General features: G+C 60.5%; 54 protein-coding genes, 2 tRNA genes, 1 rRNA gene and 2 pseudogenes (1 of these 59 running past the window's edge). 25 read left to right on the plus strand and 34 right to left on the minus strand.

Going from position 1 to position 56,000, the window contains the following annotated elements; translation table 11 throughout:
* Nucleotides 1-205 precede the first annotated feature (205 nt).
* From rrf to KZX66_RS00020, 4 genes are all read left to right on the plus strand, one after another.
* Nucleotides 206-321 (plus strand): 5S ribosomal RNA (gene rrf, locus KZX66_RS00005).
* Between the two features lie 158 nt (nt 322-479).
* A complete protein-coding gene (locus KZX66_RS00010) occupies nt 480-1,139 on the plus strand; it encodes a paraquat-inducible protein A (protein ID WP_248074989.1) in 660 nt (219 codons plus the stop codon).
* A complete protein-coding gene (locus tag KZX66_RS00015) occupies nt 1,126-1,749 on the plus strand; it encodes a paraquat-inducible protein A (protein WP_248074991.1) in 624 nt (207 codons plus the stop codon). Before KZX66_RS00010 ends, KZX66_RS00015 begins: the two co-directional genes overlap by 14 nt.
* Nucleotides 1,742-4,045: an MlaD family protein gene (locus KZX66_RS00020; protein WP_248074993.1), complete on the plus strand. Its 2,304-nt coding sequence runs from the start codon at nt 1,742-1,744 to the stop codon at nt 4,043-4,045. Before KZX66_RS00015 ends, KZX66_RS00020 begins: the two co-directional genes overlap by 8 nt.
* A 121-nt stretch (nt 4,046-4,166) precedes the next feature.
* Here KZX66_RS00020 and mksF read toward each other — a convergent pair whose 3' ends face one another.
* The 3 genes from mksF to mksB are packed head-to-tail and all read right to left on the minus strand — an operon-like array spanning nt 4,167 to nt 8,978.
* Nucleotides 4,167-7,007 carry an Mks condensin complex protein MksF gene (gene mksF, locus KZX66_RS00025; protein ID WP_248074995.1) on the minus strand — a complete coding sequence of 947 codons (2,841 nt, stop codon included), beginning with the start codon at nt 7,005-7,007 and terminating at the stop codon, nt 4,167-4,169.
* Nucleotides 7,004-7,711, minus strand: coding sequence for an Mks condensin complex protein MksE (gene mksE / locus KZX66_RS00030; protein WP_248074997.1), 708 nt, complete (start codon nt 7,709-7,711; stop codon nt 7,004-7,006). The genes mksF and mksE overlap by 4 nt, the downstream gene beginning before the upstream one ends.
* The gene (mksB, locus tag KZX66_RS00035; RefSeq protein WP_248074999.1) at nt 7,701-8,978 is read right to left on the minus strand and encodes an Mks condensin complex protein MksB; all 1,278 of its coding nucleotides are present in this window, start codon (nt 8,976-8,978) and stop codon (nt 7,701-7,703) included. The genes mksE and mksB overlap by 11 nt, the downstream gene beginning before the upstream one ends.
* Before the next feature lie 187 nt (nt 8,979-9,165).
* Here mksB and KZX66_RS00040 point away from each other — a divergent pair, with 187 nt between their 5' ends.
* Complete coding sequence (locus KZX66_RS00040) at nt 9,166-9,909, plus strand: energy transducer TonB (RefSeq protein WP_248075964.1); 744 nt, start codon at nt 9,166-9,168, stop codon at nt 9,907-9,909.
* Entirely contained in the window at nt 9,902-10,354 is a 453-nt protein-coding gene (rimI, locus tag KZX66_RS00045; protein ID WP_003188286.1) for a ribosomal protein S18-alanine N-acetyltransferase, read from the plus strand. Before KZX66_RS00040 ends, rimI begins: the two co-directional genes overlap by 8 nt.
* Before the next feature lie 57 nt (nt 10,355-10,411).
* Here the strand turns inward: rimI and KZX66_RS00050 are convergent, their stop codons facing one another.
* Nucleotides 10,412-10,816, minus strand: coding sequence for a serine kinase/phosphatase (locus tag KZX66_RS00050; RefSeq protein WP_248075000.1), 405 nt, complete (start codon nt 10,814-10,816; stop codon nt 10,412-10,414).
* Between the two features lie 139 nt (nt 10,817-10,955).
* Between KZX66_RS00050 and can the strand changes: the two genes are divergently transcribed.
* Nucleotides 10,956-11,600, plus strand: coding sequence for a carbonate dehydratase (can, locus tag KZX66_RS00055; RefSeq protein ID WP_159958797.1), 645 nt, complete (start codon nt 10,956-10,958; stop codon nt 11,598-11,600).
* Here can and KZX66_RS00060 read toward each other — a convergent pair.
* The 4 genes from KZX66_RS00060 to KZX66_RS00075 all read right to left on the minus strand — a co-directional run bounded on the left by KZX66_RS00060 (nt 11,597) and on the right by KZX66_RS00075 (nt 16,807).
* A complete protein-coding gene (locus tag KZX66_RS00060; RefSeq protein ID WP_248075002.1) occupies nt 11,597-12,112 on the minus strand; it encodes an SET domain-containing protein-lysine N-methyltransferase in 516 nt (171 codons plus the stop codon). The genes can and KZX66_RS00060 overlap by 4 nt on opposite strands.
* 146 nt (nt 12,113-12,258) lie before the next feature.
* Nucleotides 12,259-13,428, minus strand: a complete 1,170-nt coding sequence (locus KZX66_RS00065; RefSeq protein WP_248075004.1) for a hypothetical protein — start codon at nt 13,426-13,428, stop codon at nt 12,259-12,261.
* A gap of 120 nt (nt 13,429-13,548) precedes the next feature.
* Nucleotides 13,549-15,249, minus strand: a complete 1,701-nt coding sequence (gene acpA, locus KZX66_RS00070) for an acid phosphatase (protein ID WP_248075006.1) — start codon at nt 15,247-15,249, stop codon at nt 13,549-13,551.
* Nucleotides 15,250-15,388: 139 nt separating this feature from the next.
* Nucleotides 15,389-16,807, minus strand: coding sequence for a TIGR00366 family protein (locus tag KZX66_RS00075; protein WP_248075007.1), 1,419 nt, complete (start codon nt 16,805-16,807; stop codon nt 15,389-15,391).
* A gap of 187 nt (nt 16,808-16,994) precedes the next feature.
* Between KZX66_RS00075 and KZX66_RS00080 the strand changes: the two genes are divergently transcribed.
* Nucleotides 16,995-18,284 carry an MFS transporter gene (locus KZX66_RS00080; RefSeq protein ID WP_248075009.1) on the plus strand — a complete coding sequence of 430 codons (1,290 nt, stop codon included), beginning with the start codon at nt 16,995-16,997 and terminating at the stop codon, nt 18,282-18,284.
* A gap of 6 nt (nt 18,285-18,290) precedes the next feature.
* Here the strand turns inward: KZX66_RS00080 and KZX66_RS00085 are convergent, their stop codons facing one another.
* Nucleotides 18,291-19,661 (minus strand): gluconate:H+ symporter, encoded by a 1,371-nt coding sequence (locus KZX66_RS00085; protein WP_248075011.1) that lies wholly within the window; start codon nt 19,659-19,661, stop codon nt 18,291-18,293.
* Between the two features lie 128 nt (nt 19,662-19,789).
* On the opposite strand from KZX66_RS00085, the gene KZX66_RS00090 reads away from it, so the two are divergent.
* Complete coding sequence (locus tag KZX66_RS00090; RefSeq protein WP_248075013.1) at nt 19,790-20,365, plus strand: flavin reductase family protein; 576 nt, start codon at nt 19,790-19,792, stop codon at nt 20,363-20,365.
* A gap of 48 nt (nt 20,366-20,413) precedes the next feature.
* On the opposite strand, the gene KZX66_RS00095 is transcribed toward KZX66_RS00090, so the two are convergent.
* Nucleotides 20,414-21,223: an AraC family transcriptional regulator gene (locus KZX66_RS00095; protein WP_248075015.1), complete on the minus strand. Its 810-nt coding sequence runs from the start codon at nt 21,221-21,223 to the stop codon at nt 20,414-20,416.
* Nucleotides 21,224-21,360: 137 nt separating this feature from the next.
* On the opposite strand from KZX66_RS00095, the gene KZX66_RS00100 reads away from it, so the two are divergent.
* Together KZX66_RS00100 and ddlA are read left to right on the plus strand one after the other, a co-directional pair.
* Entirely contained in the window at nt 21,361-21,999 is a 639-nt protein-coding gene (locus KZX66_RS00100; protein WP_248075017.1) for a LysE family transporter, read from the plus strand.
* A gap of 44 nt (nt 22,000-22,043) precedes the next feature.
* On the plus strand, nt 22,044-23,138 hold the full coding sequence (gene ddlA / locus KZX66_RS00105) for a D-alanine--D-alanine ligase (protein ID WP_248075019.1): 1,095 nt from the start codon (nt 22,044-22,046) through the stop codon (nt 23,136-23,138).
* A gap of 26 nt (nt 23,139-23,164) precedes the next feature.
* Here the strand turns inward: ddlA and ggt are convergent, their stop codons facing one another.
* The 4 genes and pseudogenes from ggt to KZX66_RS00125 form a co-directional block, all read right to left on the minus strand.
* Nucleotides 23,165-24,976, minus strand: a complete 1,812-nt coding sequence (gene ggt, locus KZX66_RS00110) for a gamma-glutamyltransferase (RefSeq protein WP_248075021.1) — start codon at nt 24,974-24,976, stop codon at nt 23,165-23,167.
* Nucleotides 24,977-25,222: 246 nt separating this feature from the next.
* Nucleotides 25,223-25,477: pseudogene (locus KZX66_RS00115) on the minus strand (DUF2388 domain-containing protein); the annotation flags it as partial.
* A gap of 127 nt (nt 25,478-25,604) precedes the next feature.
* Nucleotides 25,605-25,681, minus strand: a tRNA-Met gene (locus KZX66_RS00120).
* Between the two features lie 328 nt (nt 25,682-26,009).
* Nucleotides 26,010-26,561, minus strand: a complete 552-nt coding sequence (locus tag KZX66_RS00125) for an RNA polymerase sigma factor (RefSeq protein WP_248075024.1) — start codon at nt 26,559-26,561, stop codon at nt 26,010-26,012.
* A gap of 262 nt (nt 26,562-26,823) precedes the next feature.
* Here KZX66_RS00125 and KZX66_RS00130 point away from each other — a divergent pair, with 262 nt between their 5' ends.
* From KZX66_RS00130 to KZX66_RS00165, 8 genes and pseudogenes are all read left to right on the plus strand, one after another.
* The gene (locus tag KZX66_RS00130; RefSeq protein ID WP_248075026.1) at nt 26,824-27,879 is read left to right on the plus strand and encodes a TyeA family type III secretion system gatekeeper subunit; all 1,056 of its coding nucleotides are present in this window, start codon (nt 26,824-26,826) and stop codon (nt 27,877-27,879) included.
* Nucleotides 27,876-29,969: a type III secretion system export apparatus subunit SctV gene (gene sctV, locus KZX66_RS00135; protein ID WP_248075028.1), complete on the plus strand. Its 2,094-nt coding sequence runs from the start codon at nt 27,876-27,878 to the stop codon at nt 29,967-29,969. Before KZX66_RS00130 ends, sctV begins: the two co-directional genes overlap by 4 nt.
* A gap of 37 nt (nt 29,970-30,006) precedes the next feature.
* Nucleotides 30,007-30,900, plus strand: a complete 894-nt coding sequence (locus KZX66_RS00140) for an FHA domain-containing protein (protein ID WP_248075030.1) — start codon at nt 30,007-30,009, stop codon at nt 30,898-30,900.
* Nucleotides 30,897-32,042 carry a FliI/YscN family ATPase gene (locus tag KZX66_RS00145; protein ID WP_348983781.1) on the plus strand — a complete coding sequence of 382 codons (1,146 nt, stop codon included), beginning with the start codon at nt 30,897-30,899 and terminating at the stop codon, nt 32,040-32,042. Before KZX66_RS00140 ends, KZX66_RS00145 begins: the two co-directional genes overlap by 4 nt.
* The gene (locus KZX66_RS00150; RefSeq protein ID WP_248075032.1) at nt 32,030-32,836 is read left to right on the plus strand and encodes a FliM/FliN family flagellar motor switch protein; all 807 of its coding nucleotides are present in this window, start codon (nt 32,030-32,032) and stop codon (nt 32,834-32,836) included. The genes KZX66_RS00145 and KZX66_RS00150 overlap by 13 nt, the downstream gene beginning before the upstream one ends.
* Entirely contained in the window at nt 32,833-33,486 is a 654-nt protein-coding gene (sctR, locus tag KZX66_RS00155) for a type III secretion system export apparatus subunit SctR (RefSeq protein ID WP_248075034.1), read from the plus strand. The genes KZX66_RS00150 and sctR overlap by 4 nt, the downstream gene beginning before the upstream one ends.
* Nucleotides 33,487-33,493: 7 nt before the next feature.
* The gene (gene sctS, locus KZX66_RS00160; protein WP_017529928.1) at nt 33,494-33,757 is read left to right on the plus strand and encodes a type III secretion system export apparatus subunit SctS; all 264 of its coding nucleotides are present in this window, start codon (nt 33,494-33,496) and stop codon (nt 33,755-33,757) included.
* Between the two features lie 10 nt (nt 33,758-33,767).
* Nucleotides 33,768-33,938 (plus strand): annotated as a pseudogene (locus KZX66_RS00165) (EscT/YscT/HrcT family type III secretion system export apparatus protein); the annotation flags it as partial.
* A 454-nt stretch (nt 33,939-34,392) separates the two neighbouring features.
* Here KZX66_RS00165 and sctJ read toward each other — a convergent pair.
* The 12 genes from sctJ to KZX66_RS00225 form a co-directional block, all read right to left on the minus strand.
* Entirely contained in the window at nt 34,393-35,175 is a 783-nt protein-coding gene (gene sctJ / locus KZX66_RS00170; RefSeq protein WP_248075036.1) for a type III secretion inner membrane ring lipoprotein SctJ, read from the minus strand.
* 4 nt (nt 35,176-35,179) lie between these two features.
* Nucleotides 35,180-35,545 carry a hypothetical protein gene (locus tag KZX66_RS00175; protein WP_248075038.1) on the minus strand — a complete coding sequence of 122 codons (366 nt, stop codon included), beginning with the start codon at nt 35,543-35,545 and terminating at the stop codon, nt 35,180-35,182.
* Between the two features lie 88 nt (nt 35,546-35,633).
* On the minus strand, nt 35,634-35,792 hold the full coding sequence (locus KZX66_RS00180; protein WP_248075040.1) for a hypothetical protein: 159 nt from the start codon (nt 35,790-35,792) through the stop codon (nt 35,634-35,636).
* Between the two features lie 166 nt (nt 35,793-35,958).
* Nucleotides 35,959-36,873, minus strand: coding sequence for a sigma 54-interacting transcriptional regulator (locus KZX66_RS00185; protein ID WP_248075042.1), 915 nt, complete (start codon nt 36,871-36,873; stop codon nt 35,959-35,961).
* Nucleotides 36,874-37,119: 246 nt separating this feature from the next.
* Complete coding sequence (gene ychF / locus KZX66_RS00190; protein WP_248075044.1) at nt 37,120-38,220, minus strand: redox-regulated ATPase YchF; 1,101 nt, start codon at nt 38,218-38,220, stop codon at nt 37,120-37,122.
* A gap of 22 nt (nt 38,221-38,242) precedes the next feature.
* Entirely contained in the window at nt 38,243-38,827 is a 585-nt protein-coding gene (gene pth, locus KZX66_RS00195; protein WP_248075046.1) for an aminoacyl-tRNA hydrolase, read from the minus strand.
* A gap of 167 nt (nt 38,828-38,994) precedes the next feature.
* On the minus strand, nt 38,995-39,600 hold the full coding sequence (locus KZX66_RS00200; RefSeq protein WP_032886113.1) for a 50S ribosomal protein L25/general stress protein Ctc: 606 nt from the start codon (nt 39,598-39,600) through the stop codon (nt 38,995-38,997).
* A 139-nt stretch (nt 39,601-39,739) separates the two neighbouring features.
* On the minus strand, nt 39,740-40,681 hold the full coding sequence (locus KZX66_RS00205) for a ribose-phosphate pyrophosphokinase (RefSeq protein ID WP_003171603.1): 942 nt from the start codon (nt 40,679-40,681) through the stop codon (nt 39,740-39,742).
* A 46-nt stretch (nt 40,682-40,727) separates the two neighbouring features.
* Nucleotides 40,728-40,802 (minus strand) — tRNA-Gln (locus KZX66_RS00210).
* 37 nt (nt 40,803-40,839) lie between these two features.
* Nucleotides 40,840-41,643 carry a 4-(cytidine 5'-diphospho)-2-C-methyl-D-erythritol kinase gene (gene ispE / locus KZX66_RS00215; RefSeq protein ID WP_248075969.1) on the minus strand — a complete coding sequence of 268 codons (804 nt, stop codon included), beginning with the start codon at nt 41,641-41,643 and terminating at the stop codon, nt 40,840-40,842.
* Between the two features lie 49 nt (nt 41,644-41,692).
* Nucleotides 41,693-42,310 (minus strand): lipoprotein insertase outer membrane protein LolB, encoded by a 618-nt coding sequence (lolB, locus tag KZX66_RS00220; RefSeq protein WP_248075048.1) that lies wholly within the window; start codon nt 42,308-42,310, stop codon nt 41,693-41,695.
* Nucleotides 42,311-42,314: 4 nt separating this feature from the next.
* Nucleotides 42,315-44,039, minus strand: coding sequence for a tetratricopeptide repeat protein (locus tag KZX66_RS00225; protein ID WP_248075050.1), 1,725 nt, complete (start codon nt 44,037-44,039; stop codon nt 42,315-42,317).
* A gap of 182 nt (nt 44,040-44,221) precedes the next feature.
* Here KZX66_RS00225 and hemA point away from each other — a divergent pair, with 182 nt between their 5' ends.
* From hemA to KZX66_RS00255, 6 genes are all read left to right on the plus strand, one after another.
* Nucleotides 44,222-45,511: a glutamyl-tRNA reductase gene (hemA, locus tag KZX66_RS00230; protein WP_248075052.1), complete on the plus strand. Its 1,290-nt coding sequence runs from the start codon at nt 44,222-44,224 to the stop codon at nt 45,509-45,511.
* A complete protein-coding gene (gene prfA, locus KZX66_RS00235) occupies nt 45,508-46,590 on the plus strand; it encodes a peptide chain release factor 1 (RefSeq protein ID WP_248075054.1) in 1,083 nt (360 codons plus the stop codon). The genes hemA and prfA overlap by 4 nt, the downstream gene beginning before the upstream one ends.
* Nucleotides 46,591-47,421: a peptide chain release factor N(5)-glutamine methyltransferase gene (prmC, locus tag KZX66_RS00240; protein WP_248075056.1), complete on the plus strand. Its 831-nt coding sequence runs from the start codon at nt 46,591-46,593 to the stop codon at nt 47,419-47,421.
* On the plus strand, nt 47,415-48,170 hold the full coding sequence (locus tag KZX66_RS00245; protein WP_248075058.1) for a molybdopterin-synthase adenylyltransferase MoeB: 756 nt from the start codon (nt 47,415-47,417) through the stop codon (nt 48,168-48,170). The genes prmC and KZX66_RS00245 overlap by 7 nt, the downstream gene beginning before the upstream one ends.
* Nucleotides 48,163-48,957 (plus strand): glutamate racemase, encoded by a 795-nt coding sequence (murI, locus tag KZX66_RS00250; RefSeq protein ID WP_248075060.1) that lies wholly within the window; start codon nt 48,163-48,165, stop codon nt 48,955-48,957. The genes KZX66_RS00245 and murI overlap by 8 nt, the downstream gene beginning before the upstream one ends.
* 103 nt (nt 48,958-49,060) lie before the next feature.
* Nucleotides 49,061-49,579 (plus strand): acyloxyacyl hydrolase, encoded by a 519-nt coding sequence (locus KZX66_RS00255; RefSeq protein ID WP_248075062.1) that lies wholly within the window; start codon nt 49,061-49,063, stop codon nt 49,577-49,579.
* Between the two features lie 93 nt (nt 49,580-49,672).
* Here KZX66_RS00255 and KZX66_RS00260 read toward each other — a convergent pair whose 3' ends face one another.
* The 8 genes in view from KZX66_RS00260 to phrB are tightly spaced (at most 54 nt apart) and all read right to left on the minus strand, a layout consistent with a single transcriptional unit that may run on beyond the window.
* Nucleotides 49,673-49,978, minus strand: coding sequence for a YkgJ family cysteine cluster protein (locus KZX66_RS00260; RefSeq protein ID WP_248075064.1), 306 nt, complete (start codon nt 49,976-49,978; stop codon nt 49,673-49,675).
* A gap of 54 nt (nt 49,979-50,032) precedes the next feature.
* Nucleotides 50,033-50,512 (minus strand): DUF2878 domain-containing protein, encoded by a 480-nt coding sequence (locus tag KZX66_RS00265; protein WP_248075066.1) that lies wholly within the window; start codon nt 50,510-50,512, stop codon nt 50,033-50,035.
* Nucleotides 50,505-51,776: a cyclopropane-fatty-acyl-phospholipid synthase family protein gene (locus tag KZX66_RS00270; RefSeq protein WP_248075068.1), complete on the minus strand. Its 1,272-nt coding sequence runs from the start codon at nt 51,774-51,776 to the stop codon at nt 50,505-50,507. The genes KZX66_RS00265 and KZX66_RS00270 overlap by 8 nt, the downstream gene beginning before the upstream one ends.
* Nucleotides 51,763-52,572 carry a DUF1365 domain-containing protein gene (locus KZX66_RS00275; protein WP_248075070.1) on the minus strand — a complete coding sequence of 270 codons (810 nt, stop codon included), beginning with the start codon at nt 52,570-52,572 and terminating at the stop codon, nt 51,763-51,765. Before KZX66_RS00275 ends, KZX66_RS00270 begins: the two co-directional genes overlap by 14 nt.
* Nucleotides 52,569-53,816 (minus strand): FAD-dependent oxidoreductase, encoded by a 1,248-nt coding sequence (locus KZX66_RS00280; RefSeq protein ID WP_248075072.1) that lies wholly within the window; start codon nt 53,814-53,816, stop codon nt 52,569-52,571. Before KZX66_RS00280 ends, KZX66_RS00275 begins: the two co-directional genes overlap by 4 nt.
* Nucleotides 53,813-54,595, minus strand: coding sequence for an SDR family NAD(P)-dependent oxidoreductase (locus KZX66_RS00285; protein WP_248075074.1), 783 nt, complete (start codon nt 54,593-54,595; stop codon nt 53,813-53,815). Before KZX66_RS00285 ends, KZX66_RS00280 begins: the two co-directional genes overlap by 4 nt.
* Nucleotides 54,592-55,014 (minus strand): nuclear transport factor 2 family protein, encoded by a 423-nt coding sequence (locus KZX66_RS00290; RefSeq protein WP_248075076.1) that lies wholly within the window; start codon nt 55,012-55,014, stop codon nt 54,592-54,594. The genes KZX66_RS00285 and KZX66_RS00290 overlap by 4 nt, the downstream gene beginning before the upstream one ends.
* On the minus strand, nt 55,007-56,000 hold the 3' portion of the coding sequence (gene phrB, locus KZX66_RS00295) for a deoxyribodipyrimidine photo-lyase (RefSeq protein WP_248075078.1). 449 nt of this gene lie beyond the right edge of the window; the window shows 994 of its 1,443 coding nt (coding positions 450-1,443); its start codon lies off the right edge, out of view — the gene reads right to left on this strand; the stop codon is at nt 55,007-55,009. The genes KZX66_RS00290 and phrB overlap by 8 nt, the downstream gene beginning before the upstream one ends.

Genomic DNA, 56,000 nt, shown 5'->3' on the forward strand with positions numbered 1-56,000 from the left:
GTGAGGCGTTGAGCTAACCAATACTAATTGCCCGTGAGGCTTGACCATATAACACCCAAGCAATTTGAGAACCTGAAAGGGCATCAGATTGCGGTTTGTGAAGACGAGACGAACCGAAAGTTTGTAGATCGCAAAACACCGAAAGCTGTCACATACCCGATTTGCTGAAGCGAGGCCGTTTGGTCACGAGTCAGTACCCGAATTTCTTGACGACCATAGAGCATTGGAACCACCTGATCCCATCCCGAACTCAGCAGTGAAACGATGCATCGCCGATGGTAGTGTGGGGTTTCCCCATGTGAGAGTAGGTCATCGTCAAGATTAAATTCCAGAACCCCTGTTTGCTCACGCAGACAGGGGTTTTGTTTTGGGCGCTCGGAAAGCAACGACCCTTTAGTGACCGACAAATTTGCACAGTTATTTCTGAACCAGACCACTAGAATAGGCACCTAACCTTTTTTAGAGCCAGAGCCCTATTTATGTCCGATCCGGTGGATGCCCTCGAGATGTCGGATTTACCACTGGCAGACCTGGTGGCATGCCACGAGTGTGATTTGCTGATGCGCAAACCCGTGCTTGCCCTCGGCGAAAAAGCCCAGTGCCCGCGTTGCGGTTACGAACTCTACGCTCACCGCCACAACGTCGTTGAGCGCAGTCTCGCGTTGGTACTTGCTGCACTGCTGCTATACATCCCTGCGAACTTTCTACCCATCATGCAACTCAATCTACTCGGGCAGTCCTCAGAGGACACCGTATGGAGTGGCGTTGTCGGCTTGTTCGATACCGGTATGCAGGGAGTCGCCGCGGTAGTGTTTCTGTGCAGCATGGGTATTCCCTTGCTCAAGTTGCTCTGCCAACTAGCCGTGTTGCTCAGTATTAGATGGAAGATTGGCCGCAGCTACGGACTGTTGCTGTACCGCATCTACCACCATATGAAGGATTGGGGGATGTTGGAGGTCTATCTGATGGGCGTGCTGGTGGCGATCGTAAAACTAGCCGATATGGCCTCAATTACGATTGGTCTCGGTCTGGTCTGCTTCGTCAGTCTATTAATGGTTCAGGTTCTGCTTGAAGTGGTAATGTCGCCGCACCAGATCTGGCAAGCACTGTCAGGGGACGATGATCATGCGGGCGATTGATGCGGGTATTCTGATCTGTACCGAATGCCACGAGTTGAACAAGCAGGAACCGGACACCGATGAGCAAATCTGCACCCGTTGCGGTGCGTTGATCCACGCCCGTCGCCCCAACAGCCTCGCGCGAACGTGGGCCTTGCTGGTCACAGCGGCGATTTTGTACATCCCTGCCAACCTGTTGCCGATCATGACGATCAACACCCTCGGCCAGGGCTCTCCCAGTACGATCATGGCGGGCGTCATAGAGTTGGTGCAGCATGGGATGTACCCCATCGCCGCCGTGGTATTCATCGCCAGTATTCTGGTGCCGACCTTTAAGCTCGTGGGCATTGGTCTGCTACTGTTTTCGGTGCAGCGTCACCAACCGCTTTCTGCGCAACAGCGCATTGTGATGTACCGCTTTATCGAATTCATTGGGCGCTGGTCCATGTTGGATATCTTCGTGATCGCCATCCTGGTGGCGGTCGTTAACTTTGGACGACTTGCAAGTATCGAGGCCAACCTCGGCGCTGCGGCGTTCGCCAGTGTGGTGATATTGACGATGCTTGCCGCTGTAACTTTCGATCCCCGACTGATTTGGGATAACACGGAGTCGGATGACGACCATGAGTGACCTACCTAAAGCTAAAACCCGCCCAGCCTCCAACTGGTCAGCCATTTGGGTATTACCCCTGATTGCCCTGATCATCGGCGGCTGGTTGGGATGGCGCGCCTATTCCCAGCAGGGCATCGAGATCCAAGTACGCTTTGAAAGCGGCGAAGGGATCCAGGTCAACAAGACTGAGGTGGTCTACAAAGGCATGCCTGTGGGTAAGGTCAAGGCACTCGCTCTGGACGACGAGGGAAACAATCGCGGGGTGATCGCCACCATCGAGATGAACAAGGACGTCGATCAATACCTTAAGACCAATACGCGCTTCTGGTTGGTCAAACCCAGTGTCACCCTCGCCGGCATCACCGGTTTGGAAACCCTGGTCTCGGGTAACTACATCGCCGCCAGCCCTGGCGATGGTGAACCCACACGCAAATTCAAGGCACTTTCCGAAGAGCCACCGTTATCCGACGCCAAGCCCGGCCTGCACCTGACGATCAAGGCCGACCGTCTCGGCTCGCTCAACCGTGGCAGCCCGGTGTTCTATAAGCAGATCCAGGTCGGCCAGGTCAAAAGCTACCTGCTGTCCGAGGACCAGAGCACGGTCGAAATCAAGGTCTACATCGAGCCCACGTATGCCAGCCTGGTGCGCAAACACACACGTTTCTGGAATGCCAGCGGCATCAGCATTGACGCCAACCTCTCCGGCGTAAAGGTGCGCAGCGAGTCCCTTTCCAGCATTGTCGCCGGTGGTATTGCCTTCGCCACGCCGGAAAATCGCAAGGACAGCCCGCCAACCGATCCGAGCCTGCCCTTCCGTCTGTATGAAGACTTCGACGCCGCTGCCGCTGGCATTCGTGTCAAAGTCAAGCTCACTGATTTCGAAGGCCTGCAAGCCGGGCGCACACCGGTCATGTACAAAGGTATTCAGGTCGGCAGCCTGAAAACCCTGAAGATTGATCCAGACCTGTCCAGCGCCAACGCCGAGTTGACCCTCGACCCCTTGGCCGAAGATTATCTGGTGCAGGACACTCAGTTCTGGGTGGTCAAACCGTCCATCTCCCTGGCAGGCATCACCGGCCTGGAAGCTTTGGTAAAAGGTAACTACATCGCCATTCGCCCTGGCGACAAAGGCAGTGCTCCGCAACGTGAATTTGTCGCCCGTGCCAAGGCGCCGCCGTTGGATTTGCGCTCCCCTGGCCTGCATATGGTGCTGTTCACCGATAACCTAGGCTCCCTGGATGTCGGCAGTCCGATTCTCTACAAGCAGGTCAAAGTCGGTTCGGTGCAGAGCTACCAGTTCTCGCGCAAAAACAAGCAACTGGTGATCGGCGTACACATCGAGAAAGAATACGAAAATCTGGTCAACGGTTCGACGCGTTTCTGGAACGCCAGCGGTGTCACCCTGACCGGCGGCCTGACGGGCGGCATCCAGGTCAAGAGTGAGTCCCTGGCCAGTTTGATGGCCGGCGGTATTGCCTTCGAGACCCCGCAACCGAACGTACCGCTGAAAAAACGCATTCCACGCTTCCGCCTGTTCCCTGATCGCGAAGCGGCCAATCAGCACGGCACCTTGGTGACCATTAAGGTCGACCGCGCTGATGGCATGCGCCCCGGCACGCCCGTGCGTTTCAAAGGCCTGGACGTCGGCAAGATCGAGAGCGTCGACCTGAGTGCCGACATGCAGTCGGTGTTGCTCAGCGCGCGTATCACCCAGGTGGCGGATCGCATTGCGCGTGTCGGCAGTCAGTTCTGGGTGGTCAAGCCCGAGCTGGGCCTGATGAAAACCTCAAACCTGGAAACCCTGGTTACCGGGCAATACATTGAGGTACAGCCGGCGGCGAAAAACGCAGGCCCGCAAAAGAGTTTCGTCGCGCTGGACCAGCCACCTGAAGCCGTCCACCAGGAAGCAGGCCTGAGCCTCACCCTCAGCGCCGCCCGTCGTGGCTCGCTGAAAGAAGGCGTGCCGGTCACCTACCGGGAAGTCACCGTGGGCAAGGTCACGGGCTATGAGTTAGGCCAGACCGCTGACCGTGTGTTGATCCACATCCTGATCGAGCCCAAATACGCGCCCCTGGTGCGCGGTGGCAGCCGTTTCTGGAACACCAGCGGCTTCGGTCTGGACTTCGGCCTGTTCAAGGGCGCGACTGTGCGCACTGAGTCTCTGGAGACCCTGGTCGCCGGGGGCATCGCCTTCGCCACCCCGGACGGTGAACGGATGGGCAGCGCCGCACGGCCGCAGCAGACGTTCCCGTTGTTCGACAAATTTGAAGATGAGTGGCTGACCTGGGCGCCCAAGATTTCACTGGGTAAATAAGCCCAGGCGCGCCCAGCGCGGGCTTGCCCGCGATAAGGCACTCGAAAGCACCACAAAACCCAGCCAACAAAAAAGGCCGCGATCCATAGGATCGCGGCCTTTTGCGTTTCAGAGAAAAAACTCAGACCTCATCGAGTTCCGGCTCATCCGCCTGCACATTCACGGTAGCTTTTACGACATCGCGACGACGGATGTACTTCCAGTCCGCCTCATCGATATAGATGCCGTTCGGCCCACTGCCGCCTTCGAGGTCGATCGCCACTTGGGCCGACACTTGCGGCTTCACGCTCGCCAGAATCGGCACAAAGCCTAGCTGCAAGCTGGTTTCCAGCAACGCAGCCTGGTTCTTCTCATCGATGTCCGCCGCCTCGTCGAGGTAATACGGCAAACGTACGCGCCCGGCCTGGTCGCGGTCCATCAAGTGCAGCAACAAATACATGTTGGTCAGCGCCTTGATGGTCATCGTGGTGCCGTTGGACGCTGCACCATCGATGTCCGTGTGAATCACCGGCTGGCCATGCACCTTGGTGATCTCGAAGGCCAACTCGAACAGGTCCTTGAGGCCCAGTTGGTTATGGTTGGCGGCCACTAGGCGGGCGAGGTACTCCTTGGCTTCCTCGTTCTTGTTGTCTTGCTCGGCGCTTTGGCTTAAGTCAAACACCGACAGGGTTTCGCCTTCTTCATACTGACCGGCACTGTGGATGATCTGGTCGATATGCCTGAGGGCTTCCTTGTTTGGAGCCAGCACGATACGGAAGCTCTGCAGGTTGGACACCTGACGTTTGTTGATCTCGCGGTTGAACAACGCCAACTGGTGTTCCAGGCTGTCGTAGTCGCTGCGGATATTGCGCAAGGTGCGCGCGATATCGGTGACTGCCGCGCGGCGTGCCTTGCCGAGCGTCAGTGCCTCATCAGTGCGGTGTGCATAGGCGTTGATCAGCAGTTGCAGGCGACGCTCAACGTCATCCTCGCTGTCGAACTTGGCCACACCCTTGAGGCGCACCTGGGCGTACAGCGCTTCGATCTGGCCATCGGCGCGCAGCAAGCCCTGCCAACTGTCCTGATAGTCATTGAGCAGCGGCAGCAGGTTGTCCATGGAATCGTCGACCGGTTCCATGAACGGCGTGCCGAACGGCAGGTCTGCCGGCAGCAGCTGACGACGGCGCAAGGCGTCATCCAGCGTGCGTTGCTTGGCTTCCATATCAGCGATCTGGCGACCGACCAGTTGCAGCTTGGCCGACAGCTGCTGGACGCGCTCGGTGAAGGCATCGCTGGAGCGTTTCAACTCATCCTGTGCCGCCTCCATCTGCGCCAGATTTTCCAGTTTCTCGCCTTCTTCCGCGCTCAGGGTTTGCGCGCGGCGGAAATCTTCCAGAGCCTTCTGCGCGTCCAGCACCTGCTGGTACAGCGCTTCGGTCTGGGTCTTGCTCGCCGCGCGGTCGGAGGCGACGGCCTGCTGCGTCTTGAGCTGCTTGAGTTCTTTTTCCAGGCGTTCCTTTTGGTCGCGCAACGCGGCGCGGTCCGCCAAGGCTTGCAACGCTGGCGGCTCGATGTGGGAGATGTCGATGGACAGCCCCGGCACTTCAAAGCGCTCACCCTTGAAGCCATCGAGGATATGCTCCAGGGATTTTACCCACTGACCGTCCTCGTCCAGCGTGATGCCATGCTCGCCCAACGGCAGGCTGAACAACGAGCTGTTGAACAAGCGCATCAGGCGCTCGACATCCTGTTGCGAAAACTCTTCGCGCAGTTTGGCGTAGCTGTTGTTGTCCGCGTGATCCAGTTGCTGCTTGACCGACTTCAGGCGTTTTTCCAGATCGCGCAGACGCTCGTCCAGGTCCTCGGCGCTGAACTGGCGCGACTGCGCCAAAGCGCCCGCCAGTTCATCGTGAGCATCCTTGGCCGCGAGCAGTTGCTGCTCCAGCACCTTGACGTCATCGACCAGGGCAAAGCGATGCTTGAGCACCGACAGCTCGCCCAACCAACGCTGGATGCCACTGATTTCACGCTCCAGGCGCATCAGCTCCTGGGTTCCGCCACGCTGGTCGTTCTGCAGCGCGTCCTGCTCGTTGCGGTAGTGCTCGGCCTGGACGGTCAGCTCTTCCTTGCGTGCACTGGCGTAGTCCGACCAGGTGCCGAGCAACGAGTCCAGCAGTGGCGACAGGCGATGCAATTTGCCGCGCAAGATGTCGCGCTGCCTGACGCCGTTGGCCAGGGCTTCGACCAGCGGGCCGGCGGCGACCAGGGAGTTGTAGTCCTGCTCCATGCGTCGTACATCGCGGAAGGCTTCTTCGCACGCTGCAATGTAATCCACGCTGCCCGAACGCAGGCTGTGTTCGAACGCATCCAGGAACAGTTGCTTGAGCTTGGCCGCCGTGATTTCACGCATGTGCAGCAGGTTGATGAACAGCGCGCGGAAGGTCTTCAGGCTCTGTTCGCTGGTGGAGCGCAGCGGGATCAGCGTCAGGTCCAGCGGGATCGATGTGTGGCCGCCCACCAGCAAGCGGCGCAGCTCGTCGGGCTTGAGTTCGTAGGCTTTCAGGCCCTCGCGCTCAAGGTTGGTGAACAGCTCTTTCTGACGCAGGCAGGTGTCGTTTTTCTGGTAGTGGGCCAGGTCGAGTTTGCCGGCGTAGGCAAAGAACTGGTGACCGAAACCGCCGCCTGGCCCGCGCCCGACCACGCCGATGACGTGGGGGCCGTGGGGCAGGGAGACTTCTACCAGGATGTAGCTGGTGTCGGTGGCGAAGTAGAAGCGTCGCGATTGTTCCAGGGTGTACTTGCCGAAACTCATGTCCGACATGCGCGCCAGAATCGGAAACTGCAAGGCGTTGATCGATGCGGATTTACCCAGGTTGTTGGCGCCATACACCGACAGCGGTTCTTCCAGCGGGAACAGGCCCAGACTGTAACCGGCGGTGTTCAATAGGGCGAAGCGGCGGATGCCGTAGCGTTCCTGACTCATGCATCGGTCTCCTGTTCTTCGGCAATGGCGCGAGCCAGGGCGTCTTCTTCGCTTTCGTCGGCAAAGTCACTCAGGTCCAGCGGGTCATCGGTCTTCAGCAGTTTTTCATCGCTGTCTTCGTCGATGATCACCGGTGCCGGCAGTGGCAACACGCTGTGCACGCTGGCCGCCAGGTCGCGGTCCTGCTGCACCGACAGGCACACGTCGAGGAAGCGGTGCATCGGCGGCAGGAAGCGATAGATGCCGTTGTCTTCGCTGGCAAAACCCAGTTGGGTCATACGGCGCATGATTTTTTCTTCGAGTTCTTCCTGGGTCTGTACTTCGGCCTGGATAAACAGGTCGCGGTATTTATCCAGCAGCGATGGCAACTCATCGCGGCCCAGGCTGCCACCGTCAAGCACGGCGATCGGGTCGCGACCCTGGTCGGCCAGGTGCTCGACGATGATGAAGGTGAACAGCGCCAGGCGTTGCGCGGTTTTGTTCACCTGCGCGCTGGCGATGGCCGAATCAGGCACGAAATAGTAGAAACCCCGCGTGTCGCACACCAGCTCAAAGCCCAGGGCCTTGAACAGCGTGCGGTACTGGTCCTGGAAGTTCGACAGTTGCGCGTACAGCTCCGGGTCGCGGCGGCTGACGTGGTAACCCTTGAACAGCTCGCGAAAGATCGGCGCCAGTTGGGACAGTTCGGATAGATCAAGATGCATTGGGTGTACTCGCAGAGTGCTCGGCCACGTCAGACTTGGCCGGGAGCAGGGCGAATGAGCGCAGGCTGACCTGATGCTCGTGTGTGAGGTAATCGCGGCGTTCCAGGCGTTCGCGCTTAAAGCGTTTTTCCCGCGAGAGGCGCGAGAACCAGTACAGCAATTCGTCGGTGGCGCCGTCCGGTTCCTGCTCCAGCAGCCAGGTCATCAGGTCCGGCATCGGCAATGCGTCTTCGCAGCGTTCGAGCATTTCCTTGACCGTGCGCGGTGCGCGCTGGGCTTCGCCCTTGTGGGATTTATGCGCCTTGGGGAAACGTGCCGGCTTGGGCTCGAAGTTGGCCAGGGCATACACATAGGCCTCGACCTGACTGGCACTGCCGAGGAACGTGCTTTGCGGCCGGGTGAACATCGGCATCGCCGCCTGCGGCACCGCGTCCAGGCCTTTGCGGCGGATGGCCGACAGGGCCAGCGCCGCGCCGCGGGTCACGGCGTTGTGCCGACGCGCTTCTTCACGCAACGGCAGCAGCAGTTCGCGCGCATGACGCAAGGTCAGTTGGGCGCTGGTCTGCATTTCGAGGATGCGCGCGTGTGTGCGCAGCAGCATATCGTCGTCCACCAAGTGGCCGAGGCGCTGTTGCTCGGTGAGCAGGCGCAGCAGCACGTTTTCGACCTTGCGCACGCCTTGTTCGAAGGCGCCGTCGGCGTTCACCAGTTGAATCATCGGTTCGACGTATTCGTCCCAGGTCGCAAGGACTTCGGCGTAACGCTGGCGCAACGGGATCTGCCGGTCGCTGGTCTTGGCCCGGTCGGCTACCGCCACGAGGGCCTGTTCGTCGTTTGCGAGCTTTTTCAGCACATCCCGCACGCGCATATCCAGCAGGCGCAGTTGGCGGGCCAGGTCGTGGCCATCACGGATGTCGAAGGCGTCCTGGATATAGCCGGCCAGACGCTCGAGGTGGCGCAGGTAGGCTTCGATTTCCAGGCACAGGCCAAGCCGGTGCTCCTTGCGAAGATAGGCCAGGAAGTCGTGGATCTGCGCATTGAGCTCGAAACGATTCGGGCTCTTGGCCACAGGCACCAGGATATCCAGGCGAATCCACACGTCCAACAGGCTGGTGATGTCCTGGGGCGTGCTGTCCAATTGTTGGGCGGCCAATTGAGCGCGCAGCTCGCCAAGGCTCAGGGTGCCTTGGTCGAAGTGTTCGCACAGTGGCTCAAGTAAGGCCCAGTGTTCGGCGAGGGCGCGCAGGACGCGCTTGGGTTCGATCATGGGAATGGCCGGCTGGTTGGCGATTAAAAGTCGCGATTGTACTGCATCAGGCGCGGGATTTATCCACAGCCGGTCAGTGCGCAGTGGGCGATTGTTACCGAACAGCGGTAGAATCCCCGCTCTTAACTTATCCACAAGTGACCGAGCTGTGCTTATCGAGTCCCGACGCCGCGCTTACTTGGCCGCCATGCAGGTGGTCAACTGGTTGCCCCGCACCGAACTGCCCTTCGCCGCGCCCTCGCGGCCTGAGCTGTTGGAGGCGCTTGAGCCCTATGAGGCGTTCGAGACCTCGGGCGAGGAAGCGGCTGCTCCGGTGGCGGTGGTCAAGCCTGAGCCCCAGGTGCGTGCGGCGGTCGAGCGGGTCAAGGTTGAAGTCCCGCGCCCGACGCCCATGGCCAAGCCTGTCGCCGCCGAAGTCGCGGCCCCGGTGGCCAAGGCCGTGGTGGTGCCACCGCCGCGCTTTGCCTTGCAATTGCTGCGGGCCGGGCATTGCCTGCTGTTGGTGGAGCTGCCCACCGGCGAGCGCTTCCAGACCCGCGATCCGGCCTACATGTTACTCAAAGACATGCTGCGCGCCGCCGGCCTGCCCGACAGCCCGCAAATCGTCGGTGACCCGGTGCGCTGGCCGTTACTGGTGCGCGGCACCATGGACCAGGGCCCGGAAGCGGCGCGTGATTTTGTCCAGGGTTTTGTCTCGGCACGCCTGGAAGACGAACCCTGTGTGTGCCTGTGGCTGATCGGCCTGCCCGCCGTGCGGTTTGCAGGCGAAGCCAACGCCGAAGCCTGGTACCGCGAACTTCAGGTCGAAGGCCTGGGTTCGGTATGGGCCCTGCCGGGTCTGGAACTATTAATGGAAGAGCCACAGCGTAAGGCTGATGTCTGGCAAGCCATGCGCCGGCTGATGGCGCGCTGGAAAACAACCGATGAGTGAGGCTTTATCCTTCCGCCCGATGACCGAGGCCGACCTCGACGCCGTGCTGAAAATCGAATACGCGGCGTTCAGTCACCCCTGGACCCGCGGCATCTTCCTAGACGGGCTGGGCAAGTACCAGATCTGGCTGATGTTCGAAGGCGAGCAGCAAGTCGGCCACGGCGTGGTGCAGATCATCCTCGACGAAGCGCATTTGCTGAACATCACCGTCAAACCGGAAAATCAGGGCCGTGGCCTGGGCCTGGCGCTGCTGGAGCACCTGATGTCCCGGGCGTATGCCGCCAATGCCCGCGAGTGCTTCCTGGAAGTGCGCGACAGCAATACGGGCGCGTTCCGCCTTTACGAGCGCTACGGTTTCAACGAGATTGGCCGTCGCCGGGATTATTACCCGGCAGTCGGTGGTCGCGAAGATGCGGTCGTCATGGCCTGCACGCTCGTCGATTAACCACACAGAACCGACGTGGCGGGGCACTTGTCCTCGCCACACTGGAAGCACGTAGTGTCAGCGCTTGCCGTTGAGTGGATCCAGATCAGCCAACTCCGCCTCATCCAACCCATTGCCGCCGCCAATATCGTTTTCACCGACAACGCGCAAGTCGTAGTCCGCGGCGTTTTCCTCACCTTCCTCCCGCGCATCCCGCGCGCCGTCCTCATGGATGAGCGTTTCCGGGCTCATATCGTCGTCGGTCGACTCATGATCATCGGTCGAGGCGCCCGTCAGCCCGGCCTCACGCACCCGCTCGTCGGGCATCAGATGGTCGCGCTCGCGTCGCGGCAGTTCATCGCCGATTTCCGCAGTCTGGTCGGGCTCGTCAAAGTCCAGCTCGCGCATCGAGCCCATGCGGTCCTCGTTGTCATCGATCGGTTCGGGCTGTTCGGCACCGTAGGGACGTCGTGATTCAGTCATGGCCAATCCTCATACTGTGGGGCTTATAGTGTGTGGACAGGCACGGCGACCCAAAGATTCAAGCTAATTAACGCTCGGCGTGACCTGGACGAAGGCGCGACAGTCACACACCTGCGCATCATTCCTGAGGCTTTCCCTGATGAACGAATTACAAGACCTGCTTGATAACAACGAACGCTGGGCGGATGCGATCAAACAGGAAGATCCCGAATTCTTCGCCAAGCTCGCCCGCCAGCAAACCCCGGAATACCTGTGGATCGGTTGCTCCGACGCGCGCGTTCCGGCCAACGAGATCGTCGGCATGCTGCCCGGTGACTTGTTCGTGCACCGCAACGTGGCCAACGTGGTGCTGCACACTGACCTTAACTGCCTGTCGGTGATCCAGTACGCGGTCGACGTGCTCAAGGTTAAGCACATCCTCGTCACCGGCCACTACGGCTGCGGCGGTGTGCGTGCTTCGATGCAGGATCGCCAGTTCGGCCTGATCGATGGCTGGCTGCGCACCATCCGCGACCTGTACTACGAAAACCGTGACGTGCTGGCCCAACTGCCCACCGAAGAGGAGCGCGTGGACCGCATGTGCGAACTGAACGTGATTCAGCAGGTGGCCAACGTCGGTCATACCAGCATTGTGCAAAACGCCTGGCACCGGGGGCAGAACCTGTCGATCCATGGCTGCATCTACGGCATCAAGGATGGCCGCTGGAAAAGTTTGAACACCACCATCAGTGGGTTCGAACAGTTGCCGCCGCAGTATCGCCTGCGCCCGTTGGGCGAAGCCTAAGGGCGTTTGCGCAGCCGCCACTGGGCGATGAACGCCTGCCCTTCGGCGTTCAAAGGCTCCTGGCTGCCGGTGATCCACCCTCGGCAGTTCAGCTCGCCACATTGGCAAGCGAACTGCCGGAACAGCACGTCCTCGGTGTTGGCGTAATCCATCGTCAACAGGTCACCGACGCATATTTCGCGCAGCGTCCAGACTTCCAGGTAATGCAGGTCGAGGAACACGTTGGGGGTGCAGGAATGCAAGAACATCCCGCTGAACCAACAATCATACAAGTGGATGCGTGACGACAGTTGCAAGGTGTGCAAGCGCCGCTCACTCAGGGCGTAGCCAGACACCTTGGCGATACGCACGCGGCTGTCAAACGCGACGCGTGCCTGGATGCCGGCGCCCTTGCCGTCTGGCGTTTGCACCAACGCAAACTGTTGTGTGGTGGGGTAGCCCGAGCCGAGCTGGAACGGGTAAAGGCATTCACTCACAGCGTTTTTAGCCTTATCCATGGCCTGAGTTTTCATAACTCTCCTTGGTAGGCTGCATCGACCTGCGGGTGATGGCTGACTTCCAGTCTTGCAGCGGATGGGTACAGCTCAAGGCTCGCATCAAGTGTGATGGGATTTCTACTGTCATATATGACAGTAGAAACCGACCGGGTTTTGTGCGCCTACAGTACCGGAGCCATGATGGCAGGGGCTGGCGCGGCGCTCTTCAACTGCTTCAACTGAGTTTTGATCGTCGGTGTGGCGCATTTGGCGTTGGCCTGTTCGGCGCTCAGGTTGCGCACCGAGGTGTAGAACAGCTCACAGGTTTGTTCCTTGCGCGTGACCTGCCAGGTATTCATGCAGGCCTTGAGCAATACATTGGGGTCGCTCGCCGGCTTCTGGCCCATCCCAGCCTGCCAGCAGGCCGCGCTCAAGTCCTGGCCCATGACCTTCAACCCGGCCTCGTCGGCCTTCTGCTCGTCGCCGCCATAGCTCTCTGGGTCTGCTGCATACCAGATGTAGCTGGGGTGGTTGGAGCCCAGTACCGAAACACGCCTGCCCTCGGCCGGGCTGATCTGTGCCAGCCCGAGCACCGCCACGGACTGCCCGTATTGCTGCTTGATCCAGTTACGGACCGGCGCGCCGAACGCGACCATAGGCAGGGAGCCGTTGGGCAGCAGGCTCAACTCCTTGACCATGCGCGTCTGGTAATCGGTGAAATAGCTGTAGACCCCCTCCAGGTCTTTACCCGCGGTAGCGGGCGCAGCAATCGGCGCGATGTCGATCATGGTCTGGTAAGCCGGGGTTTCGGTGGCCGGCACGCCGTTGGTGGTGAGCAAGTCGGCCCAGCGATCCGTGGTTTTCGACTCCAGATAGTCCTGGGCCTGGGTCAGTGAGTAGTCCGGCGGAAAGTGCATCAACTCAATGCTTTTGCGGTTCTCCAGCGCCATGCCCAACGGCAAGAACAGGTACCAGTTGAAGGCCCATTTCCCGTCGCTGTTGAGCTTGCTGGCGCCCTGATAAGCCAGGTCGGCGGTATTGAGCAGCGTTGTCAGGGGGTGACCATAACTGTCCGGCACGCCGCTGAAGGTCGCCGTTACCTGGTCGTCGTGGCGCTTGACGCTGACCTTGGCCCGGCTGTAACCGTCACGCTGCAGGCTCTGGTTCAGATAGTGCTCAGCGGTCTGCTCCAGCGTCCATGGCCGAAAGCAAATCACGTTGCAATTATTGGGGTAAGCGAACAGCTGGGTGACACGTTGCGTACTGCCCAGCGGCACCTCGAGGTCGGCCTGTACGACCGCGCTGGTCATCAGCGCGGCCAGGGCCAGGGACAGCTTGGTCGGTTTGAACATAGTTAATTCCTTGTCAGCGAAAGCCCGTCTGCGCGGGTTGAAAGCCACTGGCACACAGTAGCGGTTGACCAGGAAAAACGCGTGCGAAATCGCCAGGCATGTCGCTATTGGATAAGCGTCCTACACGTTGAACTGCAATGCATTGCTCAAATCGCCCATGGGTTGCTGGCCGCGGGCGATCATCGCGTCATCGCGCTGCTTGAGGCCGTCCAGGGTTTCAAGCTGAAAGACTCGGGTGATCAAGCGCAGGATCGACGCGGTGTCATACACCGTGTGGTCCACCATGCCTTTGCGCGCAAACGGCGACACCACCAGCGCAGGCACGCGCGAACCTGGGCCCCAGCGATCACCTTTAGGGGGCGCTACGTGGTCCCACCAACCGCCGTTTTCGTCGACCGTGACCAGCACCACCATATTTTTCCATTGCGGGCTTTCTTGCAGCACCTTCAAGGCGCGGGCGATGTGGCGATCGCCCGAGGCCACATCGGCATAACCGGCGTGCATGTTCAGGTTGCCCTGAGGCTTGTAGAAGGTCACGGCCGGCAACTTGCCCGCCTGGGCATCGGCAAAGAATTTATTGGTGCTGGACTCATCGCCCAAGCCGCCATCACGCAAGCGTTTGTCGCGCTCCGTGCGGTTCTCGGGACCCTGTTGCTTGAAGTAATTGAACGGCTGGTGGTGGTACTGGAAGTTCGGGATCTTTGGGATGCCGCCCGAGTCCTTGAACTGCTCCAGCGTCGCCTGCCAGGCGCCGGCGTACCAGGCCCAGTCGACGTTTTTCTTCGACAGCTTGTCGCCGATGTGTTCGTGGGTCTGCGGCACCAGCACGTTGGGTAGGTCGGCCTTGGCGTAATCCGGGTTTTGCGGGTCGCGGATCCAGGTCGGCCAGTAGGGCGGGGCCAGGGTGTTCACGGCGTAACCGTCCGGGGTCAGCGCGCTGGGGCCGAACTGCGGTGGGCCGCTCATGGCGCTGGCCGGGGATGTGCCCAGGGGCTTGAGGCGTGTGTCGGTCGGGTCATCGCTTTGCAGCGTGGCGATCTGCGCCTTGGCCACTGACTGCGTGGCATTCGGATACACCGGCGCGGTGGCGCTGATCAGGTATTGATGGTTAAGAAACGAGCCGCCGAACGCACCCTGAAAGAAGTTATCGCAGAGCACGAATTCCTTGGCCACGTCCCACAGGCGCAGGGCATAGCGGCTCTGGGCGTAATGCCCCATCACCAGGCCACCGGCGTCCGCCCAGGCGACAAAACCGTCGTTCTTGCCGCCATTGATCTGCATTTGGTTCTGATAGAACACGTGCCACAGGTCACGGGTGACCAGACTCAGAGGCAGGTCTTCGCCATTCGGGCCTTTGAGGGCGTAGGGGGCGTTGGGCAAGTTGTCTTGAAATTGCACTTCGCTGGCGTAGGTCACGCCATCCACCGTTTGCGGGCCGACTTGCAGCACGCCGCCCCAGGCCGGCGGCAGGGCTGGCAAGACGCTGCCATCGCGGTCACGTTGCTGAGTCTCGGCAGCGGACAACGCCGACAGCGGTTTCTCAACGCCCGGAAAGTCTGCAAACAAATTGTTGAAGCTGCGGTTCTCGGCGTAGATCACCACCACGGTTTTCACCTGGTCGCGCAAGGCTTTATCCAGCTCCTGCGGGGTGAGTGCCCGCGGCTCCGGTTTGCCCGGCGTCTGGCTGGGATTGCCGCAAGCGCTTAACGTCGCGCCCACCCCCAGCACCGCCGCGCCGCCCAGGAAGCGCCGGCGGCTGCTGTCTACCGGTGGCGGGGTGATGGAGTCGGCGGAAGGGCGGTCTTCGGGCTTATCACTCATTGCGGCGGAGTCCTTGGCGATATGTTGCAAGATATTTCGCAGGACGGTAGCAATGCAATGTGACGGAATTAAGGCAGCCGCAGGTCGCAAGCTTCAAGCGGCACGCTTGAAGCCGACACCCTGCGGCTTTTCGCTGCTTCTAAGGCATCACGGGCGGTAGGTACTTCAGCGTCGTCCCCAGCGCCCACAACAAAAACAGCACCAGCGGCGTGTGCACCAGCAACTGCACAAACGAGAAGCCGATCAGGTCCCGTGCCTTGAGCCCCAACACTCCCAGCAACGGCAGCATATAGAACGGGTTGATCAGGTTCGGCAGTGCCTCGGCTGCGTTGTAGATCTGCACCGACCAGCCCAGGTGGTATTGCAGGTCGTTGGCCACCTGCATCACGTAAGGCGCCTCGATGATCCACTTGCCGCCGCCCGACGGGATAAAGAAGCCCAGCACCGCTGAGTACACCCCCATCAGCAACGCGTAGGTGTCATGGGAGGCGATGGAGGTGAAGAAGGTCGAGATATGGTGCGCCAGGGTCTGGCCGTCGCCGCCCTTGACCACGGTCATCAGCGCGGCGATCGAGCCGTACAGCGGGAACTGGATCAGCACGCCGGTGGTGGTGGGCACCGCGCGGGCCACGGCATCCAGGAAACTGCGCGGGCGCCAGTGCAGCAGCGCGCCGACCATGATGAACAGGAAGTTATAGGTATTGAGCCCCGAGATGGCGCTGATCGCCGGCTTGGTCGAGAACTCATGGAACAGCCAGCCGGCCGCCAGCAGCGCCAACAAAATCGTCAGCAACGGGCTGTGCTCCAGCCATTCTCCAGGGCGGCTCGGTGCTTGCAGTTTTGGCAGGTTGAAGGCTGGATCGACCCCGCAGGCCTTGGCATCACGCGCGCTGTTGGGGCCGGGCGCGGTGGCATAGGCGATAATCAGCGACACCACGATCAGCGCCAGCAACAGCACGCCTGATTGCCACAGGAAGATGGTCTCGGTAAACGGGATCATCCCGGTGATCGACAAAATCGATGCAGGCAAGCTGGCCGGGTTGGCCTGCAATTGCGCGGCGGACGACGACAGCCCCAGCGCCCATACGGCGCCCAGCCCCAGATAAGCCGCGGCGCCGGCCGCGCGGTAATCCATGCGCAAATCCGTACGACGGGCCAGTGCCCTTACCAGCAAGCCGCCAAACACCAGGGACAGGCCCCAGTTGAGCAAGGACGCGACCATGGAAATCAACGCCACCCACGCGACGGCAGAGCGGCCGTTTTTTGGGATACGTGCCAGGCGGTCAATCAGCCTCACCGCCGGTGGCGAACTGGCGACCACGTAACCGCCGATCACCACAAAGGCCATCTGCATGGTGAACGGGATCAGGCTCCAAAACCCATCGCCAAACGCCTTGGCTGCCTCGGTGGGGGCTGCGCCCATGCCCAGGGTCGCCACGGCGACAATGATCACCGCAAGGGCGGCGAACACCCAGGAGTCAGGGAACCAACGCTCGGCGAAGTTGGAGCAGCGCAGGGCAAATCGGGCATAGCGGCTTTCTTCGATAGCATCGGCCACGAGTCGTACCTCTTGTATTTATTAGGGGGGGGCGGCAGTTTTCGCGCATGTTCCTCCTCGGGGATTGATATGGGAATGCAGTTATTTTCATCGATCCATGAGGAAAACAAATATATCTGCAGCGATTGCCATCCCCCGGCTCAGCTCATAACCTGCACGCCATTTTGTCTGTCTGCCGAGCTTGCACATGACTGCCACCTTTTCCCCACAGGCGCAGCGCTTTTCCCGCTCCGACTACAAAACCCTGGGCCTGGCCGCTCTGGGCGGCGCCCTGGAAATCTACGACTTCATTATCTTCGTGTTTTTTGCGCTGACCCTCAGCCAACTGTTCTTCCCGCCGCAAATGCCTGAGTGGCTGCGCCTGCTGCAAAGCTTCGGCATCTTTGTCACCGGCTACCTGGCGCGCCCGCTGGGCGGCATCCTGATGGCGCATTTTGCCGACCACCTGGGACGCAAGCGCGTGTTCAGCCTGAGCATCCTGATGATGGCGCTGCCGTGCCTGCTGATCGGCATCATGCCGACCTACGCGCAAATCGGCTATTTCGCACCGTTGATCCTGCTGCTGCTGCGCGTGCTGCAAGGCGCGGCGGTAGGCGGCGAAGTGCCCAGCGCCTGGACGTTTGTCGCCGAGCATGCCCCACGTCATCACCGCGGTTATGCCCTGGGCTTCCTGCAAGCCGGCCTGACTTTCGGCTACCTGTTGGGGGCGCTGACCGCCACGCTGCTCGCGCAAGTCTTCACCCCGGCCGAAATTCTCGATTACGCCTGGCGCTTGCCCTTCCTGCTCGGCGGTGTGTTCGGCGTTATCGGCGTATGGCTGCGTCGCTGGCTCAGCGAAACCCCGGTGTTCCTCGAGATGCAGGCGCGCCGTCAGGCCGCCGCCGAACTGCCGCTGCGCACGGTACTGCGCGACCATCGCGCGGTGCTGCTGCCGGCCATGATCCTCACCTGCGTGCTCACGTCCGCCGTGGTGGTGCTCGTTGTGATCACCCCGACCATGATGCAAAAAACCTTCGGCATGAGCCCCAGCGACACCTTCGCCCTGAGCGCCTTGGGCATCGTCTTCCTGAACATTGGCTGCGTCCTCGCCGGTCTGCTGGTGGACCGTATCGGCGCGTGGCGCGCGGTACAGGTCTACAGCCTGTTGCTGCCCATGGGGATAGCGCTGCTGTATGCCAGCCTGATCAATGGTGGCGTGTGGCTGGGCGCGGCGTACGCCGTGGCGGGACTGAGTTGCGGCGTGGTGGGCGCGGTGCCGTCGGTGATGGTCGGGCTGTTTCCTGCGCCGGTGCGGGTGTCGGGGATTTCCTTCACCTACAACATCGCCTATGCGCTGTGGGCGAGCACCACGCCGCTGATGCTGATTGCGCTGATGCCGACCAGCCCGTGGATCTGTGTGGGCTACTGCGTGGTGATGGGCGCAGTTGGGGTGGGGAGTGTGGCGCTGTTTGGTAAGCGCCACACCTTGGCGACCTAGTCCTCGTCAGGTCAGGAAGTGCCAGAGCAGCAACGTCCCCACCAAACCGACGATCGACACAATCGTTTGCAACACCGACCAGACCCAGATCGTCTGTTTGAGCTGCAAGCCAAAGTATTCACGCACCATCCAGAACCCGGCGTCGTTGACATGACAGAAGAACACCGAGCCGGCGCCAATCGCCAGTGCCACCAGTGAGCTTTGCGTGGCCGCCAAACCCGCCATCATCGGCGCGAGAATACCCGCCGTCGTGGTCGTGGCGACCGTTGCCGAACCGGTGGCCTGGCGCAACGCCACGGCGATCAGCCAGGCCAGCAGCAGGTAGGGCATGTGGGCGCCTTCGGCGACCTTGCTGATGGTCTGGCTGACGCCGGCATCCAGCAGGGTTTGCTTGAGGCCACCACCGGCGCCGATCGTCAGCAGCAGCACGGCAATGGGGGCGAGGGCTTTGCGCAGCGTATTGCCGACATCGGCGCGCGGCATGCCGGCGGCCCATCCCAGACAGGCCACTGCGGCGATCACGGCCAGGCCGAGGGCGATCAGTGGTTCGCCGAGAAATTTCAGCGTGTGGCCGACCGTGCTTTGCGAAGGCAGCGCGACTTTGGCCAAGGTGCTGCCGAGCATCAAAATCACTGGCAACAGAATGATCAGCAGCGACACGCCAAAGCTCGGCTGGCGAGGGGCCTTTGGCGGGGCGCTGAACAGTGCGCCGATGTCCGCCGGTTCATCCACGTGCAAGCGTTTGGACAGCCAATTGCCATAGATCGGCCCCGCGAGAATCACCGCCGGCACCGCCAGGCAAAAGCCCAGCAACATGGTCAGGCCCAGGTCGGCGTGCAGTGCGCCGACCGCAATCAACGGTCCAGGGTGCGGCGGCATCAAGGCGTGCAGGGTGGTCATGCCCGCCAGGGCCGGAATGGCAATTTTCAGCAGCGGTTGGTTCGACCGTTTGGCCATCACAAAGATGATCGGCACCATCATCACCAGGCCCACTTCGAAGAACAGCGGCAGGCCGATCACCATTGCCACCAGCGCCATCACCCACGGCAGTGACTTGCCCTTGCCGAGCCCGAGCAAGGTCGTGGCAATGCGATCGGCCGCGCCGGATTCGGCCATCAGCGCACCCAGCATCGCGCCCAGAGCGATGATGATCCCTGCTTCACCCAGGATCGCCCCGGCGCCCTTGCTGAAGGCCCTGGCCACTTCTTCCGGGGGCAGCCCCGCGCCCACACCGGCGATAAACGTGCCAATCAGGATCGACAGAAACGGCGGTAGCTTGGTCGCGCTGATCAGCACGATGATGCTGGCGATGGCCAGCAGTACGCAGCCCATAAGGCGGGTGTCGTGAACTACCCATGCAGCAGTCGATAACTCCAAGCGGGACTCCTTATCGAACAGATTTTAGGAAATTGTTTCTTTTTGTTTCCTGCTCGAAAAGCATACCTGAGCCCGAAGGGCGCGTGCTTGAGGTATCGTAGGTTTTTTCATTGACGAGCAGCCACTCCATGCGCCCTGCCCACTGCCGCCCCGTTCCACTGTCCAAGGCCTACCGCTTGCTCAATCACGGCCCCACTGTATTAGTGAGCGCGGCACATGATGGCCGGCGCAATATCATGGCCGCCGCGTGGGCCATGCCGCTGGACTTCGAACCGCCGAAGGTCGCGGTGGTGCTGGACAAGGCCACCTGGACCCGCCAACTGCTCGAAGGCGCCGGGACCTTCGTGCTCCAGGTGCCCTGCGCCGCCCAGGCAGATGTGGTGCAAACGGTGGGCAACACCGCCGGTGCCGAAATCGACAAATTCGCTACTTATGACCTGCATACCTTCAACGGGGAACACACCGACGCGCCGTTGCTGGAGGAGTGTGTCGCCTGGCTGGAATGCCGCCTGCTGCCCGAGCCTCACAACCAGCACACCTATGACCTGTTCCTGGGCGAAGTGGTCGCGGCCTATGCCGACGAGCGCGTGTTCAGCGAAGGTCACTGGCATTTCGAAGGCCACGATGAGTTGCGCACCTTGCACCATGTCGCCGGCGGCAATTTTCTCACCATCGGCCAGCCGCTGGTCGGGCGTCAACTCTAAGCCTGGCCCGCGCAAGTTTGCAGGAGGATGGTCGTTCGGCTTGGCCAATCAGCGCCCGAGCATCTTCACCCAGCGCGACGGTGGCATGCCGTAAGTGCTGCGAAATTGCCGGGTCATGTGGCTCTGGTCGGTGAAGCCGGCGGTCATCGCCGCATCCACCAATGACACACCCTGAGCCAACAGGCTTCGCACCAGGTCCAGCCGGCGCATGGTCAGGTAGCGGTAGGGGCTGGTGCCGAACAGCACACGAAAATCCCGCGACAGGGCCCAGCGGTCGCGACCTGCATGGTTGGCCATTTCGTCGAGGGTGATGCTGCGGCCCAGGGCGCTGTGGATAAATTCCCGGGCGCGTTCGGCGGCGACGTAATCGAAGGTCTTGCGGGTGATGATTGCTCCGGAGGCATCGCTGAGCGCCTGGGCCAGGTCGAACATGGCGTCCTGTTCCTGCAACGGGTCGATGGGGCAATCCAGGCTTTGCAGCAGCACTTCACTGGCGCGAAACAGCCTCGGGTCGGTGGACAGACCGGAGGGGATAAACGGCAGCGGCTTACCGCCGAGGATCTGCTGGATCAACGCCGGTTCGACGTAGATCATCCGGTACTTGAAGCCTTCCTCGCTGCCGGCATGGCCGTCGTGGGTCTCATCCGGATGAATCACCATGGTCGCGCCGGGCAGGCTGTGGGTCATGGCGCCGCGGTAGTGAAAGCTCTGCACGCCGAACAAAGTGCGCCCGATGGCGTAGGTGTCGTGGCGATGCGGATCGAAGGCGAAACCGGAAAAGTACGCTTCGATACGGTCCACGCCACTGGTATGGGGCGCGCGGTGCAGCCAGTCGAGGGTGTGGGTCAGGTTGCCCATGGTGACTTGTCACAAAAAGAAGTGGAAACACGTTAACCCAGTCTGCAGGCCTTGTCTGCCGGGGTCTTGTACGATTGTGCAGGCGGTGGGCGAGGCCTATTATCCTGGCTCGTGCCTGGCCCTGATGGAGCAGCCCCATGCAACTATTCAACCCCGCCTATGTGGCGCCGCTGGTCTCCCTGGCCCTGCTCTGGAGCGTCGCGGTGGTCACGCCCGGGCCCAACTTTTTCAACACGGCGCAACTGGCTGCGAGCTGTTCGCGCCGCCATGGCGTGATGGCCTCAGCGGGCGCGGCCACTGGCACCATCATGTGGGGACTGGCGGCGGGGCTGGGCATCAAGTCGCTGTTTACCGCCGCGCCGATGTTGTACCTGGCGTTCAAAATCATCGGCGGTTGCTACCTGATTTACCTGGGCTTGAAGCTGTTCAAGCGCTCGGCCCCCGCCATGAGCCAGGGCCTGTTGCCGGATGAGCCCCGGCGTTCGCTGTTCTCTGCCTGGCGCCTGGGGTTACTGGGCAACCTGTCGAATCCCAAGGCGGCGTTGTTCGTCGCCACCGTCTTTGCGTCCACCATGCCGCTGTCGCCTTCGCCGATGTTGCTGACCCTGGCCGTGATCACCATGGCCACGTTGTCGTTCAGTTGGTATGCCTGTGTGGCGCTGGTGTTTTCCAGCCAGCGCATGGCCAACCTTTACAGCCGTTCGCGCAAGTGGATCGACCGCTTTGCCGGCACTTGCTATGTGCTGTTCGGCGCACATCTGGTGGCGAATCGCTGAGGGGCCGTGGTAAGAAGCCTTACGTTCAATAGTGAGGTCGGGTCATGAGCAAGGTGCGCGTCGGTATTATTTTTGGTGGCCGTTCGGCCGAACACGAAGTCTCGCTGCAATCGGCGCGCAATATCGTCGATGCGCTGGACCGTTCGCGCTTCGAGCCGATCCTGATCGGCATCGACAAGGCCGGCCACTGGCACCTCAACGACACCTCGAACTTCCTGATCAACCAGGAAAACCCGGCGCTCATTGCCCTTAATCAGTCCAACCGCGAATTGGCAGTCGTGCCCGGCAAGGCCAACCGGCAAGTGGTGGAAACCTCCAGCCAGGGCGTGCTGGAACATATCGATGTGATCTTCCCTATCGTCCACGGCACGCTCGGCGAAGACGGCTGCCTGCAAGGCTTGCTGCGCATGGCGGATTTGCCTTTCGTCGGCTCCGACGTGCTCGGCTCGGCGGTGTGCATGGACAAAGATGTCAGCAAACGCCTGCTGCGCGATGCAGGCATTGGCGTCACGCCGTTCATCACGCTGACCCGCCGCAACGCCGCGCGCACCCCCTTTGAAGCTGCCGTGAACACCCTTGGCCTGCCGATGTTCGTCAAACCGGCCAACCAGGGGTCTTCGGTGGGCGTCAGCAAGGTCGAAAACGAGGCTGAATACCACGCCGCCGTTGAGCTGGCGTTGGGTTTCGATGAAAAAGTGCTGGTGGAGTCCGCCGTGCGCGGCCGGGAAATTGAATGCGCGGTGCTGGGCAACGAAGACCCCATCGCCAGCGGTTGCGGCGAGATCGTGGTGAGCAGCGGCTTCTATTCCTACGACAGCAAGTACATCGACGAACAGGCCGCTCAAGTGGTGGTGCCGGCGGCAATCAGCCATGAGGCCAGCGAGCGGATTCGCCAGTTGGCCATTGAGGCGTTTGAGGTGCTCGGGTGTGCAGGTCTGGCGCGGGTCGACGTGTTCCTGACCGATGACGGCGAAGTACTGATCAACGAGATCAACTCACTGCCCGGTTTTACCCGTATCAGCATGTACCCCAAGTTGTGGCAGGCGGCGGGAATGAGCTACAGCGAGTTGGTCAGCCGTTTGATCGACCTGGCGCTGCAGCGGCATGCGGGGCGCAAGGGCCTGAAGGTCAGTCGCTGATCGGCCCTGGCGCCCTCTGCAAGTGCTCAGTCGCCGAGCGCTTCGCCTTCACGTCGAGGGTCCGCACCGCCGCTCAGCGTCACGTTGCCCTGAGCATTTGGCGTGCGAACAATCGCCTGAATTCCGCTGGTCATATCAATGTCGCTGAGCCGGTGACCCTTGTCCCTGAGCGCCTGTTTCAACCCTGGGCTGAACAGGCCGGCTTCCAATTCGGTCGCGCCATTGCGGCTACCGAAGTTGGGCAGGCTGATGGCGGCTTGCGGGTCGAGGTTCCAGTCCAGCATCGCCACCAGGGATTTGCTCACGTACTCAATGATCTGCGAGCCGCCCGGCGAGCCTAACGTGGCCAGCAATTCACCGCTCTGGCGGTCGAACACCAACGTGGGCGCCATCGACGAGCGCGGGCGTTTGCCCGGTTGCACGCGGTTGGCCACCGGCTGGCCATTTTCTTCGGGGATAAAGGAAAAGTCGGTCATCTGGTTGTTCAGCAAAAAGCCTTGCACCATCACATGTGAACCGAACGCAGCCTCCACCGTGGTGGTCATCGACACCGCGCCACCCAAGTCATCCACCGCCACCACTTGCGAGGTGGAGATGCGCAGCGGCGAACGGTCGGGCGCGTAGGCCACTTGAATGCCCGCAGGTTGGCCCGGCTTGGCGACGGCCATGCTGCGCTCGCCGATCAGCGAGGCGCGCCTGGCCAGGTAATCTGGCGCCACAAGGCCGGCCACCGGCACTGGCGTAAAGTCCGTATCGGCCACATACAGCGCACGGTCGGCAAAGGCCAGGCGACCGGCTTCGGCGATCAGGTGCACGGCTTCGGGCACCGGTTCCAGGCCGGCAACTGAGGCGCTTTTGATCGGCGTCATCGGGGCGATGGCCAGACGCGGGTCACGGCCTTCCAGCGCCTGCAACGTGCCGAGGATCTGCGCAACCGCAATGCCTCCCGACGACGGTGGCGGCATGCCGCAGACTCTCCAGCGTTTGTAATCGGTGCACAGCGGCTCGCGCTCCTTGGCGACGTACCCCTTAAGGTCCGTTTGGGACAGGCTGCCCGCATTGCGATGGCCCTGCACCTTGCGTGCGATTTCATCGGCAATCGGGCCCTGATACAGCGCGTCCGGCCCCTCCTTGGCGATGCGTTTGAATACGGCCGCCAGCGCCGGGTTTTTCAACAGCGTGCCCGTGGCTTTGGGCGTGCCATCGGCATTCAGGAAGTAGGCTGCCATTTCGGGTGACTTGGGAATAAAGCGGTCCGCCGCAATCAGGCTGTGCAAGCGTGGAGAAACCGCAAAACCCTGCTCGGACAGGCGGATCGCCGGTTCAAACAGTTTGGCCCATTGCAGGCGGCCGCTCTTCTTGTGGGCCATTTGCAACGCTCGCAGCACGCCGGGTGTGCCCACCGAGCGCCCGCCAATCTGCGCATCGGTGAAGGCCATCGGCGTGCCGTCGGGTTTCAGGAACAACCGCTCGGTCGCCCCGGCCGGTGCGGTTTCGCGACCGTCATAGGCATGCACTTTTTTGCCGTCCCACAGCATGATGAACGCGCCGCCACCGATACCGGACGATTGCGGCTCCACCAGGGTCAGTACCGCCTGCATGGCAATCGCCGCATCAATGGCCGAGCCGCCTTGACGCAACATTTCACGCCCGGCCTCGGCTGCCAGTGGGTTGGCGGCAGCGGCCATGTGGCGTTCGGCATGTTGCGTGGTGAGGTCCGTGCGATAGCCTGAACCCAGCTCCGGTGCCGGTGGTTGTTCGCTGACCGGGGAGTGGCAGGCCGTTAGGGCGAGGGCTGTGGCTATGACCGACCACTGCCGGCGGGAAATCGAAAACACGCGCTGAACTCCGTTCGTTTTGAGAATGATCTGTTGGGCCGGGGACTGTTTTTTTACAGGTAAATCGTGCCTTTGAGGAACAGCACCGCCTTGCGGTAAATAATCACCCGGTCGCCCTTGAGCGCGCAGCGTAACTGGCCGCGACGCTTGCCACCTTGCTTTTGAGCGGATCTGTCAATGCGTCACCGCAATCGCCTGGGCCAATTGCATGTCACTCATGTGCGGCGCCGGGTAGGCCGTGTGATACGTGCGTACGGCCAGTTCAAAGTGCGCGGTGCGGATGTCGCCGTCCGAGCCGACAAAGGCCAGCGCGTCGCTTTTGGCGGACTTGAGCATCTCGACGGGATGGCTGGTAGTGCCCAGCGTGGCGAAAACCGTCAGGAAGGGGAGCGCGATGCTGGCCAGCGTGGCGCCTTCGATCGGGCTTTTACCTTCATTCGCGTGTACCAAGAGAGGCAGTGCGCAGAGTGCGAGGGTGGCGATCAGGTGGGGGCGGGGCATCGAACACTGAGTCCTTTGAGTGTTGGGGAGTGGGGGATACTAACAGCAGTCTGGAGCAACGCTGGGGGATGGCTTTTTTGCGGACATAAAAAAACGGCCTACCTTTCGGTAAGCCGTTTTTAGTACTTGGTGGCTACACAGGGACTTGAACCCCGGACCCCAGCATTATGAATGCTATGCTCTAACCAACTGAGCTATGTAGCCAAGTGGCGCGCATTATTCGCGCAGAACGGGAATGCGTCAAGCGTTTATTTTTAATTTTTATCTGCGCTTTCAACTGTTTAACCGAAAACGCCGGTTTTTGGGGGCTGCATAGCCCAACGCGAGCTTACTCGCTCGCCTCAGGGGTTGAACCCGTCGTCACGAGAGATGCATGGAGGCAGGCAGTCGATGGTCTGCGCGCAGGCGTGGGGCCGGGCAATATGAGGATGATTGCCGGGGGGGGCTTCGGGTCGCTGCGGTCTCGCAGCCGCGTACGCAAAAGTCGTGATCGAGTTGGGCAATATCCCTGCCGCCCAACACTTGGTTTTGCTTATGGGTATATCGAGTTGTGAGTGACACGCTTGAGTTGTTCGCGTGCCCGCGACAGGCGTGAGCGAACGGTGCCTATGGGGATGTCCAACACGTCGGCAGTGTCCTGGTAGCTGCCATCGGTTTCCAGTGAGGCGTACAGCGTTTTGCGCATTTCCGCAGGTAGGTGGTCAATGGCGCTCAGGGTATTTTCCAGGCGGCGGTTGATTTCGAACTCCCAGTCCAGGTTTTTGTTTTCTTCCTGGCCGTGCCACAGCGACTCGTCGAATTCGCAATGCACCGGCTTGGCATACAGGCGTCTGAAGTGATTGCGGATCAGGTTTTGCGCGATGCCGCACATCCAGGTGCTGAGGGCGGCCTGGCCACTGAAACGTTCCCTGTTACGCCATGCCTCCAGGTACGTCAGTTGCAGGATGTCGTCTGCATCCTCGTGGTTAAGCACGCGTTTGTGAATAAAGCGGCGGAGCTTTTTTTGTTGGTCGTCCGTCAGTTCGAGCATGAATTGAGGCGAGCCGCCAACAAGGTGCGCTAAAGCATCAATAGGGATATTCACGGTGTTTTCCTCAGGGTAGACACTGTCGAAAAGTTTTCGACGAGAACCCCTTTAGCACTGGCTGTGCCAAATGGAAAAATCCTTCAACTTGCTGATTTATATAAAAAAACATATTGAAATAGAGCGTTTTTGCGCAACTTCTTGCAAAAGGCATCGATGATTTGTGTCGGTCTTTTCAAAACCATCGACGGATAAACTTTGATGGAACCGTATCGGCGGGCATTGCCACATAGGGACACACTCTTCCCGTCTTGGCATGCTCATGAAAGTCGAAGTTCTTAACGATTTGCCATCATCCCAACGCCTGGATCAATCCGCTGTTGCGCGCGTCTCTACGCCAGAGCCGGCCAAGGTCGAGGAGCTTGCCCAGCTCTTCGACCAGGAAGTGGTGGCCAATAACCGAGTGCTGCGGGCGACGTCGATACGCGTTCCGCCTGTCGATCAGCTTGCGCAACTTTATGATCAGCTTGGCCATCCGGCCCAGGAGTCGTTCGCGGCTATTTCTCGGCGTTTCAGGCAGCAGTTGCAGCACAATCCCAGCGCCGACAAGTTGCTGGAGCTTGCCGAGGGGGACCCGGCGCGTGCGTTCGTGGTGCTCCGGTATCTGGAGGTCCAGGCGGACAGTGAGGCGCGCTCGTCTGAAGCGGCCAAGGCGCGGGATGCCATTGCCACGATGAGCATCGGCTTCAAAGGGGAAATCCAGGCGGGCCTTAAATTCGCCACGGCGTTGCTGGAGGCCGGCGGTGATGCGCAAGAGCGCCAGGCGCTGCGTGCGCTCTACTACGCCAGCGTGGCCACGCGCCAATCCCTGGCGACGATGATGCAGGCGCTGCTGGGTGTATACGGTGGCGATACGTTTTCCGCGCGGCTCGGCAGCATGCGTAAAGCCTTGGCTGACGACATCGCGGTGTTGGTTTCTTCAATGGCTACCCCTCGACTGCGCACCTTGCTGCTGGCCCTGCAAAGTTGTGGTCAGTTGAGCAGTGTGTTGGCCGATTGCGAGGCGCTGAATGGGCGTCTAGGTTTGGATGGTGACGCCGTGAGCCTGTTGCAGCGCCTGCTGGGCTACGCCGGCAGCGGGATTGATGCGGGTGAAGTCCTGCGGCTTGGGCATGATCTGGGCAGCGCGCCGGATACCCAGCAGGTGGTACTGCTTAACGCGCTTTTCCCTCTGATTCGGCAGTTGCCCCTGGCGTTATGGCCGGACAGTCGAGTGCGTCAGAGCGCCCTGGATAGCTTTTTGGCGGTCATGGGAGAGCTGGACCGGGTTGAGCGCGGCCCCATACGCTTTGCCGGTAGTCTGGGGACGTCGGTGTGACCGTGCTGTCTACCCTCAACAATGTGCTGCTCAAAGCGGCGCAGCGTGCCGAAGTACTCGGGGCCGTGGTTGTCCTGGGCATTGTGTTTATCTTTATCGTGCCGCTGCCCACCTGGCTGGTGGATATTCTTATCGCGGTCAACATCTGCATCTCCTGCCTATTGATCGTGCTGGCGCTGTATTTGCCGGGGCCCCTGGCGTTCTCTTCGTTTCCTTCGATCTTGCTGCTGACCACCATGTTTCGTCTGGCGCTGTCGATCGCGACTACGCGCCTGATCCTGCTGGAACAGGACGCCGGCGACATCGTCGAGGCGTTCGGCAATTTCGTGGTGGGGGGCAACCTGGCGGTGGGGATGGTGATCTTCCTGATTCTGACCCTGGTCAATTTTCTGGTGATCACCAAGGGCTCGGAGCGGGTCGCCGAGGTAGCCGCAAGGTTCAGCCTGGATGCGATGCCGGGCAAACAGATGTCCATCGACAGCGACTTGCGCGCCGGCCTTATCGACGGCATCCAAGCGCGGGAAAAGCGCGACCAGTTATCGCGTGAGAGCCAGCTGTTCGGCGCCATGGACGGGGCCATGAAGTTCGTCAAGGGCGACGCCATTGCCGGTTTGATTATCGTGGTGGTCAACCTGCTGGGCGGTTTTACCACGGGAATGTTTCAACACGATCTGAGCGCCGCCGAATCGATCCAACTGTATTCGGTGCTGACCATCGGCGACGGCCTGATTGCGCAGATTCCGGCGCTGCTGATCTCCCTTACGGCCGGCATGATCATCACGCGTGTGGCGCCGGCCGGGGGCAAGGGCATCACTAACATGGGCGCCGAAATTGCCCGCCAAATGACCAGCGAGCCTAAGAGCTGGATGATTGCGTCGGTAGGGATGCTCGCATTTGCAGTGGTGCCCGGCATGCCGACCCTGGTGTTTATCCTGATCTCCGCGGCAACCGGTGCCTTGGGGTATTACTTGATGCGTCAGCGTCAGGGCAAGGCCCCGGCCGAGGATGAAGACGCTCACGCCGTCCGCCCCGAAGAGAACGGCGAAGAGGATCTGCGTGGGTTCGATCCATCGCGGCCTTATCTATTGCAGTTTCCCTCGGCTTTGCGTGGCACACCTGAGGTGACGGATCTTATTCACGGGATTCGCCAGGCACGAAATTCGCTGGTCGCCAATATCGGCCTGACGTTGCCGCCTTTCGAGGTCGAACTCGATGAGGCACTGGCCGCCGACGAAATGCGCTTTTGCGTGCATGAAGTACCGATGATCAAGGCCTCGGTCGTCACCCATCTGGCCGTTGACCGCAAGGCCTTCACCGTAGAGCCTGCGCACGCAATACCGGGGCTGGCCGAGCGTGACGAAGAGGGTTGGCTCTGGTTGCCGGCCGATGATCCTCTGCTGGATGACCCACAGTTGGAACGCTTTACCGCGACGAGCCTGATCATCGAACGCATGAGGCAGGCCATGATGCTTAGCGGGCCGCAGTTCCTGGGGATTCAGGAGAGCAAGGCGATCCTCAGTTGGCTTGAGCACAACCAGTCGGAACTGGTGCAGGAGTTGCAGCGCATCATGCCGCTCTCGCGGTTTTCAGCGGTGTTGCAACGTTTGGCCAGTGAAGGCGTACCGCTTCGAGCCGTGCGGCTGATTGTTGAAGCGATGGTCGAGTACGGCCAGCATGAGCGCGAGCCTGACGCACTCGCCGATTATGCGCGCATTGCCCTCAAGGCGCAGATCTTCCACCAGTACAGCGAAGAAGATGGTCTGCATGCCTGGTTGTTGTCTCCCCATAGCGAGAACGTCTTGCGCGATGCCTTGCGCCAGACCCAGACCGGGGTGTTCTTCGCACTGGATAGCGAAACCAGTGCCGCGTTGATCAACCTTCTCAACCAGGCCTTTACCTTACGTGCCAAACGTAAAAGTGTGATGTTGGTTGCGCAGGACCTGCGCAGTCCATTGCGCACCTTGTTGCTGGAGGAGTTCAACCATGTACCGGTGTTGTCCTTTGCGGAATTGGGGAGTTCATCCAAGGTAAAAGTGCTGGGGCGTTTTGATCTGAGTCAGGATCAACTGATGCGCGGTGCGGCGGCATGATCCCCTTGGGCGATGCCGCGCGCGGGAGGGCTCGCTGATGTTTGAGCTGCGAGTGCTCAATGGTCTGCGTCAGGGGGCCGCGTTGCCGCTGTTTGGTGAGACCTGGAGCATTGGTGCTCAGCCTGACGCGGACCTGGTGCTGAATGATCCCGGCATTGCCGAGCAGCACGCGCGGTTGCGGTTGATCGGTTCGAATTGGTCAGTGCAGGCCGAAGCCGGGCTGCTGCATGACGCCGGGGGGCAGGTGCTGGCGCAGATCGCGAGCCTGAGCCTGAACATGCCGTTTTCAGTCGGGGCCATTCGTCTGTCTGTCGCCCTGGCCGATCAGCCATGGCCTGAAGGGCCTGCCTCCACTCCAACGCAACGGACCCATGAGGCGCCGCGGGCGTTACCGTTGTCGTCCCTTTCCCACGTGCAGCAAAAACGCCTGATCAGTGCAGTGCTGGTGGTTGCGGTGATCGTCGCGGTCGTCGGCATGATTTCCCCGGGCGAGCGGGATGCCCAGGCCTCCTTGATGGCGCCCGGGGCAGCCAAACCGCTATTGGCCTCTGCGTATGAAGTGCGGGAGCAATTGCTGAAGATGCTCGCCGAGCGTGAATTGAGCCAAAGGGTCAGCCTGGAAGTGATCAACGGCCAGGTCGTGCTCAACGGCGCGGTTTCTGTGGACGATGTGGAGCTGGTGTCGCGGATGCTCAACCGTTTTGGTGAGTTGTTCGACAACGCCGTGCCGGTGATCAGTCGCGTGCGTACGCGCGATGGGACGCTGCCGTTCAAGATTGTGCAGATCGTCGGCGGGCCGAACGGCCATGTGGTTCTCGAAGATGGCAGTCGGCTGTTTGTCGGTGACGAGGTGGAAAGTTTGCGGTTAGTGCTGATCGACAATACCAAGGTGGTCTTCGATGGCGCGCAGCGTTATGAGGTGCATTGGTGAGTGAAGAACTGCGGGCGCGCCTCGAGGCCTGGGAGCGGCGCCAGACCCAGTCACTGAGCAACCTTTTACCGGTGACGATGCGCGGTCGAGTCCAGCGCGTCAACGGCATGTTGCTGCAATGCCGGTTGCCCGGCGCGCGTATCGGTGATCTGTGCCAGGTTGAAAAGTCTGTCGACGAATACATGCTGGCCGAGATCATCGGGTTCGATCAGCAGGACGCCGTCCTCAGCGCCTTGGGCAATCTTGAAGGGGTACGCGTGGGCGCTGGTGTGCAGCGTCTGGGCGTGTCGCATCAGGTGCGGGTCAGTGATGAGTTGTTGGGGCAGGTGCTGGATGGCTTCGGGCGACCGATTACGGGCGTTGGCCCCAGCGCGTTTGTCGAGACCGAGAGCCCCGATGCCAGCATGGTGTTATGCGAGGCCCCGTTGCCGACCGACCGGCCGAGGATCCATCGGGCCCTGGCGACCGGGGTGCGCTCAATCGATGGGTTGTTGACGCTTGGCGAGGGCCAGCGTGTGGGGCTGTTTGCCGGTGCGGGCTGTGGCAAGACCACCTTGCTGGCGGAAATTGCCCGGAACGTCGAGTGCGACGTGATTGTGTTCGGCCTGATCGGCGAGCGCGGCCGGGAGCTGCGTGAGTTTCTCGACCATGAGCTGGATGAGCAATTGCGGGCCAAGGCCGTACTGGTGTGCGCGACGTCCGACCGTTCCAGCATGGAGCGAGCCCGCGCAGCGTTCACTGCGACGGCGCTGGCCGAGGGCTATCGCCGTGAAGGTAAGCGGGTGCTGCTATTGATCGACTCCTTGACCCGATTTGCGCGCGCCCAGCGGGAAATCGGTCTGGCGGCCGGTGAGCCTTTGGGGCGTGGCGGCTTGCCGCCTTCGGTATACAGCTTGCTGCCGCGGTTGGTGGAGCGCGCCGGGTTGACTCGCGACGGCGTGATCACCGCGATCTACACCGTGCTTATCGAGCAGGATTCCATGAGTGACCCGGTGGCGGATGAAGTCCGCTCGCTGCTGGATGGTCATATTGTTCTGTCGCGCAAACTGGCTGAGCGGGGTCACTACCCGGCGGTTGACGTTCTGGCCAGCCTTTCGCGAATTCTGAGCAATGTCGCGACCCGGAGGCGATGTTCAGTCTGATGGGTGAATGCCCGGTGACCCTGGCAGAGGCCGGCAACGACCCCACATCCTGGTTTTGGGAGCTGTTCCAGCATCACCTTAGCCCGCAGGTGTTGGCGCTGTTTGGGTATCTGCGTTTGCTGTCCGCACCCAGGAAACTGAATTTTGGTTGTCGTTTTACGGTGACGCTGGGGCCTTCCAGGGTCGCAGGTTACCTGTGGATGGCTCCGGAGAGCTTGCTGGCTGCGTATGCGGCCGGCGCCTGGGAGCCTGCGGGCGATCCGCTGCCTGTGGCTTTTCCGTTGGTCATAGCGGCGTCCCTGGGCCGCTTGAGCCTGCCTGTTGCGCAAGTGCGCGGCTTGCGTGCGGGTGATGTGTTGGTACTCGAGCAGGCCTTTTTCGATGTACAGGGCCATGGCCACTTGCATATCGGCAGTCATCGGTTGCAAGGGCGTATTGATGATGAATCCGGGCGGTGGTGCCTGAACCTTATTGCGATAAAGGAAACGTGCGTGAACGAAGAGTTTGTAATACAGGAATATGCAGAAGAAGAGGTTGATCAGCCGATGGAGGATGTCTTTGGCCGGGAACCCTTTGATGACTTGAGTATGGCGCTGACCGTGCGCTGTGGCGTCTTGAACCTGACCCTGGGCGAACTGCGCAATCTGGCGCCCGGAGCTGTGCTGGGCATCACCGGCTATGCCCCTGGTATCGCCGGCCTGTATTACGGAGACCGGCCGATTGGGCAGGGGCAGCTGGTGGAAGTCAACGGTCGGCTCGGCTTGCAGTTGTCGCGCGTGGTGTTCTCCCGATGATATTCCAGGGCGTCGACCCCGTTGTCCTGGCGCTGTTTTTCGGTGCGCTGTCGTTGCTGCCGATGCTGTTGGTGGTTTGCACGGCTTTCTTGAAGATTGTCATTGTGCTGATGATTACCCGCAACGCTATCGGTGTTCAGCAGGTGCCTCCCAGCATGGCGATCAATGGCATAGCGCTGGCGGCAACGCTCTTTGTCATGGCGCCCGTGGGCTATCAGATCGCCGAAAACCTCCAGGGCACGCCCCTGAACATGAGCAGCGTGCAGACGATGCAAGAGACCGGCCTGGTGGCCATGCAACCGTTACGCGAATTCATGAAGCGCAACACTGATCCGGATGTGTTGACCCATCTGCAGGAAAACAGCGTGCGTATGTGGCCGCCTGAGATGGCGCAAGGTACCCAGCGCGAAGACTTGATCCTGTTGATTCCGGCATTTGTGGTGTCGCAGTTACAGGCCGGGTTCGAGATCGGTTTCCTGATCTACATTCCGTTCATCGTCATCGATCTGATTGTGTCCAACCTGCTATTGGCGCTGGGTATGCAGATGGTGTCGCCGATGACCATTTCCTTGCCACTCAAGCTGTTGTTGTTCGTCATGGTTTCCGGATGGTCGCGATTGCTCGACAGCCTTTTCCTTTCTTACCTTTGAGTGCCCCATGGAACCGATCGTGCTGTTCAAGCAAGGCATGCTGTTGGTGGTGGTGCTGTCGGCACCGCCGTTGATCGTGGCGGTGATTGTTGGCGTGCTGACGTCGCTGGTTCAAGCCCTGATGCAGATACAGGACCAGACGCTGCCCTTCGGCATCAAGCTGGTTGCCGTGGGGGTCACACTGATATTGACGGGACGCTGGATCGGTGTGGAGTTGATTCAACTGATCAACCTGATGTTCGACATGATCGCCCGCTCGGCCCTCAACTGAGGGCCTGCACGTGATGCTTTATCTCGAGCTTTTGCCCAGCCTGCTGATCGCCATGGCGCGTATCTATCCCTGCGCCATTCTGGTGCCGGCGTTCTGTTTTCAGCATGTTCGCGGCCTGTCCCGGCACGCCATCGTGATGGTCCTGGCGTTCATTCCGACGCCAGGTATCCAGGCGGCCGTGGGGGTCCGCCGGTTTGGGATGCAGCTCCAGCTCGAGCACCCTTGGACGCGCAAAGCACAAGCGCAGTCGCTGCCAGATAGCAGGAGCGACCCAAGCGCGCAGATATTGCAAGGGATCGTCGATGTTCGTCGACGCCGGGCCAGGTGGCAGCGCCTTGGCCAGGCGCTGGCACCAAAGCAGCTGTTCCTGATTCAGCCGCTCGTCATGGGGCGCCTTGTACACCTCATTGATAAGGATGAGCACAAGGTCCCGTTGCTGCGTGCTGCTCAGCACCAGTTGTAACAATGCCGAAGAAGCGGCCGGGGGCAGCCCGGGCTCAATGCCGAACAGGTCGCTCACGCGGCGATGATGGCTGCGTGAAAGTGCTGCTGCTTCGACAAAGCCCGTTTGGGTGAGCCAATCGATGTGGGCATTTTTCCACGGGAAGGCCCACCATTTTACCCAACTCAGATCGTCACTCATGAGCCTGTGCCATTGCAGGCTCTGCAAGGTTGGACAACTTCCAGCGGCGCCAGAGCCGCCAGCCAGCGCCGCCCAGGATGAGGGCGATCAGAGGTAATAAAACGCTGGCACGCCAAAACCCAAGGTCATGCTCCGGCACCAGGAAGGGGCCGAAATAGACAAGCTGTTGCTCTTCCTTATAGGCAGTGGCCGGTACGAAAATCACGGTCAGCTTGACGGTATTGTCGATGGCTGAAGCCATGCCGGGGATGCTGCTGGCCACCATCCTGCGCACGCGCGGGTTGATTTTGTCCGGGTCCAGGCGCGGGTCATGTTTGATGAATACCGAGGCGGACGCCGGCTGTACCGGCTCGCCTGGCGCGACTCGCTCAGGGAGCACCACGTGCACACGGGCGACGATCACACCGTCTATATTCGATAGGGTCGACTCCAACTCCTGGGACAGTGCGTAGATGTAACGCGCACGCTCTTCCAGTGGTGTGGAGATGACGCCTTCCTTGCGAAATACATCACCCAATGTTGAACGGGCCAGCCTGGGCAGCCCCGCAGCGTCCAGAGTACGAACCGCTCGACTTATGTCACTGGCCTTCACGCGAACGGCAACGCCGTCTTTACCCGGGATTTTCTGAGCGCGAATCTGTTTGTTGGCCAGCTCTGCAATGACTTCGTTAGCTTCTTGCTCAGAGATGTTGCGATGAAGCTCTACGCTTTCACCACAGCCAGTCAGCATCAACGCCGACGACAGAAACACTAGGGCTATCAGGTGGCGATACATGCAGCTACCCCAGGTTTGAAATTTTGTCGATGCCTTTTGCAATTGCACCAATGACCTTGACGCGTGACATCACTTCTATATGCGCCTCGGCGAGCGCCTGGGGAAACTCGTTCGCGTCTTTGGTCTTCTTGTTCTGGCTGGCCTCCCGAAACCCTTTGGATACGCGTCTGGATAGGGTTTGCGACTCAGTGGCGTCCCAGGGCGATGCAGCAGAGGCCGTGACGGGCGCAACGCCGTTACCGGACGGTTCGGCGGGGTTGAGCTGGGCGTTGAAAAAACTAATGTCAGAAACCGCGTTGTTCGCGTCTGGCATGTCGGCGTGGGCAGCGATGGACATGTTTTTGCGCAACCCGGTATGGGTGATATCCATGTGAACCTCCATCGAATGAATCAGGTGCTGTACTTGCAGTGAGCGTAAAAACCTCCCCAGTCCTTACGGGGCGGGGAGGTTGTTTTACTTATGCGAATCGCAAGGATTTAGTGCGGCCCGCTTTAGCAGTGGTCAGTTCCTGCTCAGCTGTTTTTTTAGCTTCTTCAACCACTTTGCGTTCTTTTTCCGCGTTGATTGCATCCAGCTGAGCTTGGTTACCAGCGCTACCACCAAGATTAGAGATCATAGAACACCTTTCAAAATTTAAATAAAGACCGATAGCAATTCATCCGCTATCTGTGCATGTTGAGCGAATTCGTAGTTGCTCGGGCTTTACGTGGTTTGTTGCAAATGAAGCGTTCCATTTTATTGCGCGATAAATATTTAAATTTATTTCGATGTGTGCTGCGGCGTTATATTTCGAGTTGTTTCATTCGGTAATAGAGCGTGCGCTTTACCACCCCCAACTCAATCGCCACGCTATCGACACAGTGGTCATTGCGCTGCAGTGATTCTTCAATCAGGGCTTTTTCAATTTGTTGCAGGCGCGTCTTGAGGCCTAATTCGCTACCGTGTGTGTCGCTTACCGGCACTGTGAGCGGCGCCAGGCCCAATACGAAGCGTTTGGCGGTCGAACGTAGCTCACGAAGGTTTCCCTGCCAGGAATGGCAGAGCAGTTGTTGCAACAACTGGGCAGGTGGGGTTGGGGCAGGGCATTGGAAGTGTTCGGCTTCCTGCCGGACCATGTTGATGAACAACGGGATAATCCGCTCGCGTTGGTCGCGCAGGGCGGGAAGCTGGAGACTGACGATGTTCAGTCTAAAGTACAGGTCACGCCTGAAGGTGCCCGATTCGACCATCTGGTGCAGCGACTGCTGGGCTGAGGCAATGACGCGCATATCCACCGGGATGAAACGGGTTGAGCCCAGGCGCTCCACGCCACGAGATTCCAGTACCCGCAGCAGTTTGGCCTGCAGGTTCAAAGGCATGCTGTCGATCTCATCGAGGTAAAGTGTGCCCAGATGAGCGGCTTCTACCACGCCTGCCCGCGACTGCACCGCCCCCGTAAAGGCGCCGCTGTTGACTCCAAACAACTGGCTTTCCGCAAGGCTTTCGGGGATCGCCGCGCAGTTCACGGCAACGAAGTTACCGCGGCGTCCCGATAAGCGATGAACCCGTTGGGCCAACGTGTCCTTGCCGGTACCGGTTTCTCCCAGTAATAAAATATCTATGTTGAGTTTCGCGGTGCTGTGAAGCGTATTTTCAATGTCTGGGTCTTTCAGGAACGACGTATCCGTTTCAACTTCCCCATGACAGGCATTCGACATCGACGGGGTGCTCCATTATTTTTGCTATTGAGAAAGCCGTGATCAGCCACGCCTTCACCGGCGTGAAAATTATAGGTTTCTCGCGCGGACCTTGAAGTAGGAACTTACGCGAATGATGTAGGAGAAGTTAGACAGCTTTATATTTTGTTGTGCCTAATTGCTAAGGCGAGGTGTTAAACAATTACCCATAAAAAAGCCGATGCAAGGCATCGGCTTTTTAAATGCGGGGTAAACCGCGGGTGTTACTTACACGTTGAAACGGAAATGCATGACGTCGCCATCCTTGACGATGTATTCCTTGCCTTCCAGGCGCCATTTACCGGCTTCCTTGGCACCGGCCTCACCCTTGAACTGGATGAAGTCGTTATAGGCGATCACTTCGGCGCGGATAAAGCCTTTTTCGAAGTCGGTGTGGATCACGCCGGCCGCTTGCGGCGCGGTGGCACCCACCTTGACGGTCCAGGCGCGGACTTCTTCGACACCGGCAGTGAAGTAGGTCTGCAGGTTGAGCATTTCGTAGCCGGCGCGGATCACGCGGTTCAGGCCAGGTTCTTCCAGGCCCAGGGCCTCCAGGAACATGTCCTTCTCTTCGCCGTCATCAAGCTCGGCGATTTCCGCTTCGATCTTGTTGCACACCGGAACCACGATGGCGCCTTCTTCGTCGGCGATGGCCTTGACCACATCCAGCAGCGGGTTGTTCTCAAAACCGTCTTCAGCGACGTTGGCGATGTACATTACAGGCTTGGTGGTCAGCAGGTGGAAGCCCTTGATCACGGCCTTCTCGTCAGCGCCCATGCTTTTCATCAGGCTGCGCGCAGGCTTGCCTTCGGTGAAGTGAGCGATCAACTGCTCCAGCAGGCCTTTTTGGACCACGGCGTCCTTGTCGCCACCCTTGGCGTTACGCGCGACTTTCTGCAGTTGCTTTTCGCAGCTGTCGAGGTCTGCGAAGATCAGTTCCAGGTCGATGATCTCGATGTCGCGTTTCGGGTCGACGCTGTTGGAGACGTGAATCACGTTCTCGTCTTCAAAGCAGCGAACCACGTGGGCAATGGCATCTGTTTCGCGGATGTTGGCCAGGAACTTGTTGCCCAGTCCTTCACCTTTCGATGCGCCGGCAACCAGGCCTGCGATGTCGACGAATTCCATGGTGGTCGGCAGGATACGCTTGGGATTGACGATGGCCGCCAGCGCTTCAAGGCGTGGGTCCGGCATCGGCACGATACCGCTGTTGGGTTCGATGGTGCAGAAGGGGAAGTTCTCCGCCGCAATACCGGACTTGGTCAAAGCGTTGAACAAGGTGGATTTGCCGACGTTGGGCAGGCCGACGATGCCGCAATTGAATCCCATGGTGTTTCCCCTCGGAAAAAAGTCAGGCCTTCTGGCTGTGCAGGTTTTTCATCGCGCGGTTCCATTCCCCGGCGAAGATATCCGGCAGCACGCCGAGGGCAAAGTCGATGCTGGCATCGAGTTTTTCCTGTTCGGCGCGTGGCGCACGACCCAGGACGAAATTTGAAACCATACTGGCGACGCCTGGGTGGCCAATGCCGAGCCGCAGACGGTAAAAATTATTCTGATTCCCCAACTGCGCGATGATGTCGCGCAGCCCGTTGTGCCCGCCATGCCCGCCGCCCAGCTTGAGCTTGGCAACGCCAGGTGGCAGGTCCAGTTCGTCATGGGCCACCAGGATTTCCTCGGGTTTGATCCGGAAGAAGCCCGCAAGTGCCGCGACAGCCTGGCCGCTGCGGTTCATGTAGGTGGTGGGAATCAGCAGACGAACATCCTGACCCTGGTGCGAGAAGCGCCCGGTCAGGCCAAAATATTTGCGATCGGCCGCAAGGTTTATACCTTGGGCGTGGGCGATGCGCTCAACAAAAAGGGCCCCCGCGTTATGCCGGGTCTGTTCGTATTCGGCGCCTGGATTTCCCAGGCCAACGATCAGTTTAATGGCAGTCACGACAGGGGCCCTTCCTTTGGAGTTGTGGATAACATCGCTACACCAGCGTGCGGCGAAAGGGGACGACAGGAGCTCACTTATCCAGAGATAAACTTCGCGTTGTTGCCCGCTTTCTCGCTATGTTTCGGTCCGCGATGTTTCCTCAAGCTCCTTCGTTGCAGAGTGTATTACTCTGCAGCGGTTTCGCCGGCTTCATCTTCTGCTACAACACGTGGCGCGTGGACGTTGGCAACAGCCTTGTCGTCGTTGTGAGCCAGTGCAACGAACTCAACGCCTTTAGGGGCCTTGAGGTCGGACAGGTGGATGATGGTGCCGATTTCAGCAGCCGACAGGTCGACTTCGATGAACTCAGGCAGGTCTTTCGGCAGGCAGCTTACTTCCAGCTCGGTAGTGGTGTGAGAAACAACGCCACCTTTCTTGACTGGAGCTTCTTCGCCAACGAAGTGCACAGGCACGATAGCGGTCAGTTTCTGACCGGCTACAACGCGTACGAAGTCAGCGTGCAGTACGTGGCCCTTGGACGGGTGGCGCTGCAGAGCCTTGATGATAACGTTCTGCTTTTTGCCGCCAACGTTCAGTTCGATAACGTGGCTGTAGGCAGCATCGTTTTCGAGCAGTTTGGCAACTTCTTTAGCCAGCATGCTGATGGATTCAGGGGCTTTTTCGCCACCGTAAACTACAGCTGGAACCAGGCTTGCGAGACGACGCAGGCGGCGGCTCGCACCTTTCCCCAGGTCGGAACGCACTTCAGCATTCAGAGTAAAATCGTTCATGTTGTATCTCCAAAATAACCACATTCGCCCCAGCGTTTGCGACCAGCGCTAAAGGCGATATGGGCAAAAAAGCCCCGCCCCAACAGAGTGTTGGGGCGGGGCGCTTTTCGTCAGTGAGGTGTTCCGAAAGGTTTGACCCTTAGCGGAACATCGCGCTGATCGATTCTTCGTTGCTGATGCGGCGAACCGCTTCTGCAACTACCGGTGCGATATCCAGTTGACGGATACGCGCGCAGGCTTGAGCGGCGGCGGACAACGGGATGGTGTTAGTCACCACCAGTTCGTCCAGCACGGAATTCTCGATGTTCTCGATCGCTCGGCCCGACAGCACAGGGTGTGTGCAGTAGGCGAAGACTTTTGCTGCACCGTGCTCTTTCAAGGCTTTTGCCGCGTGGCACAGGGTGCCGGCGGTGTCGACCATGTCATCAACCAGAATACAGGTACGCCCTTCGACATCACCGATGATATGCATCACTTCAGAGTGATTGGCTTTTTCACGGCGTTTATCGATGATCCCGAGGTCCACGCCCAGGGACTTGGCAACCGCACGTGCACGCACGACGCCACCAATGTCCGGGGACACGATCATCAGGTTTTCAAAGCGCTGGTCTTCGATGTCGTCCACCAATACTGGGGAGCCGTAGATGTTATCTACCGGAATATCAAAGAACCCCTGGATTTGGTCAGCGTGCAGGTCAACCGTGAGAACACGGTCGATACCTACCACGGTCAGCATGTCAGCAACGACTTTCGCGCTGATAGCTACACGTGCGGAACGCGGACGGCGATCCTGACGGGCATAACCAAAGTAAGGGATTACAGCTGTGATTCGAGTGGCTGAGGAGCGGCGGAAGGCATCAGCCATCACGACGAGTTCCATCAGGTTATCGTTGGTCGGAGCGCAGGTCGGCTGAATAATGAAGACGTCTTTACCGCGAACGTTTTCATTGATCTCGGCTGTAATTTCGCCGTCGGAGAATTTACCGACAGAGATGTCACCGAGAGGGATATGCAGCTGACGTACGACACGTCGAGCCAGATCGGGGTTGGCGTTCCCCGTAAAGACCATCATCTTGGACACGCGCAGTACCTAGAGGCTGAGGGTAACCTGGATGAGTATTAGAAAATGGCAGGGGCGGCTGGATTCGAACCAACGCATGGCAGGATCAAAACCTGCTGCCTTACCGCTTGGCGACGCCCCTGTATCTGTTGCAACGAGTACCCAGTACTCGATTCCTTTTAGAGCAGACTTTGCAGCTTGCGATGCAACATCGAAACGTTGCTTCCCTTTGCTACAAACCCTGTAAGGGTCTCTGTAAGAAGGGCCGAGACTTTATCAGCTTCAGCTTTGTTTGGGAAGCCCCCAAACACACAACTTCCAGTTCCGGTTAATTTTGCTTCGGTAAATTTACCTAACAAATTCAAAGCGTTACGTACTTCTGGATAACGCCTTGCTACAACCGGTAAGCAGTCATTTCGACTGTTTCCCTTGGGAACGGGGCGCACTTTAATGGGAGAAGAGTTACGTGTCAACAACGGATCTGAAAAAATTTCTGCTGTACTTACAGATACTTGCGGGACAAGTACGACATACCACGGCTCTTCGGGGTATTCCGGGGTGAGTTTCTCCCCCACACCCTCAGCAAAAGCGGCGTGCCCGTGCACGAAAACCGGGACGTCGGCGCCCAGCGTCAGGCCCAGCGCTGCCAGGCGATCATGGTCCCAACCCAGTTGCCATAAGTGATTGAGACCCAGCAAGGTCGTCGCGGCATTCGAGCTGCCACCACCGATTCCGCCGCCCATGGGCAGGATTTTATCGATCCAGATATCGATGCCCTGGGAACAGCCCGATTGTTCCTGAAGTTTTTTTGCCGCCCTGACAATCAGATTGCTGTCGTGGGGCACGCCTTCGAATTCGGTGTGCAGCTTGATCACACCGTCATCGCGCACGGCGAAGGTCAGTTCATCGCCGTAGTCGAGAAATTGAAACAGCGTCTGCAACTCGTGGTAGCCGTCTTCGCGGCGCCCGAGAATGTGCAGCATCAAGTTGAGTTTTGCGGGGGAGGGCAGGGTCAGGCGTTCTGTGGTCACGTTATTGCCCCAGTTTGCGCGGTTGCCAGTCCTTGATCACCAGCGTGACGTCAAGGTCGGTGCCATGCAGTTTGATGCGCTCGGGCAGCCAGTAACCGCTTTGTTGTACGTAGCTGAGGTATTCGACCTGCCAGCCGTCCTGCTCCAGCGTGGCCAGGCGGCTGTCGCCGTTGAGGCTCAGGCGACTCTTGCTGTCTGGCGCGGGCAAGCCACGCACCCACCACACCAGATGCGACACCGGCAGCTTCCAGCCGATTTGTTCTTCGAGCAGCGCTTCCGGCGAGGTGGCTTCGTAGCGCCCCTGATTGGCCACTTCGAGGCTGACTTGCCCCGGGCGCCCGGTCAGGCGTGCTGCGCCGCGACCCAGTGGGCCCGACAAGCGAATATCGTAGTAGTCCTGGCGTTGCAGCCAGAACAGGGTGCCGCTGCCGGAGTCTTTCGGCGCGCGCACCCCGACTTTGCCTTCGATCTGCCAGCCGTCGATGCTGCCGAGCTGGTCCTTGTGCTGTTTCCATTGCGCCGGATTGCCCTGGCCTTCAACGGATTCTCGGCTGCCGATGCCCGCGCAACCAGCGAGCAGGGCGATAAGACTGAACACTACAACGTGGCGCAAGAACATAAGCTTAAAGGGTCTCGGATCCGGTCAGGCGCTTGATGGTGCCGCGCAGAATAGGGCTTTCGGGTTGTTCCTTGAGGAATTTTTCCCAGATTTGGCGTGCTTCGCGCTGCTTGCCGTTGGCCCACAGCACTTCGCCCAGGTGGGCCGCCACTTCCTGATCGGGGAAGCGCTCCAGCGCCTGGCGCAGCAACCGTTCGGCTTCGTCCAGGTTGCCCAGGCGGTAATTCACCCAGCCCAGGCTGTCGAGGACGGCCGGGTCTTCGGGGTTGAGCTTGTGGGCCTGCTCGATCAGCACCTTGGCTTCGTCGTACCGCGTGGTGCGGTCGGACAAGGTGTAACCCAGGGCGTTAAGGGCCATGGCGTTGTCCGGATCGCGCTTGATGATCAGGCGCAGGTCTTTTTCCATCTGCGCCAGGTCGTTGCGTTTTTCCGCCTGCATGGCGCGGGTGTACAGCAGGTTCAAGTCATCGGGGAATTGCAGCAAGGCTTGCTGCAGCAGTTTCCACGCGCGCTCACCCTGATTGTTGGCCGACAAGGTCTCGGCCTGGATCAGGTACAACTGGATCGCGTAATCCGGCTCGGCATCGCGGGCGGCGGCCAGGCGTTTTTCGGCCTCGTCGGTGCGACCGTTGCTCATCAGAATATCGGCTTGGCGCAACTGCGCCGGGAGGTAGTCGTTACCCGGGCCGACCTGGGCGTATTCGAGCAGGGCGGCCTGTGGGTCGTTACGTTCTTCGGCGATACGGCCCAGGTTCAGGTGCGCCGAGTCCACGTGGCTCTCGCGCTGGATCAGCTCTTCCAGATAGCCCTTGGCCTCATCCCAGGCCTTGGCTTCCAGGCATACCAGTGCCAGGGAATAGCGCAGCTCGTCGTCATCCGGGTACTGCTGGACCAGATTGGCGAACTGCACTTTGGCGTCCTCCATGCGGTCCTGCTCCACCAGCATGCGCGCATAGGTCAGGCGCAGGCGCTTGTCGTCCGGGTATTTCTTGATGCTTTTTTCCAGCAGAGGAATCGCTTCCTTGCCGCGATTGAGGTTTTGCAGCAGGCGCGCGCGCAGCAGGATCGGCGCGATCTCGCCCTCATCCGGCGGGTTCTGCTCAAGCAGCTTGAGCGCGGCCTGGGCTTCGTCGTCCTGTTGCAGCAACAACGCCTTACCGAAAATCAGCTGGCTGTTCTTTGGATGTTTTTGCAGCAGGCGGTCGAAACTCTTCATGAGCCCGTTGCGTGTGTCCTGGTCGGTGTCGGCGGCCGACAGCGCAAGAAAGTCGAAATGGGTGTCGCCCTTGCCCTGCAACACCTTCTCCATATAGACCATAGAGTCGTCATACCGCCCGGCGCGCGCCAGTTGAATGGCGGCTGCCCGCTGCGCTTCCAGGTCGTCCGGCGCGTTTTTCGCCCAGATCAGCGAGGTATCCAGTGCGGCCTGATCGGCCCCCAGGTACTCGGCGATGCGAAACGCCCGCTCGGAAATCCCCGGATCCTGGGTGTTGATGGCCTGGGTCACGTAGTTATCCAGCGCAATATCGAAGCGATTGCGCTGGCCGGCCAGTTCGGCACTCAGCAGGCTGAAGATCGTTTCTTCACTGAAGGAGGAATAAACCTTGGGCTTTTCAGGGGCGGGGGTGCTGTCTTCCACCGGCGGGGTACCGTCCGGCGACACCGGGGCCAAGGCCTGGCAGCCGCTGAGAAAGACAAAAGCAAGGAGCAACGCGGAAGATCTATTCATATAGGAAGAGGACGACTAACCTGCGGTCGGATCATCATGACACAAGCCTTCGGCCAAACATAACCGAGTCTCAATGGATGCCTTTATAGACACAAGGCATTAGGACAATAGACGACGGTGGTTGTTCTGAATCTATCGAAGTAGGACAATTGTCGGCTTCCCGACATCATCAGCGATATTGAATGGCCTTCCTCGCACTCGGTATTAACCACAAGACTGCCTCCGTAGACGTGCGCGAGCGCGTGGCGTTTACGCCAGAGCAGTTGGTTGAGGCCTTGCAGCAGCTCTGCCGGCTCACCGACAGCCGCGAAGCTGCAATCCTTTCGACCTGCAATCGCAGCGAGCTTTATATAGAGCAGGAGCATCTTTCAGCGGATGTTGTCTTGCGCTGGCTGGCGGATTACCACCATTTAAGCCTCGATGACCTGCGTGCGAGTGCTTATGTGCACGAAGATCATGCGGCAGTTCGTCACATGATGCGCGTGGCATCCGGTCTCGATTCGCTGGTGCTGGGCGAGCCGCAGATTCTTGGGCAGATGAAGTCGGCTTACGCGGTGGCGCGTGAGGCCGGTACCGTCGGTCCATTGTTGGGCCGCCTGTTCCAGGCGACCTTCAATTCCGCCAAACAAGTGCGCACCGATACCGCGATCGGCGAAAACCCGGTGTCGGTGGCGTTCGCTGCCGTCAGCCTGGCCAAGCAGATTTTCAGCGACTTGCAGCGCAGCCAGGCGCTGCTGATCGGCGCTGGTGAAACCATCACCCTCGTGGCCCGCCACCTGCACGACCTGGGGGTCAAGCGTATCGTGGTGGCCAACCGTACCCTGGAGCGCGCCAGCATCCTGGCCGAGCAGTTCGGCGCGCACGCGGTGCTGTTGGCTGATATCCCGGCCGAGTTGGTGCGCAGCGACATCGTCATCAGTTCCACCGCCAGCCAGTTGCCGATCCTGGGCAAGGGCGCGGTGGAGAGTGCGCTGAAGCTGCGCAAGCACAAACCGATCTTTATGGTGGATATCGCCGTTCCACGGGATATCGAGCCTGAAGTCGGCGAGTTGGACGACGTTTACCTCTACAGCGTCGACGATCTGCACGAAGTGGTCGCTGAGAACCTCAAGAGCCGCCAGGGTGCCGCCCAGGCGGCCGAAGAGATGGTCAGCATTGGCGCCGAAGATTTTATGGTGCGCCTGCGTGAACTGGCAGCGGTGGACGTGCTCAAGGCGTATCGTCAGCAGGGCGAACGCCTGCGCGACGAGGAGTTGCTCAAGGCCCAGCGCTTGTTGGCCAACGGCAGCAGCGCCGAGGAGGTGCTGATGCAACTGGCCCGCGGCCTCACCAACAAGCTGCTCCACGCGCCCAGCGTACAATTGAAAAAGCTCACTGCCGAAGGCCGCCTCGATGCGCTGGCCATGGCCCAGGAACTCTTTGCCCTCGGTGAGGGCGCGTCAGAAAGCTCTTCGGATAAAAAACCGCAATGAAAGCGTCACTGCTCAATAAACTGGACGTGCTCCAGGACCGTTTCGAAGAACTGACCGCCTTGCTCGGCGATGGCGAAGTCATCTCCGATCAGACCAAGTTCCGCACCTATTCCAAGGAATACGCGGAAGTTGAGCCAATTGTCACCACCTACGGCCAATGGCTGAAAACCCAGGGCGACCTTGAAGGTGCCCAGGCGTTGCTCAAAGACAGCGACCCGGACATGCGCGAAATGGCCGTGGAAGAAGTCCGCGAAGCCAAAGACAAACTGATCGCGCTGGAAGGCGACCTGCAACGCATGCTGCTGCCCAAGGACCCCAACGACGGACGCAACGTGTTCCTCGAGATCCGCGCCGGTACCGGCGGTGACGAGGCGGCGATTTTCTCCGGCGACCTGTTCCGCATGTATTCGCGCTATGCCGAACGGCGTGGCTGGCGCGTGGAGATCCTGTCCGAGAACGAAGGCGAGCACGGCGGCTATAAAGAAGTCATCGCGAGGGTCGAAGGCGAGAATGTCTACGGCAAGCTGAAATTCGAATCCGGCGCCCACCGCGTGCAGCGGGTCCCGGCGACCGAGTCCCAGGGCCGCATCCACACGTCTGCATGTACCGTGGCCGTGTTGCCCGAGCCGGACGAGCAGGAAGCCATCGAGATCAACCCGGCCGACCTGCGGGTGGATACCTACCGCTCGTCGGGCGCCGGTGGTCAGCACGTCAACAAGACCGACTCGGCGATCCGCATCACGCACTTGCCGTCCGGCATCGTGGTGGAGTGCCAGGAAGAGCGTTCGCAGCACAAGAACCGTGCGCGGGCGATGTCCTGGCTGTCGGCCAAACTCAATGACCAGCAGACCAGCGCGGCGGCCAATGCGATTGCCAGCGAGCGTAAATTGCTGGTGGGCTCGGGCGACCGTTCCGAGCGCATTCGCACCTACAACTTTGCCCAGGGCCGGGTCACCGACCACCGGGTCAACCTCACCCTTTACTCCCTCGACGAGATCCTCGCCGGGGGCGTTGATGCGGTGATCGAGCCGTTGCTCGCCGAATACCAGGCCGATCAATTGGCGGCGATAGGTGAATAAATGACCATCATCGCCAGTCTGTTGCGCGCCGCCGACCTGCCGGACTCGCCCACTGCGCGTCTGGACGCTGAATTGTTGCTGGCGGCGGCCCTGGGGAAATCCCGCAGCTATTTGCACACCTGGCCCGAAAAAATCGTCAGCAGCGAAGATGCGCTGACCTTTGCCGGCTACCTGCAACGTCGCCGTGCCGGCGAGCCGGTGGCGTACATTCTCGGTCAGCAAGGCTTCTGGAAACTCGACCTGGAAGTCGCGCCGCACACGCTGATCCCACGCCCGGACACCGAGTTGCTGGTGGAAGCGGCCCTGGAATTGTTACCCGCCACGGCCACCAGCGTGCTTGACCTGGGCACCGGCAGCGGCGCCATCGCGTTGGCCCTGGCCAGCGAGCGCCCGACCTGGCAGGTCACGGCAGTCGACCGTGTGCTGGAAGCCGTGGCCCTGGCCGAGCGCAATCGTCAGCGCCTGCACTTGCACAACGTCACGGTGCTCAACAGTCATTGGTTCACTGCCCTGGGCGGCCACACCTACGACTTGATCATCAGTAACCCGCCCTACATTGCAGACAACGACCCGCACCTCGTGGCGGGCGATGTACGTTTCGAACCGGCCAGCGCGCTGGTGGCCGGCCACGATGGCCTGGATGACCTGCGTTTGATCAGCCGAGAGGCCCCGGCCCACTTGAATGCCGGCGGCTGGCTGTTGCTCGAGCATGGCTACGACCAGGCCCACGCTGTGCGTGACCTGTTACTGGGCGAGGGCTTTGAGCAGGTGCACAGCCGAATTGATCTGGGTGGCCATGAGCGCATCACCCTGGGACGTCGCCCGTGCTGACCGATCAGGAGCTGTTGCGCTATAGCCGACAGATTCTGTTGCAGCATGTCGACATCGACGGCCAATTACGCCTGAAAAACGCTCGCGCATTGATCGTTGGCCTGGGTGGTCTGGGCGCGCCGGTTGCGTTGTATCTGGCTGCTGCCGGTGTGGGCGAGTTGCATTTGGCCGATTTCGACACCGTCGACCTGACCAACCTGCAACGCCAGATCATCCATGACACCGACAGCATCGGGCAGACCAAGGTCGATTCGGCCCTGCGCCGCCTGACGGCGATCAACCCCGACATCACCTTTATCCCCCATCGCACCGCGCTGGACGCCGACTCGCTGGCGGCGGCCGTGCAGGCCGTGGACGTGGTGCTCGATTGCAGCGACAACTTTTCCACCCGTGAGGCCGTCAACGCCGCGTGTGTAGCGACCGCCACGCCGTTGATCAGCGGTGCGGCGATTCGCCTTGAGGGGCAATTGTCGGTCTTCGACCCCCGTCGCGCCGACAGCCCGTGTTACCACTGCTTATATGGGCACGGCAGTGACGCGGAACTGACCTGCAGCGAAGCCGGCGTGGTAGGCCCGTTGGTGGGGCTGGTCGGCAGCCTGCAGGCCCTGGAGGCGTTGAAACTGCTGGCAGGTTTCGGTGAGCCGCTGGTGGGGCGCTTGTTGCTGATTGATGCCTTGACCACACGCTTTCGCGAATTGCGCGTCAAGCGCGACCCCGGTTGCAGCGTCTGCGGGACGCAGCATGGTTAAGGATGCACCGATTGGTGTGTTCGATTCCGGTGTCGGCGGTTTGTCGGTGCTCGATGAAATCCAGCGGCTATTGCCCCACGAATCACTGCTGTATGTCGCCGATTGCGGGCATATCCCCTATGGCGAGAAAACCCCGGCCTTTATTCGTGAGCGTTCGCGTTGCGTCGCGCAGTTTTTGCGTGCCCAAGGCGCCAAGGCATTCGTGATTGCCTGCAACACCGCCACCGTCGCGGCCGTGGCCGATTTGCGCCAGGACTACCCCGACTGGCCCTTGGTGGGCATGGAGCCTGCCGTCAAACCTGCGGCGGCGGCGACCCGCAGTGGCGTGGTCGGGGTGCTGGCCACCACCGGTACCCTGCAAAGCGCCAAATTCGCCGCCTTGCTCGACCGTTTCGCCACCGATGTAAGCGTGATCACCCAGCCGTGCCCTGGACTGGTGGAGCTGATTGAAACCGGCGACCTGAGCAGCCCGGCCCTGCGTCAGTTATTGCAGGGCTACATCGACCCTCTGCTCAGCGCCGGTTGCGACACCATCATTCTCGGTTGCACGCATTATCCTTTCCTCAAGCCGCTCCTGGCGCAGATGCTGCCCCCCAGCATTATTCTTATCGACACTGGCGCCGCCGTGGCCCGTCAGCTCAAGCGTTTGCTCGGCGAACGCGACCTGTTGGCTGATGGCAATCCTGAGCCTGCACGGTTCTGGACCAGCGGTGATGTGTGTCACTTAAGAAATATCCTACCGACACTATGGAAACATCCCGGAGTTGTGCGAAGCTTTGGCGCGTGAAAATTTCGTGAAAATTCGCTGAACTTCTGGCTGTGAGTCAGCTTCTATAGCGAGATTGTCTGTAAAAAAATCATACATACTCGTTTTCAAAGGACTGTTTCTTATGAAGCGCTTGTTCTGTTTGGCCGCATTTGCGGCCGTAGTGGTGGGACACTCGGTTTCGGCCCAGGCTGCTGGCCTGGAATTTGGCGTGGGCAGCACCAGCGACTCCACCATGACGTACCGGTTGGGGCTGACGTCCGATTGGGACAAAAGCTGGTGGCAGAGCGATGTGGGCCGGTTGACCGGCTACTGGAGCGGTGCCTACACCTACTGGGATGGGGATGAGCGCGCCAGCGCCAGCAGCCTGTCGTTCTCGCCGGTATTTGTGTATGAGTTTGCCGGGCAGTCGGTCAAACCCTACATTGAGGCCGGGATCGGCGTCGCGGTGTTCTCGCGTACCAAACTGGAAGACAACAACATCGGCCAGGCCTTTCAGTTCGAAGACCGCCTGGGTTTCGGCTTGCGGTTTACCGGCGGACATGAAGTGGGCATTCGCGCCACGCACTATTCCAATGCCGGGATCAGCAGCAACAACGACGGGGTAGAGAGCTACTCGCTGCACTACACCATGCCGTTGTAACCGTATCTCTGATGCACAACGCTGTGGTGAGCGAGCTTGCCTCGCGCGGGGCAAGCCGCTCACCACAGCAGCCGGTTGCTGACCTGTCTGGTATCAGCGATACGCGGTCGCAATCCCTTCGCGCTCGATCAGGCACTCCGGCGCGCCCATCTCGAACTCCCGGCAGATCAGCGGTCGACGCTCATAGATCGTACACATCATCGTGTCCCGATCCAGCGCCGCGCACCAGCCGTCGTCCAGGCGCAGCATCACTTCGCCGCCCCAATCGTCAGTATCGATATAGCGCTCCGGCACGCCAGTGTCGGTGATCAGCATCACTTCCAGCTGGCAGCAGCACGCGGCGCACGTTGAACAGGTGACGGCGGGCTCGGTGATTTGAGTGTGAGGGATATTGGTCATAGGCGCGCAGTGTAAGGCAAGCCGGTGATAGGCGTATGAATGCTCTGACGGACGTCAGCGTGCCAAGCGGTGCAGCCCGACAAAAAGCCCCGCCCACAGCACCGCCAACCCGGCCATCGTCGGGCCCAGGGCATAGCCGAACTGCACCCCCGCCAATTGGCTCCCCGCGTAATACGACAACGGCCCGCCCACCGCCCCAAGCAGGGCGGCGCGCCACCAGGGCCGGGCGCTCCAGGCCAGGCAATGACGCAACGTGGTCGCCAGTACGGCCCACAGCAGCATCAGCCAAAAGGGAATCAACGGCCCTGGCTCGCTGAACTGGAACACTCCGACGGTACGCAACACCGTGTCCACCAGCGTGCCTGCCAGCGCGACGCTGATGATCAGCAGGCCTTCGTCGGCCCACGAACTTATCCACAGTAGGTGAACGGCCAGTACGGCCAGCCCGACCAGCAGCCATGGGCTGTCGCCGCCCAGCACACAGGCAAACCACGCGCACTGGAACAGCGCGGCATTGGCCAGGGTTTTAAGCATTGAAGCGCCCGAGCAACGGCGGGTTAATGGCTGACGGCTTGGCCAGCAACAACTGGGCGGTGCCGATGGTGCGCTCCATGAAGCCGCCTTCGCAGTAGCACAGGTAAAACTCCCACAGCCGCAGGAAGTATTCGTCGTAGCCCAATTCCGTCAGACGGCTGTGTGCGCGGCGAAAGTTCTCATGCCACAGACGCAACGTTCGCGCGTAATGCAGGCCGAAGTCTTCCATGTGCAACAGGTTCATGTCGGTGTCGCGGCTGACGATGTGCAGCATGTTCTGCACGCTGGGCAGTGCGCCGCCGGGGAAAATGTAGCGCTGGATAAAGTCGACGCTGTTTTTGGCCTGTTCGTAGCGCTGTTCACGAATGGTGATGGCTTGCAGCAGCATCAGGCCGTCACGCTTGAGCAGGTGCGCGCATTGTTTGAAATAGGTCGGCAGAAACCGATGGCCCACCGCTTCGATCATCTCGATCGACACCAGCTTGTCGTACTGGCCGGTAAGGTCGCGATAGTCGCTCAGCAGCAAGGTGACCTGGTCTTGCAAACCCAGGGCCTGGACGCGCTGTTCGGTGTAGGCGAATTGCTCCTTGGACAAGGTCGTGGTGGTGACCTTGCAGCCATAGTGCTGCGCGGCATACAGCGCCATGCTGCCCCAGCCGGTGCCGATTTCCAGCAGGTGGTCGGTGGGCTTTAGCGCAAGCTTCTGGCAGATGCGCTCCAGTTTGTTCAGTTGCGCCTGTTCCAGCGTGTCGTCCGGCGACAGAAATTGCGCCGCCGAGTACATCATGGTCGGGTCGAGGAATTCTTCGAACAGGTCGTTGCCCAGGTCGTAGTGGGCCGCAATGTTTTTCTGCGAGCCCTTGCGCGTGTTGCGGTTGAGCCAGTGCAGCCCTTGGGTGAACGGCCGCGCCAGGCGCGCCAGGCCACCTTCCATCGCATCGAGGACATCCAGGTTGCTGACCATCACACGCACCACCGCGGTCAGGTCCGGGCTGGTCCAGTAGCCGTGGATAAATGCCTCGCCGGCGCCGATGGAACCGTTTGCCGCCACCAGGCCCCACACGGCCGGATCGAGGATTTGGATTTCTCCCAGCAGGTGCGCTTCCCGTGCGCCGAAGACCTGCCGTTCGCCATCCTCGATCACCACGAGTTGGCCGTGGCGCAATTGGCTGAGTTGACGCAGCACGCCCTTGCGCAGCAGCGCGGTGGTCATGCCATTGACGTTCAGGCGGTTAGCCTTGACCGATAAGCTAGGGGATTTCATGGCGGCGATCCTTGGTGTACCCAACTGCTGTGCGAGAGGCGCCATCGGCGGCGCGGTGGGAAAAAATCGGTGTGCGTTTGAGCAATAGGCGCAGGGCCTGCCAGTAAATCGCCAGGCAGGTCTTGGCGGTCATCCACGGGAAATGCCACAGGTAACCGTGCAGACTGGCGCGGTTCAGCGCGTGCTTTTGCAGGCTCAGGGTGGCGTCGAAGACTTTTACTTCGCCCTGCCAGTCGGCCATGTGCACGCCGAGCCTGGCGGCGGGTGGGCTGAAGCTCATGCGGTATTCCAGGTCGCGGGGTAAAAACGGCGACACATGAAAGGCCTTGGCCACCGCGAAATGTTGATGCTCATCGGCGCTCAAGGCTTGGGCCGGCAGCACGTAGTGATAACGCTCGCGCCACGGGGTGTTGGTCACTTCACACAGGATCGCGGCCAGTTTTCCGTCGGCCTCGAAGCAGTAGAAGAAACTCACGGGATTAAAAGCCAGGCCCCAACTGCGGGCCTGGGTCAGCAGGCAGATAACGCCCTGGGGTGTACGCCCCAGAGCCTTGCCGACTTCCTGGCGCACGGCATCGCTTAAGCTCATGCCGTGGCGCGTCAATTCACGCAGGTAGTCCTGCTGGCGAAAGCCGAAGGGGGCCAGGCGGCTGCGTCCGGCCAGGGGCGACAGCCCGAGTACTTGCTCTTCTTCGCTCAAATCCAGGTACAGCAGGCCGATGCGGTAGCGAAAGGCGTGGGCCCTGGGCGCAAACCGGCGATGGGCGATCCAGCCGCTGTACAGGGCGCTGTTCACAGGGTTTCACCAAAGGCCTGGGCTACGCGCAAGGCGCTGACCACGCCGTCCTCATGAAAACCATTGGCCCAGTAGGCTCCGCAATAAAAGGTGTGACGAGTGCCGGCCAGTTCCTGCCAGCGGTTCTGCGCGGCCACCGCGGCCAGGCTGTATTGCGGATGGGCGTAGGTGTAGCGCGCCAGGATCTTCAGCGGGTTGATCATGGCTGTCTGGTTGAGGCTCACACAAAACGTGGTCTCGCTGTCGATGCCTTGCAGGATATTCATGTCATAGGTGACGGCCGCCTGGGTCTGCGTGGCGCCGCTCAGGCGATAGTTCCAACTGGCCCAGGCCAGTTTGCGGTCGGGCAGCAGTCGGGTGTCGGTGTGCAGTACCACATCGTTGTCGGCGTAGGGCAGGGCGCCGAGGATCTCCTGTTCGGCCTGGCTGGGATCGCCCAACAGCGCCAGGGCCTGGTCGCTGTGGCAGGCGAACACCACCTTATCGAACGCCTCGGTGCCGGCTGCGCTGTGGATAACCACGCCGTCTGCATCACGCTCGACGCCATGTACCGCGCAATTGAGGCGGATGTGTTCGCGAAAGTTGCGGGTCAGCGGTTCGATATAGCGACTGGAGCCGCCTTTGATCACGCACCATTGCGGGCGGTTGTTCACCGAGAGCAACCCGTGGTTCTTGAAGAAGCGCACAAAGAACTGCAACGGAAAGCCCAGCATGTCTGCCAGGGACATCGACCAGATCGCCGCGCCCATCGGCACGATGTAGTGCCGGACGAACCGCTCGCCGTAGCCGCCGGCCTTGAGGTAATCGCCCAGGGTCATCTCGGGGCTTATGCGCTGTTCTTGCAGGTCCAGCGGCGCCTGACGGTTGAAGCGCAGGATGTCGCGCAACATGCCCCAGAACCCAGGGGACAGAATATTGCGCCGCTGTGCAAACAAGCTGTTGAGGTTGTTACCGTTGTACTCGAACCGGGTGTTTTCGTCGTGCACCGAAAAGCTCATTTCGGTGGGCTTGAACGTCACGCCGATCTGCCCCAGCAGGCGAATGAAGTTGGGGTAGGTCCAGTCGTTGAACACGATAAAACCGGTGTCCACGGCGTAGTGCTTGCCGTCAACCGAGACGTCGACCGTGTGGGTATGCCCGCCGATGCGGTCACCCGCTTCGAACAGCGTGATTTCGTGCTGGCGGCTGAGCAGGTAAGCACTGGTCAGCCCGGCGATGCCGCTGCCGATGATGGCGATCTTCACAGGTCGTCCTTTTTCGGTGGCTGGCTGCGCAGCATGCGTTTGCCGATGATCAGTTGGGCGCGGTTCGGCAACTTCGACAGCGGCCACAAGGTGGCGATGAACAGCGCCGGGAAGGCGATTTCCAGCGGGCGTTTATCCAGCTTGGCGAAGATATGCCGTGCGGCTTTATCGGCCGGCCAGCTCAGGGGCATCGGGAAGTCATTGCGCTCGGTGAGCGGGGTGTCGACGAAGCCTGGGCTGATCACCGTGACGTCGATGTTCTCCGGCGACAGGCCGATGCGCAGGGATTCGAACAGATACCGCAGACCTGCCTTGGACGCCCCATAGGCTTCGGCGCGGGGCATCGGCAGGTAGGTGACGGCGCTGGCCACGCCCACTAAATGCGGGGTAACCCCGGCGCGCAACAACGGCAGGGCCGCCTCGATGCAGTAGCTGCTGGCGAGCAGGTTGGTGCGCACCACGTGCTCGATGATCGAGGCATCGAACTGCCGCGCGTCAACGTATTCACAGGTGCCGGCATTGAGGATCACCGTGTCCAGCGAGCCCCAGACCTGAGTGATACGTTCGCCGATTTCGCGCACGGTCTGGCTGTTGGTCAGGTCGCCGGCCACCACCAGCACCTGGCCGGGATAACGTTGGGCGAGGGCGTCCAGCGGCGCCTGGGTGCGCGAACTCAGGGCCACATGGGCACCGCTGTCGAGCAGTTCCACGGCCAGGGCGGCACCGATGCCACTGCTGGCGCCGGTCAGCCAATAACGTCGAGGCTGCACTGCGTTCATCCCACTCTCCTTTTCAACCAGCTGACGACGCGGCCCAGGACAGGCAGGTGTTCGTACAGCATGGCGCCGGCATCAAAATAATCACGGTGGCGATACACCTTGTCGCGCCACATCAAGTGCGAGCAGCCTTCCACCCTGATGACTTTGCCCTTGGCCAGTCGCGGGTGGCAGAAGCTCATTTTCCAGCGCAGGTAGCCTTCCCCTTCCGCCACTTGGTCGAAGCCGTGAAAGTCGAAGCGTAATTGGCTGACGTTGCTGTACAGCGATTCAAAGTAGGCGTGCAGCGCCGTCAGACCGTGCACTTCGTGCAGTGGGTCGGTGAAGGCGATGTCTTTGCTGTACAGGCTGTCGAGCAGGTGCAGGTTGTGCTTGTCCAGCGTGGCAAAGGTGTGGGCGAAGCGGCGCAGGAAGTCACTCATGCTCGGCCACCTCCTGACGCGACGGCAGGCTGCGGAACGCGGCCAGTGCGCGTTCGCGGGATTTTTTCAGGTCGACGATGGCGCGCGGGTAGTCCGCCACGCCAAACAAACCGCCGACGGCGTCGGGGTTGTGCACTTCTTTTTTGTTCAGCGCGGCCAGTTCCGGCAACCAGTGCTTGATGAACACACCTTCGCTGTCGAATTTTTCCGACTGGCTCAAGGGGCTGAAAATACGGAAGTACGGTGCCGAGTCGGTGCCGGTGGACGAACTCCACTGCCAGCCGCCGTTGTTGGCCGCCAGGTCACCGTCGATCAAGTGGCGCATAAAGAAGCGCTCGCCTTCACGCCAGTCGATCAACAGGTTCTTGGTGAGGAACATCGCCACCACCATGCGCAGGCGGTTGTGCATCCAACCGGTTTCCAACAATTGGCGCATCGCGGCGTCGATGATCGGCAGGCCGGTGCGGGCTTCTTGCCAGGCTGCCAGGTCCTCGGGCGCATCGCGCCAGGCCACGGCTTCAGTCTCGGGGCGGAACGCACGGTGGCGCGACACCCGTGGGTAGCCCACCAGAATGTGCTTATAGAACTCGCGCCAGAGCAGTTCGTTGATCCAGGTGATGGCGCCGACGTCGCCACTGTCGAACTCGCCCCCGTTGGCTTGCAAGGCCGCGTGCAGGCATTGGCGCGGCGACACAACGCCTGCGGCAAGGTACGCCGACAGCTGGCTGGTGCCGGGCTTGGCAGGGAAGTCGCGCTCGTCCTTGTAGTAGCTGATTTGCTGGTCGGCGAACGCGTCGAGGCGGCGTCGGGCTTCGTCTTCGCCGGCGGGCCAGAGGGCACGCAGGGTAGCGCTGGGCGGGGCGAAACCATCGACCGCGTTCGGTACCGGGTCGCTTTTCAACTGCAGGACTGCCTGGGCCTTTGGGGGGGCGACAATGGGCGGCAGGGCGCTGTGCAGGCGCGCGTAACAGACCTTGCGGAACTGG

This window comes from Pseudomonas sp. EYE_354, assembly GCF_023148575.1.
Classification (GTDB): Bacteria; Pseudomonadota; Gammaproteobacteria; order Pseudomonadales; family Pseudomonadaceae; genus Aquipseudomonas.

Coding starts and splice junctions, on each gene's coding strand:
- KZX66_RS00010 (WP_248074989.1), top strand. CDS start 480: ATGTCCGATCCGGTGGATGCCCTCGAGATGTCGGATTTACCACTGGCA.
- KZX66_RS00015 (WP_248074991.1), top strand. CDS start 1,126: ATGCGGGCGATTGATGCGGGTATTCTGATCTGTACCGAATGCCACGAG.
- KZX66_RS00020 (WP_248074993.1), top strand. CDS start 1,742: ATGAGTGACCTACCTAAAGCTAAAACCCGCCCAGCCTCCAACTGGTCA.
- mksF (WP_248074995.1), bottom strand. CDS start 7,007: ATGAGTCAGGAACGCTACGGCATCCGCCGCTTCGCCCTATTGAACACC.
- mksE (WP_248074997.1), bottom strand. CDS start 7,711: ATGCATCTTGATCTATCCGAACTGTCCCAACTGGCGCCGATCTTTCGC.
- mksB (WP_248074999.1), bottom strand. CDS start 8,978: ATGATCGAACCCAAGCGCGTCCTGCGCGCCCTCGCCGAACACTGGGCC.
- KZX66_RS00040 (WP_248075964.1), top strand. CDS start 9,166: ATGCAGGTGGTCAACTGGTTGCCCCGCACCGAACTGCCCTTCGCCGCG.
- rimI (WP_003188286.1), top strand. CDS start 9,902: ATGAGTGAGGCTTTATCCTTCCGCCCGATGACCGAGGCCGACCTCGAC.
- KZX66_RS00050 (WP_248075000.1), bottom strand. CDS start 10,816: ATGACTGAATCACGACGTCCCTACGGTGCCGAACAGCCCGAACCGATC.
- can (WP_159958797.1), top strand. CDS start 10,956: ATGAACGAATTACAAGACCTGCTTGATAACAACGAACGCTGGGCGGAT.
- KZX66_RS00060 (WP_248075002.1), bottom strand. CDS start 12,112: ATGAAAACTCAGGCCATGGATAAGGCTAAAAACGCTGTGAGTGAATGC.
- KZX66_RS00065 (WP_248075004.1), bottom strand. CDS start 13,428: ATGTTCAAACCGACCAAGCTGTCCCTGGCCCTGGCCGCGCTGATGACC.
- acpA (WP_248075006.1), bottom strand. CDS start 15,249: ATGAGTGATAAGCCCGAAGACCGCCCTTCCGCCGACTCCATCACCCCG.
- KZX66_RS00080 (WP_248075009.1), top strand. CDS start 16,995: ATGACTGCCACCTTTTCCCCACAGGCGCAGCGCTTTTCCCGCTCCGAC.
- KZX66_RS00090 (WP_248075013.1), top strand. CDS start 19,790: ATGCGCCCTGCCCACTGCCGCCCCGTTCCACTGTCCAAGGCCTACCGC.
- KZX66_RS00095 (WP_248075015.1), bottom strand. CDS start 21,223: ATGGGCAACCTGACCCACACCCTCGACTGGCTGCACCGCGCGCCCCAT.
- KZX66_RS00100 (WP_248075017.1), top strand. CDS start 21,361: ATGCAACTATTCAACCCCGCCTATGTGGCGCCGCTGGTCTCCCTGGCC.
- ddlA (WP_248075019.1), top strand. CDS start 22,044: ATGAGCAAGGTGCGCGTCGGTATTATTTTTGGTGGCCGTTCGGCCGAA.
- KZX66_RS00130 (WP_248075026.1), top strand. CDS start 26,824: ATGAAAGTCGAAGTTCTTAACGATTTGCCATCATCCCAACGCCTGGAT.
- KZX66_RS00140 (WP_248075030.1), top strand. CDS start 30,007: ATGTTTGAGCTGCGAGTGCTCAATGGTCTGCGTCAGGGGGCCGCGTTG.
- KZX66_RS00150 (WP_248075032.1), top strand. CDS start 32,030: ATGTTCAGTCTGATGGGTGAATGCCCGGTGACCCTGGCAGAGGCCGGC.
- sctR (WP_248075034.1), top strand. CDS start 32,833: ATGATATTCCAGGGCGTCGACCCCGTTGTCCTGGCGCTGTTTTTCGGT.
- sctS (WP_017529928.1), top strand. CDS start 33,494: ATGGAACCGATCGTGCTGTTCAAGCAAGGCATGCTGTTGGTGGTGGTG.
- sctJ (WP_248075036.1), bottom strand. CDS start 35,175: ATGTATCGCCACCTGATAGCCCTAGTGTTTCTGTCGTCGGCGTTGATG.
- KZX66_RS00175 (WP_248075038.1), bottom strand. CDS start 35,545: ATGGATATCACCCATACCGGGTTGCGCAAAAACATGTCCATCGCTGCC.
- KZX66_RS00180 (WP_248075040.1), bottom strand. CDS start 35,792: ATGATCTCTAATCTTGGTGGTAGCGCTGGTAACCAAGCTCAGCTGGAT.
- KZX66_RS00185 (WP_248075042.1), bottom strand. CDS start 36,873: ATGTCGAATGCCTGTCATGGGGAAGTTGAAACGGATACGTCGTTCCTG.
- ychF (WP_248075044.1), bottom strand. CDS start 38,220: ATGGGATTCAATTGCGGCATCGTCGGCCTGCCCAACGTCGGCAAATCC.
- KZX66_RS00200 (WP_032886113.1), bottom strand. CDS start 39,600: ATGAACGATTTTACTCTGAATGCTGAAGTGCGTTCCGACCTGGGGAAA.
- ispE (WP_248075969.1), bottom strand. CDS start 41,643: ATGCTGCACATTCTCGGGCGCCGCGAAGACGGCTACCACGAGTTGCAG.
- lolB (WP_248075048.1), bottom strand. CDS start 42,310: ATGTTCTTGCGCCACGTTGTAGTGTTCAGTCTTATCGCCCTGCTCGCT.
- KZX66_RS00225 (WP_248075050.1), bottom strand. CDS start 44,039: ATGAATAGATCTTCCGCGTTGCTCCTTGCTTTTGTCTTTCTCAGCGGC.
- hemA (WP_248075052.1), top strand. CDS start 44,222: ATGGCCTTCCTCGCACTCGGTATTAACCACAAGACTGCCTCCGTAGAC.
- prfA (WP_248075054.1), top strand. CDS start 45,508: ATGAAAGCGTCACTGCTCAATAAACTGGACGTGCTCCAGGACCGTTTC.
- prmC (WP_248075056.1), top strand. CDS start 46,591: ATGACCATCATCGCCAGTCTGTTGCGCGCCGCCGACCTGCCGGACTCG.
- murI (WP_248075060.1), top strand. CDS start 48,163: ATGGTTAAGGATGCACCGATTGGTGTGTTCGATTCCGGTGTCGGCGGT.
- KZX66_RS00255 (WP_248075062.1), top strand. CDS start 49,061: ATGAAGCGCTTGTTCTGTTTGGCCGCATTTGCGGCCGTAGTGGTGGGA.
- KZX66_RS00260 (WP_248075064.1), bottom strand. CDS start 49,978: ATGACCAATATCCCTCACACTCAAATCACCGAGCCCGCCGTCACCTGT.
- KZX66_RS00265 (WP_248075066.1), bottom strand. CDS start 50,512: ATGCTTAAAACCCTGGCCAATGCCGCGCTGTTCCAGTGCGCGTGGTTT.
- KZX66_RS00270 (WP_248075068.1), bottom strand. CDS start 51,776: ATGAAATCCCCTAGCTTATCGGTCAAGGCTAACCGCCTGAACGTCAAT.
- KZX66_RS00285 (WP_248075074.1), bottom strand. CDS start 54,595: ATGAACGCAGTGCAGCCTCGACGTTATTGGCTGACCGGCGCCAGCAGT.
- KZX66_RS00290 (WP_248075076.1), bottom strand. CDS start 55,014: ATGAGTGACTTCCTGCGCCGCTTCGCCCACACCTTTGCCACGCTGGAC.